The 50,642-nt window shown below is 67.6% G+C and carries 49 protein-coding genes (1 of these 49 running past the window's edge); 24 read left to right on the top strand and 25 right to left on the bottom strand.

Annotated features, from left to right (window positions below; translation table 11 throughout):
• Window positions 1-471: 471 nt before the first annotated feature.
• Window positions 472-1,188: a PASTA domain-containing protein gene (locus ACYSM9_RS11580; protein ID WP_461857105.1), complete on the bottom strand. Its 717-nt coding sequence runs from the start codon at window positions 1,186-1,188 to the stop codon at window positions 472-474.
• Window positions 1,189-1,235: 47 nt separating this feature from the next.
• Entirely contained in the window at window positions 1,236-2,606 is a 1,371-nt protein-coding gene (locus ACYSM9_RS11575) for a GmrSD restriction endonuclease domain-containing protein (RefSeq protein ID WP_461857104.1), read from the bottom strand.
• A gap of 280 nt (window positions 2,607-2,886) precedes the next feature.
• Here ACYSM9_RS11575 and ACYSM9_RS11570 point away from each other — a divergent pair, with 280 nt between their 5' ends.
• Entirely contained in the window at window positions 2,887-3,279 is a 393-nt protein-coding gene (locus ACYSM9_RS11570; protein WP_461857103.1) for a VOC family protein, read from the top strand.
• A gap of 27 nt (window positions 3,280-3,306) precedes the next feature.
• Here ACYSM9_RS11570 and ACYSM9_RS11565 read toward each other — a convergent pair whose 3' ends face one another.
• The 4 genes from ACYSM9_RS11565 to ACYSM9_RS11550 are packed head-to-tail and all read right to left on the bottom strand — an operon-like array spanning window position 3,307 to window position 7,261.
• Window positions 3,307-4,332: a LacI family DNA-binding transcriptional regulator gene (locus ACYSM9_RS11565; RefSeq protein ID WP_461857102.1), complete on the bottom strand. Its 1,026-nt coding sequence runs from the start codon at window positions 4,330-4,332 to the stop codon at window positions 3,307-3,309.
• A gap of 35 nt (window positions 4,333-4,367) precedes the next feature.
• Window positions 4,368-5,099 (bottom strand): cupin domain-containing protein, encoded by a 732-nt coding sequence (locus tag ACYSM9_RS11560; RefSeq protein ID WP_461857101.1) that lies wholly within the window; start codon window positions 5,097-5,099, stop codon window positions 4,368-4,370.
• Between the two features lie 2 nt (window positions 5,100-5,101).
• A complete protein-coding gene (locus ACYSM9_RS11555; RefSeq protein ID WP_461857100.1) occupies window positions 5,102-6,076 on the bottom strand; it encodes a DUF6807 domain-containing protein in 975 nt (324 codons plus the stop codon).
• A gap of 24 nt (window positions 6,077-6,100) precedes the next feature.
• Window positions 6,101-7,261 carry a Gfo/Idh/MocA family protein gene (locus ACYSM9_RS11550; protein ID WP_461857099.1) on the bottom strand — a complete coding sequence of 387 codons (1,161 nt, stop codon included), beginning with the start codon at window positions 7,259-7,261 and terminating at the stop codon, window positions 6,101-6,103.
• A gap of 221 nt (window positions 7,262-7,482) precedes the next feature.
• On the opposite strand from ACYSM9_RS11550, the gene ACYSM9_RS11545 reads away from it, so the two are divergent.
• The gene (locus ACYSM9_RS11545; RefSeq protein WP_461857098.1) at window positions 7,483-9,933 is read left to right on the top strand and encodes a glycoside hydrolase family 3 N-terminal domain-containing protein; all 2,451 of its coding nucleotides are present in this window, start codon (window positions 7,483-7,485) and stop codon (window positions 9,931-9,933) included.
• Here the strand turns inward: ACYSM9_RS11545 and ACYSM9_RS11540 are convergent.
• The 6 genes from ACYSM9_RS11540 to ACYSM9_RS11515 form a co-directional block, all read right to left on the bottom strand.
• Window positions 9,920-10,609 (bottom strand): DUF624 domain-containing protein, encoded by a 690-nt coding sequence (locus ACYSM9_RS11540; RefSeq protein ID WP_461857097.1) that lies wholly within the window; start codon window positions 10,607-10,609, stop codon window positions 9,920-9,922. The genes ACYSM9_RS11545 and ACYSM9_RS11540 overlap by 14 nt on opposite strands.
• A 49-nt stretch (window positions 10,610-10,658) precedes the next feature.
• On the bottom strand, window positions 10,659-12,293 hold the full coding sequence (locus ACYSM9_RS11535) for an ABC transporter substrate-binding protein (protein WP_461857096.1): 1,635 nt from the start codon (window positions 12,291-12,293) through the stop codon (window positions 10,659-10,661).
• Window positions 12,294-12,299: 6 nt separating this feature from the next.
• Entirely contained in the window at window positions 12,300-13,229 is a 930-nt protein-coding gene (locus ACYSM9_RS11530) for a carbohydrate ABC transporter permease (RefSeq protein WP_461857095.1), read from the bottom strand.
• Window positions 13,230-13,240: 11 nt separating this feature from the next.
• Window positions 13,241-14,221 carry an ABC transporter permease gene (locus ACYSM9_RS11525; protein WP_461857094.1) on the bottom strand — a complete coding sequence of 327 codons (981 nt, stop codon included), beginning with the start codon at window positions 14,219-14,221 and terminating at the stop codon, window positions 13,241-13,243.
• 9 nt (window positions 14,222-14,230) lie between these two features.
• Window positions 14,231-16,300, bottom strand: a complete 2,070-nt coding sequence (locus ACYSM9_RS11520) for a beta-galactosidase (RefSeq protein WP_461857093.1) — start codon at window positions 16,298-16,300, stop codon at window positions 14,231-14,233.
• A 250-nt stretch (window positions 16,301-16,550) separates the two neighbouring features.
• Complete coding sequence (locus tag ACYSM9_RS11515) at window positions 16,551-17,177, bottom strand: SOUL family heme-binding protein (protein ID WP_461857092.1); 627 nt, start codon at window positions 17,175-17,177, stop codon at window positions 16,551-16,553.
• Between the two features lie 205 nt (window positions 17,178-17,382).
• Between ACYSM9_RS11515 and ACYSM9_RS11510 the strand changes: the two genes are divergently transcribed.
• Both ACYSM9_RS11510 and ACYSM9_RS11505 read left to right on the top strand, forming a co-directional pair.
• The gene (locus tag ACYSM9_RS11510) at window positions 17,383-17,838 is read left to right on the top strand and encodes a MarR family winged helix-turn-helix transcriptional regulator (protein ID WP_461857091.1); all 456 of its coding nucleotides are present in this window, start codon (window positions 17,383-17,385) and stop codon (window positions 17,836-17,838) included.
• A complete protein-coding gene (locus ACYSM9_RS11505; protein WP_461857090.1) occupies window positions 17,835-19,091 on the top strand; it encodes an MFS transporter in 1,257 nt (418 codons plus the stop codon). Before ACYSM9_RS11510 ends, ACYSM9_RS11505 begins: the two co-directional genes overlap by 4 nt.
• A gap of 11 nt (window positions 19,092-19,102) precedes the next feature.
• On the opposite strand, the gene ACYSM9_RS11500 is transcribed toward ACYSM9_RS11505, so the two are convergent.
• The 9 genes from ACYSM9_RS11500 to ACYSM9_RS11460 form a co-directional block, all read right to left on the bottom strand.
• Window positions 19,103-19,447: a cupin domain-containing protein gene (locus tag ACYSM9_RS11500; protein WP_461857089.1), complete on the bottom strand. Its 345-nt coding sequence runs from the start codon at window positions 19,445-19,447 to the stop codon at window positions 19,103-19,105.
• Window positions 19,448-19,585: 138 nt separating this feature from the next.
• Window positions 19,586-19,972 (bottom strand): VOC family protein, encoded by a 387-nt coding sequence (locus ACYSM9_RS11495; RefSeq protein WP_461857088.1) that lies wholly within the window; start codon window positions 19,970-19,972, stop codon window positions 19,586-19,588.
• Window positions 19,973-20,233: 261 nt separating this feature from the next.
• Window positions 20,234-20,557 (bottom strand): hypothetical protein, encoded by a 324-nt coding sequence (locus tag ACYSM9_RS11490; RefSeq protein ID WP_461857087.1) that lies wholly within the window; start codon window positions 20,555-20,557, stop codon window positions 20,234-20,236.
• Between the two features lie 128 nt (window positions 20,558-20,685).
• Window positions 20,686-21,270 (bottom strand): hypothetical protein, encoded by a 585-nt coding sequence (locus ACYSM9_RS11485; RefSeq protein WP_461857086.1) that lies wholly within the window; start codon window positions 21,268-21,270, stop codon window positions 20,686-20,688.
• A 423-nt stretch (window positions 21,271-21,693) separates the two neighbouring features.
• Window positions 21,694-22,038 carry an iron chaperone gene (locus tag ACYSM9_RS11480; RefSeq protein WP_461857085.1) on the bottom strand — a complete coding sequence of 115 codons (345 nt, stop codon included), beginning with the start codon at window positions 22,036-22,038 and terminating at the stop codon, window positions 21,694-21,696.
• A 7-nt stretch (window positions 22,039-22,045) separates the two neighbouring features.
• Entirely contained in the window at window positions 22,046-22,513 is a 468-nt protein-coding gene (locus tag ACYSM9_RS11475; RefSeq protein WP_461857084.1) for an SRPBCC family protein, read from the bottom strand.
• A 52-nt stretch (window positions 22,514-22,565) separates the two neighbouring features.
• A complete protein-coding gene (locus tag ACYSM9_RS11470; RefSeq protein ID WP_461857083.1) occupies window positions 22,566-23,483 on the bottom strand; it encodes a 2-hydroxyacid dehydrogenase in 918 nt (305 codons plus the stop codon).
• On the bottom strand, window positions 23,480-24,262 hold the full coding sequence (locus ACYSM9_RS11465) for a DeoR/GlpR family DNA-binding transcription regulator (protein ID WP_461857082.1): 783 nt from the start codon (window positions 24,260-24,262) through the stop codon (window positions 23,480-23,482). The genes ACYSM9_RS11470 and ACYSM9_RS11465 overlap by 4 nt, the downstream gene beginning before the upstream one ends.
• A gap of 71 nt (window positions 24,263-24,333) precedes the next feature.
• Window positions 24,334-25,476, bottom strand: a complete 1,143-nt coding sequence (locus ACYSM9_RS11460; RefSeq protein ID WP_461857081.1) for a Gfo/Idh/MocA family protein — start codon at window positions 25,474-25,476, stop codon at window positions 24,334-24,336.
• A gap of 137 nt (window positions 25,477-25,613) precedes the next feature.
• Between ACYSM9_RS11460 and ACYSM9_RS11455 the strand changes: the two genes are divergently transcribed.
• From ACYSM9_RS11455 to ACYSM9_RS11400, 12 genes are all read left to right on the top strand, one after another.
• A complete protein-coding gene (locus ACYSM9_RS11455) occupies window positions 25,614-26,519 on the top strand; it encodes a carbohydrate kinase family protein (protein WP_461857080.1) in 906 nt (301 codons plus the stop codon).
• A 32-nt stretch (window positions 26,520-26,551) separates the two neighbouring features.
• Window positions 26,552-27,436, top strand: a complete 885-nt coding sequence (locus tag ACYSM9_RS11450; protein ID WP_461857079.1) for an aldolase — start codon at window positions 26,552-26,554, stop codon at window positions 27,434-27,436.
• A gap of 102 nt (window positions 27,437-27,538) precedes the next feature.
• The gene (locus ACYSM9_RS11445; protein ID WP_461857078.1) at window positions 27,539-28,828 is read left to right on the top strand and encodes an ABC transporter substrate-binding protein; all 1,290 of its coding nucleotides are present in this window, start codon (window positions 27,539-27,541) and stop codon (window positions 28,826-28,828) included.
• Window positions 28,825-29,781, top strand: coding sequence for a carbohydrate ABC transporter permease (locus tag ACYSM9_RS11440; RefSeq protein WP_461857077.1), 957 nt, complete (start codon window positions 28,825-28,827; stop codon window positions 29,779-29,781). Before ACYSM9_RS11445 ends, ACYSM9_RS11440 begins: the two co-directional genes overlap by 4 nt.
• A 4-nt stretch (window positions 29,782-29,785) precedes the next feature.
• Window positions 29,786-30,601 carry a carbohydrate ABC transporter permease gene (locus ACYSM9_RS11435; RefSeq protein WP_461857076.1) on the top strand — a complete coding sequence of 272 codons (816 nt, stop codon included), beginning with the start codon at window positions 29,786-29,788 and terminating at the stop codon, window positions 30,599-30,601.
• Window positions 30,602-30,656: 55 nt separating this feature from the next.
• Entirely contained in the window at window positions 30,657-32,096 is a 1,440-nt protein-coding gene (locus tag ACYSM9_RS11430; protein WP_461857075.1) for an NAD-dependent succinate-semialdehyde dehydrogenase, read from the top strand.
• On the top strand, window positions 32,097-32,840 hold the full coding sequence (locus tag ACYSM9_RS11425; protein WP_461857074.1) for a TSUP family transporter: 744 nt from the start codon (window positions 32,097-32,099) through the stop codon (window positions 32,838-32,840).
• Window positions 32,841-32,878: 38 nt separating this feature from the next.
• Window positions 32,879-34,126, top strand: a complete 1,248-nt coding sequence (locus ACYSM9_RS11420; protein WP_461857073.1) for an AGE family epimerase/isomerase — start codon at window positions 32,879-32,881, stop codon at window positions 34,124-34,126.
• A gap of 99 nt (window positions 34,127-34,225) precedes the next feature.
• Window positions 34,226-35,494, top strand: a complete 1,269-nt coding sequence (locus ACYSM9_RS11415; protein WP_461857072.1) for an MFS transporter — start codon at window positions 34,226-34,228, stop codon at window positions 35,492-35,494.
• A gap of 89 nt (window positions 35,495-35,583) precedes the next feature.
• Window positions 35,584-36,213 carry a hypothetical protein gene (locus ACYSM9_RS11410; RefSeq protein WP_461857071.1) on the top strand — a complete coding sequence of 210 codons (630 nt, stop codon included), beginning with the start codon at window positions 35,584-35,586 and terminating at the stop codon, window positions 36,211-36,213.
• A gap of 91 nt (window positions 36,214-36,304) precedes the next feature.
• Window positions 36,305-36,850, top strand: coding sequence for an RNA polymerase sigma factor (locus ACYSM9_RS11405; RefSeq protein WP_461857070.1), 546 nt, complete (start codon window positions 36,305-36,307; stop codon window positions 36,848-36,850).
• The gene (locus tag ACYSM9_RS11400; protein WP_461857069.1) at window positions 36,850-37,629 is read left to right on the top strand and encodes a hypothetical protein; all 780 of its coding nucleotides are present in this window, start codon (window positions 36,850-36,852) and stop codon (window positions 37,627-37,629) included. The genes ACYSM9_RS11405 and ACYSM9_RS11400 overlap by 1 nt, the downstream gene beginning before the upstream one ends.
• Window positions 37,630-37,753: 124 nt before the next feature.
• On the opposite strand, the gene ACYSM9_RS11395 is transcribed toward ACYSM9_RS11400, so the two are convergent.
• On the bottom strand, window positions 37,754-38,089 hold the full coding sequence (locus ACYSM9_RS11395; protein ID WP_461857068.1) for a cupin domain-containing protein: 336 nt from the start codon (window positions 38,087-38,089) through the stop codon (window positions 37,754-37,756).
• Window positions 38,090-38,335: 246 nt separating this feature from the next.
• Here ACYSM9_RS11395 and ACYSM9_RS11390 point away from each other — a divergent pair, with 246 nt between their 5' ends.
• The 8 genes from ACYSM9_RS11390 (at window position 38,336) to ACYSM9_RS11355 (ending at window position 47,785) form a co-directional block, all read left to right on the top strand.
• Window positions 38,336-39,568 (top strand): mechanosensitive ion channel family protein, encoded by a 1,233-nt coding sequence (locus ACYSM9_RS11390; protein WP_461857067.1) that lies wholly within the window; start codon window positions 38,336-38,338, stop codon window positions 39,566-39,568.
• 42 nt (window positions 39,569-39,610) lie between these two features.
• On the top strand, window positions 39,611-40,363 hold the full coding sequence (locus tag ACYSM9_RS11385) for an ArsR/SmtB family transcription factor (RefSeq protein WP_461857108.1): 753 nt from the start codon (window positions 39,611-39,613) through the stop codon (window positions 40,361-40,363).
• A gap of 43 nt (window positions 40,364-40,406) precedes the next feature.
• Window positions 40,407-41,702, top strand: a complete 1,296-nt coding sequence (locus ACYSM9_RS11380; RefSeq protein WP_461857066.1) for a hemolysin family protein — start codon at window positions 40,407-40,409, stop codon at window positions 41,700-41,702.
• A 161-nt stretch (window positions 41,703-41,863) separates the two neighbouring features.
• A complete protein-coding gene (locus ACYSM9_RS11375) occupies window positions 41,864-42,844 on the top strand; it encodes a LacI family DNA-binding transcriptional regulator (protein WP_461857065.1) in 981 nt (326 codons plus the stop codon).
• Between the two features lie 123 nt (window positions 42,845-42,967).
• The gene (locus tag ACYSM9_RS11370; protein WP_461857064.1) at window positions 42,968-44,287 is read left to right on the top strand and encodes an ABC transporter substrate-binding protein; all 1,320 of its coding nucleotides are present in this window, start codon (window positions 42,968-42,970) and stop codon (window positions 44,285-44,287) included.
• Window positions 44,284-45,303, top strand: a complete 1,020-nt coding sequence (locus ACYSM9_RS11365; protein ID WP_461857063.1) for a carbohydrate ABC transporter permease — start codon at window positions 44,284-44,286, stop codon at window positions 45,301-45,303. The genes ACYSM9_RS11370 and ACYSM9_RS11365 overlap by 4 nt, the downstream gene beginning before the upstream one ends.
• Complete coding sequence (locus ACYSM9_RS11360; protein ID WP_461857062.1) at window positions 45,300-46,199, top strand: carbohydrate ABC transporter permease; 900 nt, start codon at window positions 45,300-45,302, stop codon at window positions 46,197-46,199. The genes ACYSM9_RS11365 and ACYSM9_RS11360 overlap by 4 nt, the downstream gene beginning before the upstream one ends.
• Window positions 46,196-47,785 carry an alpha-amylase family glycosyl hydrolase gene (locus ACYSM9_RS11355; protein WP_461857061.1) on the top strand — a complete coding sequence of 530 codons (1,590 nt, stop codon included), beginning with the start codon at window positions 46,196-46,198 and terminating at the stop codon, window positions 47,783-47,785. The genes ACYSM9_RS11360 and ACYSM9_RS11355 overlap by 4 nt, the downstream gene beginning before the upstream one ends.
• On the opposite strand, the gene ACYSM9_RS11350 is transcribed toward ACYSM9_RS11355, so the two are convergent.
• From ACYSM9_RS11350 to ACYSM9_RS11340, 3 genes are all read right to left on the bottom strand, one after another.
• Window positions 47,782-48,516: a dienelactone hydrolase family protein gene (locus ACYSM9_RS11350; protein ID WP_461857060.1), complete on the bottom strand. Its 735-nt coding sequence runs from the start codon at window positions 48,514-48,516 to the stop codon at window positions 47,782-47,784. The genes ACYSM9_RS11355 and ACYSM9_RS11350 overlap by 4 nt on opposite strands.
• Before the next feature lie 41 nt (window positions 48,517-48,557).
• Window positions 48,558-49,922 carry an MFS transporter gene (locus ACYSM9_RS11345; protein ID WP_461857059.1) on the bottom strand — a complete coding sequence of 455 codons (1,365 nt, stop codon included), beginning with the start codon at window positions 49,920-49,922 and terminating at the stop codon, window positions 48,558-48,560.
• A gap of 68 nt (window positions 49,923-49,990) precedes the next feature.
• Window positions 49,991-50,642, bottom strand: the 3' portion of a protein-coding gene (locus ACYSM9_RS11340) for a serine hydrolase (RefSeq protein WP_461857058.1). 281 nt of this gene lie beyond the right edge of the window; the window shows 652 of its 933 coding nt (coding positions 282-933); its start codon lies off the right edge, out of view — the gene reads right to left on this strand; its stop codon occupies window positions 49,991-49,993.

The raw sequence follows: 50,642 nt of genomic DNA, 5'->3' as shown, positions 1-50,642 counted from the left end.
CATAATCGGTATCAACAAACATGGCACACTATTGAGTTCTCAAACAACAGACACACCCGGCACCACCCAAACCAACGTTCAGTATCGCTCCGGAGCAACTTTCCAAACTTACCCAATCCCCCACCGCTTCGCAAATCCGCTTACCAGCGGAACGAGCTTCCAGGAACCAGCCCCCACCCGCCAAACAGCACGCTCAAAAGCGAACCATTTTCCAGGCCCTTATCAGGGGGTTTCGCCGCTATTTTTCCGCTTCAGCGGCGGCGACTCAGAAAACAATACACGCCGCACGACCCCACCGCAAATCCACCCTCCAACGCCTCCGTTTCCCCGGAATCCCGCGGCGCAACGGGCCGCCAGGGCAGCGCGGCGGCCATCCGGCGTCGTCGGCAATTTCTGTGTGCTGCAGCACAAGAAGCGCGATGCCGTGGACCCCCGGGAAGGAGGTGCCCACGGCATCTACTCAGGAGTCTCTTACTGGCGCCAGCGGGAACGTGTATCTGTAGCGGACGGCTTGCAGATGTAGGTAGTCCCCTTGGCACTGATGCCCATTGCTCCCGTTGGAGAGCAGAACGCGCCGGGGGTCACTCCATCCACTGCTGCCGGGGCCGGCGCAGGGGCCGCGGGAACGGCGGCAGCAGGAGCGGGGGCCGGAGCCTGGGCGGCTGCCTTGGCAGCCGCATCCCGCGCGGCCTGGTCCGCAGCAGCTTTTGCAGCAGCTGCCTGTTCGGCAGCGGCCTTTTCAGCAGCAGCCTTCGCCGCAGCGGCCTGCTCGGCTGCGACCTTATCTGCTGCAGCCTTTTCAGCAGCAGCCTTCTCCGCAGCGATATCGTCAATGCTCTTGACACCAAGATGCACCGTAGAGCCCTTGGCCGCCTGAGCCCCATTTGCGGGGTCCTGTGAGATCACCTGCCAGTTCTTCTTGACCACGACCGACTTGCCATGGGCAGTGTCCACGGCCTCGACCTTGAGCCCGAGCTGTTCCAGCTGGTCCGTTGCCTTGTCCAAGGTCAGGCCAACCACACCCGGAACTGTCACGTTCTCCGTTGTCTGCGAAACAGCGGTTGCCGTGGCTGTTGGTTGCGTCGCCGCCTGCTTGCCACCGCACCCCGTCAGCAGAAGCCCGCTCAAAACGGCCAGCGCCAGCGTCTTCTGCAGCCTGCCGACGGCAGGTTTGGAACTTTCTTTCATGTTTCCCCCTAGGAATGGTTGTGATGGTGATGAAAACGTGGGCGCCGCTACTCGCAGGCGATTCCGTCAGAGTCACGGTCAAGCGCGGAGCGGTAGCCTGCCTGGCCGGCGTACAGCGGCGCAGCTCCGGCCGCCCGGGCCGCCGCGCAGTTCGCGTAGTAGGTAGCGGCAGGAGCCGGAGGCGCCGGAGCAGGTGCCGGAGCAACAGGTGCAGGCGCCGGCGCCACGGGTGCCGGCGCAGCCGGAGCAGCAGGTTCAGGGGCCGGCGCAACCGGAGCAGCAGCAGGTGCGGGAGCCGGTTCAACAACAGGTGCCGGCTGGTTCGTCGGCGCGAACTGCCCGGAGCAATCGCCGAGGATGCGGGCCATGGCATCGTGTTCGGCCTGGGTGACCCACAGCGTGTAGGTCGCCTTGACCGAAATCTGCCGGGCCACGTACTCGCACCGGAAGCCCTTGGCCGGGGGCAGCCAGGTGGCTGCGTCGCCGTCGCCCTTCTGCTGGTTGGTGGGCCCGTCGGTGGCCTGCAAATTCAGCGGGTCGTTGGCGAACGCCGTCCGCTGCGCCACCGTCAACTGCTGCGCACCCTTCTGCCAGGCATCGCTCAGGGCCACCACGTGGTCGATCTGCACGGCAAGGCTGGTAGTGGAACCGCGGACAAAGCTGATGCTCTTGCCTGTGTAGGGATCCGCCAACGTACCCGACTGAACCTTGCAGGGCACGCTGTTGGTGTACGTGATGCCGGTCAGGTCCCGCTTGAGGATGTCGTTGCGGGTGTCGCAGCCGTTGCGGTCAACGTCCGCCCACGCCTGGCCGAACAGCGCCCGGTCATATCCCGTCTTCGGCGCCCGGCCCTTGATGGGAAGGGTGGCCAGCAGGTCCAGCGCCTTCGTGGCGTACGCGGGCTGCGTGTTGGGCGCGGCGGCGGTCACGCCCGCGGCGAGGACGTAGGGATTGTCCGGGTCCAGCGGCTCCCCGGTGTCCTGCGGCGTGGGGGTCGGCGTCGGAGTGGACGACGGCGACGCCGTGGTTGAGGCCGTTGCACTTGCCTTCGCGGCGGCCGCCTTGGCAGCGCTCTCCGACGACGCCGCTTCAAGGTCCGCGCTGGAAACGTGCGGCAGGGCGATGCCCCCGCAGACGAAGAGGGCAAGGGACGTGGCGAGCGCGACGGCGCCGGCCTTGCGTCGCGCGGGAAGCCACGCCCAGGAGCGCCGTCCCGTTGCAAGAACGTACAAACCGGTGAGTCCGGCCGTGATGGCCAGGAAAATGAGCGCGAGGCCGATGCCCCTGCTCACTGCGCCCAGCACCATGAAGACGGCGGTGATTCCACCGACGACAAAGGTGGAGGCGCGGGGCCTGCGCTGCGACTTCGGCCGGTGCGCAGGCGGAACAGACCCGGGAAGGGTGCGGTAGTCGGACATTGTTTCCCCATTGATGCGGACCACAAATAGGGCCCTGCATTTGCCGGGCCTGCTGCTAAGCCCGACAAACTTGTCGATGGGAGCCTATGCGCTGGTCAGGGCCGTTTCGTCCCGCTCCGTCATTCCTCGGCGAACATTCAGCCAGTCTTGATGTGACCTTGAGGAAACCGCTACGCATGTTGCGTTCGGCGCTTAACAAATCGGTGCTGCACCGGGTTCCTCCAACCGCAAAGGAAGCAACGCATTCCCAGCCGATCGGGCCACAGATAGAGTGACCCGCATGCAGATGCGCCTCGAGGTTGTCCAGGTCCCCGTATCCGACGTCGACAGGTCAAAGGCGTTCTATGCCGGGAAACTCGGCTTCGTCCTGGACCACGACGTGGAGCACATCCCCGGCATGCGGGTGGTCCAGCTGACGCCCCCGGGCTCGGCAGCCTCAATCGTCATCGGCACGGGGATGACCGCCATGGCACCTGGCAGCCTGGAGGGACTGCAGCTGGTCGTCCCCGACATCAACCAGGTCCGCAGCGAACTCCTGGCGCGGGGAGCAGACATCAGCGAGGTCCAGGACCTCGGCGGCGTGCTGTTCGCCTTCTTCAGCGACCCCGACGGCAACCGGTGGGTCATGCAGGAGCAAACCCCGCCAGCCGTCCGCGAGGCCCACACCCCCTAGGCAGTCCCAGGCAACGGGCGGGACGGGCTACTTCGTGGCAGGTGGCGCCGTCGAGCCCCGAACCACCAGTTCGGTGCCCAGTTCAATCCGCTGCGGCAGTTCCTCGTCGCCGTCGAGGTGGCGGAGCAGCGCCCGCATGGCCGTTTCCGCCATCTGCACCACGGGCTGCCGGATGGTGGTCAGGCCCGGCTCAACCCACTCGGCGGCCGGAATGTCATCGAAGCCGATGATGGACAGGTCTTCCGGGATCCGCAGCCCGGCGGCACGCGCAGCCCGGTAGGCACCCAGCGCCTGGTCGTCATTGCCGGTGAAGATGGCCGTCGGCCGGTTTGGCAGCTCGAGCAGCTTGCGGGTGGCGGATTCGCCGGCCTCGATCGAAAAATCGCCGGGCACCATAAGGGCGGGGTCCACGGCGATGCCTGCCCGGCGGAGCGCCGAGATGTAGCCGTCCTCACGGGCGCTGCTGCACTGCAGGTCCTCGCGGCCGCCGATCATCGCGATCCGCTTGTGCCCCAGCTGGAGCAGGTGGTCTGTGGCCGAGTATCCGCCCTCCCAGTTGGCCGCGCCCACGGTCATCAGGTCCGGGCCGGGCTGGCCCACGGGATCGATCAGCACCACGGGGATTCCCAGCGACTTGACCCGCTGGATCTGCTTGGCGTCCAGCTGGTAGACCGCCATCAGGAGGCCGTCGGATTTCCGCTCGGCAAGGTTGGCCAGCCACGGCCGGATCCGAGAGCCGTCAAGGCTCAGGCTGCTCACCACGGTGCCGTATCCGGCGTCCTGCGCCACGCGCTCCACGCCTTCGATGATTTCCAGTGCCCACTCCGAGCCAAGGCCCGGGAACACCAGGTCCACCAGGCCGGCCTTCTGCCGGCGCTTGGCGGGACGGCGTGCGTAGTCGCGCCGGGCGATGATCTCCTCCACCCGGGCCCGGGTTTCCGCCGCCACATGGGCATGGCCGTTCAAAACCTTCGACACGGTGGGGACCGACACGCCGGCCTCGCGGGCGATCTCGCTGATCGTCGCGCGCCTGGTGTCCTGCTTGCTCACCACGGAAGCCACCTCTTCCCCGGGCTCCCCGCCCGGCGCTAGTTATCGGAAAGTTCCCACGTCTGGATCCGGCCGCACATGCCGTAAATCCTGCGCTTTTCCCGTTTTCCCATGGTAGTTCTGGCACCGGCGAGATAGAAACTTTCCGCCGTGTCCAAAGCGGCCAGCTGCCGCCGGGTGGTGGCGGCCTGCTGCGCCGCTCCCCCGGCCAGCAATTCCGCCCACCGCCCGGTCCGGTCGCTGACCAGTCGGGCCGCCGCCGAGTGGAAGCCTGCCAGCGCTCCCGGGCCCGCTTCCCGGACGGCCTCCTTGAGCGCAAAATAGCCTTCCAACGCCAAATCACGACGGCGGCGAGCGGCGTCCTCCCCGGCGGCCAGTCCGGCGTCGGCATCCTTGTGCTCCAGCGCGGCGGCCCGGCGGTACGTTTCGGCGTCGGCAAGGTACTGCGGCGGGAAGGTCATCACGGCGTCGCCGTGCTCGGGCAGCCCCGCGTTCTGCATGACCACCAGGACCCTCAGGTCCCCGGAATCGTTGATGGCACGGTGCACTGTTCCGGGCGTGAACCAGAGGACCCCGCCCGGAACGAGCGGGGTGGAGGTGAAGCCACGTGAGTCCAGGGTTTCGAGCCGCCCGGAGCCTGCCAGGACCACATAGGCCTCGGTGGAGGCGGTGTGCACGTGCGGGGAGCCGCCGGCAGCGCCATCGGCTCCCGGCCAGTCGTAGATGCTGATCTCTGACAGGCCGGTTGCACCGGGAAAGGTGGAGCCCACGCCTACGCCCAGCCGGCCAGCGCTGCCTTTGCGGCATCCGCCAACCGCTGGGCACGTCCGGCGTCCACGCCGCCGTCGGCAATGACAACGGCGTAGCGGTACACCAGCGGCGAGCCTTCCCGCAGCGGTACCTCCGCGCTGAAGAACGGGGCCGAGCCCAGGCAAGCGAACATGGACGACCTGGCGAACCACTGGTTGGGGGCACCCGGGTTGAAGGCGTCTTCGACGAACGCGACCGTGGAGGACCGGCAGGTGACGTCATGCTGGCCGGTAAAGGCAATCCACGGCGACCGCGTGCCCATGAACTCATCGGTCCCGGTGCCGTCCTGGTTCCGGAAGGTGCCGCCGGTGAATGACCGGGGCCCGCGCCAGAACAGGCCCCCGTAGCCGGCGTTGTGCCGGCCCTCCGTGGTGGGGCTGCCGATGCTGATTTCCCCGCCGGAGATGTTGCTCATCCGGGTTTCGAAGAGGATGGCGTACGCACCGTCGGGTGCGTCGCCGGTTCCTTCCTCCAGCAGTTGGATGCGGAATCGGCGGCTCTCGGCGATCACGGGCGCCCCGTCCTGGGAGGTCCAGGTGAGGGACTCGGAGGCCGTGATTCCCCCATCGGACTGGTCGATCCCCGTAAACGACGCGTGGGTCATGGCGCCGTTGTTGTCCAGGTTGGCGTATTCGGTGGCGCGCGTGTAGGTGGCGCCGCCCCAGAAGTTGTGCCGCCCTACATTCGGCAGTGCCCAGGAAAGGCCCTTGTGCCAGACGTGGTCCCACGGGCGTGAGATGGTGACTTCGTCCCCGCCGAGGGTGGTGAGGGGGTGGAAGTACGGCCGCGGGCTCTCGTACTGGGCATCCCGCGGTTTGTAGGTGTAGGTGGCAATGGGCCGGCCGTTAACGGTGAACGTGAGGGCTGTTCCGTCGTCGCCAAAACTGAGTTTGGCTGTGCTTGCTGCCGGAACGACGGCGGCGGCTGGGGTGGTCATGGGGTCTCCTTTGCGGGGTGGGTACTAAACGGCGGATTCGACGGCGGCGCTGTTCAGGCCGTTGCCGTCCAGGGCGGTGGCATCCAGGGCGGTGGCATCCAGGACCTTGGAGCCCAGGCCGTCCCCGTCCATGCCGCCGTAGAAAGGGTGCCCGGGGACGATCGCGCCGCGCCGCACTGCCTGGCCGGTGAACGCCGACGCGTAAATCGCGGCAGCCAGTTCCAGTGTTTGCCGCGCGGAGTCCGCCCCGGCAGGAAGGGGACGCCCGGCGTCGAGCGCGTCATACATCGCCACGAACTGGGCCCAGTGGCCGCTGCCGCGCTCCAGCGGCCGGCCGGTCCAGGCCCCGGCCACCCGGTCCTCGTGGCCAGGCGCAGCGGTGACGGTCCAGTTGTCCGTGCTGTAACCGTAGAGGTGGCTCAGTTCCACGGTGGCGAACTCGCAGTCGATCCGGATGTCCGACGTTTCCCTGGGCGAAAGCAGCGAGTTGACGATCGTGGCCACGGTCCCGTTGCCGAACCGGACCAGCGCGGCAGACAGGTCCTCTGTGGACGTGGCCCTGGCCTGGCGGCCGGCAATCGCCGTGACCTCCTCCCACGGACCCAGCAGGTGCAGGAGCAGATCGAACTGGTGGATGCCGTGTCCCATGGTGGGTCCGCCGCCCTCGGCATTCCAGGTGCCCCGCCACGGCAGGTCCCAGTAGCTGTCCGGCCGGTACCAGAGTGTGTCGCACCTGGCCACCAGGGGACGGCCGAACTCAGGGCCGCCGATCAGCTGCCGCGCCACGGCAGAAGCGTCGCCGAAGCGGTGCTGGAACACGCAGGAGAACTGGGCACCGCCCGCGGCCTGAGCCTTCTCCAGCCGGTCAAAGTCAGCCAGGCTCAGCGCCGGCGGCTTCTCCGAGAGCACGTGGGCCCCTGCCTCGAGGCATTCGATGGCCTGGTCGATGTGCAGCATGGGCGGGGTACACAGATGGACGATGTCCGGCGACTCCTTCGCCAGCAGATCCGCGAGGTCCACGTACCTGCCCGGGATGCGATGCAGGTCCGCGAACGTGTCCAGCCGGCCCTGGTCCACATCGCAGGCAGCCACGAGTTCGGCGCGTCCGCCTGTCCGGGCCAGGTTGTCCGCGTGGACGGCCGCGATGCCGCCGGTCCCCACGATGGCCACTTTGTACGTCCGCATGTTCTCTCCGTCTTTGCAGTGATGGCTGGTCTAAGCGGACCCAAGGCGCACCTGCAGAGAAACTTTCAGAGAATTTCTGACGATTAATCAGTGCACGTTCCGAGGCCCGAACTCAACCGTAGGAACACGAAGCTGACTCAGTCAAGGAAAACAGCTCTAGAAACTAAACAAAATTTTCTGATACTTTCTAAGAAACAACTTTCCAGCGCAAGGAGACGCCCGTGACCAGCGGTGCCGCGGAAACGCATGCTCCACCCGTCCAGCCATCCGGCGGCCACCCGCGCGCCGCCGCCGGGTCCTCCGCCGTCGAGCATTCCTCGGTCGAAGACCTCGTACGCGCGATGACGCTCGAAGAGAAACTGGCTCAGCTGGTGGGCGTATGGGTGAACGCATCCACCGACGGCGACTCGGTGGCCCCGCTGCAGAACGAGATGGCCGGCGACGCCCGGTCATGGGAGGACGTGATCTCCTCCGGCCTTGGCCAGATCACCCGGATGTACGGCACCGTGCCGTTGGAGCCGTTGGAAGGCGCGCGCCGGCTGGCCGCGGCGCAGGAACAGATCATGGCTGCCTCACGCTTCCGGATCCCGGCGCAGGTGCACGAGGAATGCCTCGCCGGGCTGGCAGCCTGGAAAGCCACCGCCTTCCCGGTACCCCTGGCGTGGGGCGCCACGTTCAACCCGGTCCTGGTGCGCCGGATGGCCGGGCTGATCGGGGACCAGATGCGGTCGCTCGGCGTCCACCAGGGCCTGGCACCCGTGCTGGACGTGGTGCGCGACCTGCGCTGGGGCCGGGTGGAGGAAACCATCGGCGAAGACCCGTACCTGGTGGGCACGCTGGCGAGCGCCTATGTTTCGGGGCTCGAAGGGTCCGGGATCGTCGCCACGCTCAAGCACTTCGTGGGCTATTCCGCCTCCCGCGCCGGGCGCAACCACGCGCCGGTTTCCATGGGGCCCCGCGAGCTCGCGGACGTAATGCTCCCGCCGTTCGAGCTGGCCATCAAGCATGGCGGGGCCCGCTCCGTGATGCACGCCTACACGGACACGGACGGTGTCCCGGCGGCCGCGAACCGGGCCCTCCTGACCGGGCTGTTGCGCGGCGAATGGGGCTTCGCCGGGACGGTGGTGGCCGACTACTTCGGCATCGCCTTCCTGAACGCCACGCACGGCGTCGCCGCCGATTCCCGCGAAGCCGCCGCCCTTGCACTGGCGGCCGGGGTGGACGTGGAGCTGCCCACCGTCAACTGCTACGGCATCCCGCTGCTGGAGCGTGTGCGCTCCGGCGCCGTCCCCGAGGCACTGGTGGACACCGCGCTGCGCCGGGTTCTGCGGCAGAAGGAGGAAGCGGGACTGCTCGCCCACGACTTCAGACCCGCTCCGCCGGCTCTTGCCGCCGGACCGATCGACCTGGACCCGGCGCCGAACCGGGCACTGGCCCGGCAGATCGCGGCCCAGTCGCTGGTGCTGCTCACCAACAGGACGCACGACGGCGGGCCTTGCCTGCCGCTGTCCGGCGCGGCGTTGGCGGCGCCCGGTCCTGCCGGCAACGCGCTGGGCGTCGTGGGGCCGCTGGCCCAGGACCCGTTCGCGATGCTGGGCTGCTACTCCTTCGACGCCCACGTGGGGGCCTCCCATCCGGACGTGCCCATGGGCATCCGGGTTCCCACCGTGGCCGGCGCGGCCGCCGCACGCTTCGGTTCCGTCCGCACCGCAGCCACGGGAACCTGCGAGGCCATCAGCGACGAGCAGATCCTGGACGCCTGCCGGATCGCCTCCGACGTGGACACCTGCGTGATCGTGGTGGGCGACAACGCCGGACTCTTCGGCCGCGGCACCTCCGGCGAAGGCAACGATGCCGCGGACCTGCGGCTCCCCGGTGACCAGCACCGCATGCTGGACCGGGTGCTGTCCGCAGCCGCCGCAGCCGGGACGCGCGCCGTCGTCGTGGTCCTCAGCGGACGGCCCTACGCCCTCGGTGACTTTGCGGACCGGTCCGGCGCCATCGTCCAGGGATTCTTCCCGGGCGAGGAGGGTGCGGAGGCGTTGTGGGACGTCCTGACGGGGGAAACCAATCCGTCCGGCAAGCTGCCCGTCTCAATCCCCCGCACCTCCGGCGGCCAGCCGGGCACGTACCTGCACAGCCGCCTCGCCGGGCCGTCCGGCGTCAGCGCGCTGGATCCGTCCCCGCTGTTCGGCTTCGGGCACGGCTTGTCCTATACGTCGTTCGGGTTTTCCTGCCACGCGGCAAGCGGGCCCACCATGACGACATCGGGCGCCGTCACCCTGGAGTGCACGGTCACCAACACCGGGTCCGCCGGCGGTGCCGAGGTGGTGCAGCTGTACCTGGAGGATCCGGTGGGCGAGGTGGTCCGGCCCCTGCGGGAACTGATTGGCTACGCGCGGGTGGAGCTCGACCCCGGCGCCTCGGCCCGGGTCCAGTTCACGGTGCACGCCGACCGCACCTCCTTCACCGGCGTGGACCTGAAGCGGGTGGTCACCCCGGGACTGGTGAAACTGCATCTGGCCACCGCCAGCACCGCCGACGTGCACACGCACGAGGTGATCCTCCACGGCGAGCGCCGGGTGGTGGGCTTCGAACGGGAGATGCTGACCCCGGTGACGGTGACGCACCTGCAGGCTGGCGGGCCGCCGCTGCACCCTAAGCGGCGGTGAACTTCTCCTCCACCAGGCGCAGCAGCGGCCGAGAGTTCAGGCAGGCCAGGAAGACCACGGCGCCGGCAATAACCGGCAGCAGGAACGCGGTGGTGGCCAGCAGCAGCGTTGCGGTGACGAACAGGATTCCGGCATTTCCGAGGGCCACCCGCTTCTGCGCACCGAAGCTGTACAGCGACAGGCGGAGCAGGTCCCGGGTCCGGAACGAGAACCGGGAAAGCAGCAGCAGGGCATGCAGGGCCGCGGTGGAGACCAGCAGCGCCAGCACCAGCAAGGCCAGCCGGAGGGCGGGCTCAACGGGGCTCCCCGGCCCGACGGCGGCGGGCAGCGCGCTGAGGTTGGCCGCGGTCATGGCCAGGACGAGCAGGCAGGGAAGCCAGAGGCGGACAGCCTGGCCAAAGTCCATCCGGTAACCGCGGATAAAGTCCTGGAACACGCCGGTCCCGTGCCCGGCCAGGAGCCGGTTGAACGCGTAGCTGCAGGCAACCAGGGATGGCCCCAGTGGAACCAGGGCCGCCAGCACCGGCCAGCTCCCCGCCGACGGGGCCAGCATCAGCGCCGGCACCAGCAGAACGTTCGCCAGGACCAGCAGGGCCGAGCCCATCATGACCCCCGCAACCGTGCCGGCCACCCTGAACAGGGGGCCGGCACCGTACTCCGCCTTCTTCTGGCTCATCAACAGCCTTTCGGTCACCGCGGCAGGCGCGCCGCCGCCGTCGTCCGCCCTACTTCTTGTCTGCGTAGGCCTTGTAGGCCTTGTTGGCCAGGTCCACGTATTTGCCCATTCCCTTGCTGTCCAGCTCCTTGACGTAGGCGTCGAACTCGGAGAGGGGGCGCTGGCCGGTGATGAACTTCAGGGTGTTCTGCTTGACGTGGTCCTTCAGCGGGGTGAGCACCAGCGTGGCCTGCTCGCGGTCCGTGTCGCTGAACGGCACCGGCGGGGACACCGGCCGCGGCTTCTTGCTCTTCATGGCCTTCTGGAACGCCAGTTCCTCCTCGTTGAAGGTGGACTGCAGGAGGTCCGTGGTGCCGCCGTAGGCGAAATTGCCCCCGGAGAAGCCATAATCCACGCGCAGGTCCTTGGTGCCCGCCGGGTTCAGGCCCTGGAAGTTGATGTCCTTGGCCAGGACGCGCTTGCCGCCTTCCTTGGTGTAGGTGGTGCCCTCGACGCCCCACTTGGCGAACTCCTGGCCGGCGTCGCTGTAGAACAGCCAGTCGATGTATTGCATGAGGGCCACGAAGCTGTCCTTGTCCTTGACGGAGGAGTTCAGCATGATGCCGTTTTCCAGGCGTGAGCCGCCGATGATGTCGCCGGCGGGGCCTCCGGGGACGGTGATCTTGCGGACCGCGAAGTTGCCCTTGCCCAGGGACTGCTCCATGGAGGTGCGGTACGTGATGATGTTCTGCGAGTTGGCGCTGATCACGAACGACTTGCCGGACGTGAACTTCTGGATGGCGGAGTCGTCCGTCTGCGTGAAGCTTTCCGGGTCCATGAGCCCCTCGGACACCAGCGAGTTGAAGTACGTCACCAGGTCCTTGAACTGGCTGGCTCCGGCGCCGAACGTGAATTCCTTCTTGCCTTCGTCGAAGCTCAGGCCGTCCACCAGCCCCCAGCCGGCTACGGTGCCGAAAGCAGTGCCTGCAATGTTCAGGACACTGTTGCCGTTGAACCGGTCGGAGAAAGGCACGACGTCGGGGTGGGACTTTTTGAGTTTGCGCAGCACTTCGCGGAACTCGTCCCAGGTCCTGGGCTCGGCGATGCCTTCCTTTTCCAGGATGTCGGTGCGGAAAGCCAGCGTGTAGTCAGGCCAGAGTTCCTCATGCAGCCCGGGCAGGACGTAGTACTTGCCGTCCTCCTGGGTAAGCCCTGCGATTTCCGGCTCGAGCTTCCACTTCTTGATCTTGTCCTGGTAGTGCGGCATCAGGTCCACGTAGTCGCTGACGGGCAGGACGGCGCCGGAGGACACGTAGGCGCTTTCCTGGCCGGGGTAGGTCTTGGCGATGATTTCCGGGGCGCTCCCGGAGCTGATCAGCAGGCTGCGTTTCTGCTCGTAGTCGCTGCTGGGGACGATGGTGGGCTGCAGCGTGACGTTGTTGTCGCTGGCCATCCTGGTGAACAGCAGCCAGTCCTTCTTGTAGGGGTAGGTGGGCTGGTCGCTGAAGAGGAACGTGAAGCTCAGCGGCGCCGTCGCCTTGAACGTGTCCCCCACCTTGAAGCTGTCCATCGCTCCGGTGCGTGCCTTGGAGGTGTCCACCTTGCTGCCGGAATCGGAGTCGCACCCGGCCATCACCAGGCCGAAGGCTGCCAGCGCGGACAGGCCGAGGAAGTCTCGTCTGCGGATCATGGGTATTCCTTTCATAACGGGTTATTCCTTGACGGAGCCGAGCATGACGCCCGAAAAGAAGTACTTCTGGACGAAGGGGTAGACGCACAGGATGGGGATGACGGTGAGGACGATGGTGACCGACTGGATGTTCGCGGCGATTTGGCCCACGTTCTCCGCGGTGCCGCCTGCCGAGCCGGCGGTGGTGACGCCGGCGATCATGTTCCGGAGGTAGATGGTGACCGGGAAGAGGTCCGGGTTGTCCAGGTAGAGGAATGCCTGGAACCAGGAGTTCCAGTTGGCCACGGCGTAGAACAGCACCATGGTGGCCACGATGGCCTTGCTCAGGGGCAGGACCACCTTGAACAGGACGCCGTACTGGGTGAGTCCGTCAATGGCTGCCGCTTCTTCCAGTTCCCGGGGCATGTTCTCGAAGAAGGACTTCATGATCAGCAGGTTGAAGACGCTGATGGCGTTGGGCAGCACCACGGCCCAGAGCGTGTCCCGCATACCCAGTGACGTGATGAGCACGTAGTTGGGGATCAGGCCGCCGTTGAAGAACATGGTGAACACGGCGATGCCGATGAAGACGCTGCGCCCCTTCAGGTCCTTCTTGGCGATGGCGTACGCGAAGCTGGTGGTCAGGACCATGGAAATGGCGGTGGCCACCACCGTGTACAGCACCGTGTTGCCGTAGTTCCGCCAGAAGGACGAGTCCGCCAGGATCAGCTGGTAGGTCTCGGTGTTGAAGCCCTTGGGAAAGAGGTTGACCTGGCCGGCATTGATGAATCCTTCGCTGGAGAAGCTCTGGGCGATGATGTTCAGGAACGGGTAGAGGGTCAGGAACACCACCACCAGCAGGAACGCCAGGTTCACCACCCTGAACACCCGCATGCCGGGCGAAACTTTCATGTCCTTGAGCAGGACGCCGGTGCCTTTCGCCGCGGCCCTTGCCGGTGCCGTGCCTTCCATGCTTGCCCCTTTCACCACAGGCTCGTTCCGGCGAGCCGCTTGGAAAGGGCGTTCGCGGAGAGGATCAGCGTCAGGCCGATCACGGATTCAAACATGCCGATCGCGGCGGCGTAGCTGAAGTTGCTCGACTCCAGCCCCACCCGGTACAGGTAGGTGGAGATGACGTCCGAGGTCTCGTAGTTCAGCGGGTTGTAGATCAGCAGGATCTTCTCGAAGCCCACGGCCATAAAGGTGCCGATGTTCAGGATCAGCAGGGTGATGATGGTGGGCCGGATGGCGGGCAGCGTCACGTGCCAGGTCTGCTGCCAGCGGTTGGCGCCGTCGATCCGGGCCGCCTCGTACAGCGACTCGTCCACCCGGGTCAGGGCCGCCAGGTAGAGGATGGCGCCCCAGCCCATGGTCTGCCAGACCTCGGAGCTGATGTACATGGGCCGGAACCAGGCGGCGTCCTGGGTGAAGTTCACGGTGCTGCCGAACACCGTTGTGGCGATCTGGTTCACGGTGCCGGTCATGGAGAAGTTCTGCAGGATCATGCCGGCGATGATCACAACGGACATGAAGTGCGGCAGGTACGCCACGGTCTGGACGAACTTCTTGAACTTCTGCGAGCGCAGTTCGTTGAGCATCAGCGCGAAGATGATGGGCATGGGGAAGCAGAACAGCAGGGTGAGGACACCCAGGACGATCGTGTTCTGGAAGGCCTGCCAGAAGCTTGGATCGTTGATGAACAGGGTGACGTATTTCAGGCCCACCCACTTCTCGCCGAAGATGCTGCCCCCGGGCTGGAACTGCCGGAACGCGATCACGTTGCCGGCCATGGGCAGGTACCGGAACACCACGAAATACGCCAGTGGCAGCAGTACAAGGGTGTAGAGCCGCCAATCGCGTTTGATGGCAAGCTTCCAGCCGCCGGGTTTGTTCCTTGGCTTGCCGGTCCCCTTGGTGGGCTCCGTTGTGGCTGCCTGGGGAGGCACTTCCAATCGCATGGCCATGACTGCCTCCTAACGGCCTGTCTTTGCGGGTGATGCTGCGGGTGCCTCGTCGAGGACCAGGACGGCGTTCGCCGCAAGTTCCACCGCGCCCGCCACCGCGGTTCCGGTCAGCAGGTCCGTGCCGCCGGCGCCGACGTCCAGCAGGGTTGGGGCGTCGTTGTGGTTGAGGACCAGCAGGAAGCTGCGTCCGTTGCCGGCACGACGGCGGACCTGCACTCCCAGCGGCGCGTCCAGTTCCGGGCGGATCCCCGCAGCCGTCCGTTCGGCGGCGAGCAGGTCCGCCAGGAAGGTGCCGTCCACCCTGGCGGACAGGTAGGTGGCCGTGCCCGCGCCGAAGCTGTTGCGGGTGACGGCCGGGGCGCCGGCCAGCCTGCCCGAGGCGTAACTGGCGAGGACGTCGGCCGTGGTGGTGTGCAGGTGCTCGGTCCAGTAACCCGCCGAGGCCGTGCCGCCGTCGGCCGTTGAAAGCTTGATCTCCTCCCCCTCGCCCGCGAGCGGGTGCATTTCTTCGCTCCAGGCGCCCAGGACGTTGCGCAGCGCGCCGGGGTAGCCGCCCAGGCGTATGGTGTTGTCCTGGTCCACGATGCCGGAGAGGTAGCTGGCCACCAGCCGGCCGCCCCCGGAGACGTAGTCCTCGAAACGCCGGGCGGCGGCGTCGGTGAGCAGGTAGGTGGCGGGCAGGACCACCAGGCTGTACTGGCTGAGGTCGCTTGTGGTGTCCACGAAGTCCACGGGAATGTTGGCGTCGAAGAAGGGCCGGTAGAGGCGGAGGACTTCCTGCGCGTAGTTCAGGTCCGAGCGGGGGGAGTTGCCCAGTTCCAGGGCCCACCAGCAGTCCCAGTCGAACACCAGGGCCACGTTGGCGATGGAACGGGCGCCGGTCAGGCCTTGGAGGCTTTTAAGTTCCTGGCCCAGTTGGCACACCTCACGGAAGATGCGGGTGTCGGGGCCGGCGTGGTTGACCATCCCGGAGTGGAAGCGTTCGGTGCCGCCTTTGGCCTGGCGCCACTGGAAGAACAGGATGGAGTCCGCCCCCTGGGCGATGGCCTGGTACGAGCCCAGCCGCATCTTGCCGGGCAGCTTGGAGACGTTGACGGACCATTGGCTGACGGCGCCGGTTGCCTGTTCCATCACCAGCCAGGGCTGGCCTTTCCGCAGGGAGCGCATCAGGTCGAAGTTGAGGGCGGCGGCCACGTGGGCGTCGTCCTCGCGCGGGTCCGGGTAGATGTCCAGGGCGGCGGCATCCTCTTCGGCGGCCCACGCCCAGTAGTCGTTGTTCTTATAGAAGCGCATGAAGTTGGTGACGATGGGCAGGTCCGGGGTGTGCCGGCGCAGGATGTCGCGTTCGGCCGTGTAGTGCGCCAGCATGCTGTCCGAGGTGAAGCGGTGGTAGTCAAGCCGGCGCGACGGGTTGGACCAGGTCCGGGGCTGGGCGGGGGCGTTGACCTGGTCCCAGTCGGAGTAGACCTGGCCCCAGACGTCGGTGCTCCAGGCGGCGTTGAGCCGTTCCAGGGTGCCGTACTTGTTCCGCAGCCATTCCCGGAAGGCCCGGTCCGCGTGCGGCCCGTAGGACACCGGACCGTATTCGTTGTTGACGTGCCACATGCACAGGGCCGGGTGGCCGGCATAGCGTTCGCCCATCTGTTCGGCCATGGCGAGGGACTTTTCACGGTAAGCCGGGTGGGATACGTCAAAGTGCTGGCGGGACCCGAACCCGAACGTGGACCCGTCCGCGAGGACCGGCAGGATATCCGGATGCTGCGCGATGAGCCACGCCGGCGGGACGGCGTCGGGGGTGGCCAGGTCCACGCCGATGCCATTGTCATGCAGCAGGTCCATGATCTCGTCCAGCCAGCCGAAGTCGTAGACCCCGTCCGCGGTTTCGAGCCGGCTCCAGGAGAAAACCGCGAGGGTGACCAGGTTGACGCCGGCCTCCTTCATGAGGCGCACATCGTCCTGCCATACTTCCCGTGGCCATTGCTCGGGGTTGTAGTCCCCGCCATAGGCGATGCCGCCAACGCGTTCATGCAGGCGTTTGAGGCGGCGTTCGGGTGTGCTGGCGCTGGGCTCGCTGGTCATCATCGTCCTTTGGTAGGCATGTGGCCGCCGGATACCCCCACTGCGACCTGCATCACAGAAAGAAACTATCGTAAAGTTTCAGCAATAACAACAGGTTTCGGCGAAGCAGGAAAGCGTTGCCGGGCGCCCAGAGTCACGGATGCGCACGCTAACAGCCAGTCACCGGCGCACGCAGTGTCCAGCGAAGGGAAACTCTGCAGAGTGGGCCATGCGGGGAAATTCAACCCCGCCACGGAAACTATCGGGACAGCTAGGCGCTTACGCCGCTTGCCTGGTCCGGGGCGGCCGACTCCTGGACATCCTGGACCACCTCGTTGCGCCGCAGGAACCAGGGCTTGAAGGGCGGGTCGAAGCGGGCAAACCTCGGCGCACCGGCCGGGGTCAGCCCGGCCACAACGAGCGCAGCCTGCAGTCCGTTGTTATGCCGCTCGAAGCCGGCCGCCGACCCCGAACCGGAAAACCGCACCGCCGCGGCAAGCGATCCGCGCACGGCACGCACGGTGACTTCCGGATCCGTGGGCACGGGGGCATTTTCTGCCGTGACGCCGGCCGGAAGCACAAAGGCCACGACGAAGTCGGCAGGGGCGCCAGCCCCGGGCAGCGGGCCGCCTTGAAGCACGGGGGCGGTCATCGCCAGTTTCTGCGGCGGTCCCGGCTCCCGGGCCGCAGACTCCTGGATGACGGGGGCGGTCATGGCCAGCTTCCGCCGCCCCTCATTGTTTCCGCTGATGTAGTTGAACAGGTGCCGGAAGGCGGCGTTTCCGGCACGGTCGAAGTCGGCCGTGACCGCGACCTCGGCCACGGCATAGTCCGAATAGCGGCGCAGTTCGAAGTGTGGGTAGCGCCGGACCAATTCATAGGGCTGCTGCTCGGTCATGGTGCTCCAGAGCCTACGCCCGTCGCGCCGGGGCGGCCAGAGCGAAGCCTCCCCGAGACCACCCGCACTGAAGGGTATGGCCAGAAGCACACCCAAACCCGTTGCCCCGGGCAAATAATCGGAGCATACTAGTTAGCAGAACTAATTAGCAGTGCTAACCATCAGTAGCCTGACCGTCACCCCGCCAGGAGGCGCACCCGCACGCATGACACCAACCCACACCAAAATTCCGGCAGACCCAACCACGCCCGACACCCTCGCCATCGACCTCCGCACCGCCGTCATGCGCACCTCCCGCAGGCTTCGTGTTGAGGCCACCGGCGACGTGATCACTCCCGGCCAGTACACGGTGCTGGCCCAGCTGAACGAGTTCGGCCCCCGCACCCTCCGCGAACTCGCCGAGCGCGAGCACGTCCAGGCACCGTCGATGACCAGGATCGTCAACGCCCTGGCCGACCAGGGCTTCGTGTCCCGCTCCGCCCACCCCGACGACGGCCGCCAGGTGAGCGTCGACATCTCAGATGCCGGCCGCATTGTCCTGGCAGAAGCGCGGAACCAGCGGACAGCATGGCTGGCCCAGCGGGTGGCAGGCCTGAGTGAGGAGGACCGGCTCATCCTCAGCCGCGCCGCCCGCATCATGCAGGAAATGAGCGGTAAATGAGCGCCATGTTCCGGGCCCTGGACAACCCCAACTACCGCATCTGGGCCAGTGGCGCGATCGTCTCCAACATCGGCACCTGGATGCAGCGGGTGGCGCAGGACTGGCTGGTGCTGACCGTCCTCACCGACCACTCCGGAGCCGCCGTCGGCATCACCACCGGCCTGCAGTTCCTGCCCATGCTGCTCTTCGGCCCCTACGGCGGGGTGCTGGCGGACCGCTACCGCAAGAGCATCATCCTGCGCTGGACCCAGCTGGCCATGGGCCTGACCGGCCTGGCCATCGGGCTGCTGGTGGTCACCGGTACAGCCCAGCTGTGGCATGCGTACGTGGCCGCCTTCTGCCTGGGCATGGCCAGCGCCGTTGACGCTCCCGCACGGCAGGCCTTCGTCTCCGAACTTGTGGGCCAGGACAACATCGCGAACGCCGTCGCCCTGAACTCCGCGTCGTTCAATACCGCACGGCTGACCGGCCCCGCGATCGCCGGCGTGCTCATCGCCTGGGTAGGAACGGGTCCCGTGTTCCTGCTCAATGCCGCCAGCTTCGCCGCCGTCCTGGTTTCGCTGTTCCGGATCCGGGCGTCCGAACTCGCCCCGGCTGTTCGGCCGGCGCGCAGCAAACACCAGGTGGCCGAAGGCATCGCCTACATCCGGCGCCGCCCGGACCTCATGCTCATCATGGTCCTGGTGGGGGCACTGGGCGCCTTCGGGATGAACTTCCCCGTGACCAACTCGCTGATGGCCACCACCGAGTTCCACATGGGACCCAGCGAATTCGGCCTCCTGGGCTCCATCATGGCCGTCGGCACCCTCGCCGGCGCGCTGCTCGCGGCACGCCGGGCCGGCCCCCGGCTGCGGTACCTGCTTGGCGGGGCCCTCGGACTGGGCATCTTCACGCTCATAGCCAGCGTGGCGCCGTCGTTCTGGCTCTACGCCGCACTGCTTGTCCCCGTTGGCCTGGCCTCCATTACGTTCCTGAACAACTGCAACACCAGCATCCAGCTGTCCGTGGAGCCGCACTTCCGCGGGCGCGTGCTGGCCCTGTATTTCGCGGTGCTGCAGGGCGGAACAGCCGTGGGGGCGCCCCTGATGGGGTGGATCGGCAGCCAGTTCGGCGCCCGCTGGGCAGTTGCTGCCGGCGGCATCGTGGTGCTGGTGGCAGGCCTGGCGGCGGTGATCGCAGTGACGCGGCGCAACCGGCTAAGTTTCCGTGACGCTGTACGGATGGCCCTGGGCAGGCGCGAACCCGCCGTCTGACCCGCGCCTGCTCAGTCCTTGCGGACGATGTCCACGGAGACTTCCACGGCGGGGACTGTCCCCCTGTTCTCAAGCCAATGGAGGGTGTTCCGGTCTTCGGGCCAGCCCACTCCGGGCCCGTAGTCCGTGGCGGTGCCGTCCCGGTGGTCGGTGATGGTGCCCTGCAGGACATAAACGGTGCCGGGGCGGTCCTGGTGGTCATGCAGCGGACCGAAGACGCCGCCGGGATCAATGGTCACCATCCGCATCCGCAGCTGGCGGCCCTCCATCCCGTCGATCTCCCCCGCCAGGTCCACGGTTGCCAGCAGTTCGACCTTGACGCCGTTGCTCGCCGGTACCTCCGCGTCGCCAACCATGCCCGTCCCCTTTCCTGCGGCCCGTACGACGGCGGCGCCGGCCTGCCGCTGCGCCGCACCCCGGTCAGGGGTGCTTCGGGCGGCAAGTGCCGGCGTCGTTCTGTTATCTGCTGAGCCTGCTGCGTACGGCCCCGGGCGTCAAGACGGGATCGAGGAAATGTTGAGGATGTTGCCCTCGGTGTCCAGGAACCAGGCACCCTGGCCCATGCCTTCCATGGTGGCGATGCCGTTCTCGGTCTTCAGGCCGGGCATGTCGTAGTCTTCGAAAACCACGCCGCGGCCGCGGAGCTCTTCGACTTCCTTTTCGACATCGGGGACCGCCCAGCCCATCTGGGTGTTCTTGGCGGAGCCGGCGTTGTCCGTCCGGTAGAGCAGGAAGCCGGTTCCGTTGCCGCACCGGTAGATCAGGTTGTCGTTTTCGATGGTCTGGTCCGGTTCGAGTCCGAGCTTGTCCCGGTAGAAATCCCTGGCCCTGTCGATATCCTTTGCAGGCAGTACAGCCATGACCTGCATGTCTTTGAGCATGACAACTCTCCTTGCCACATTGTGTGATGGCGTTGCTCTCCCCCTGTGGCGGTCCGGCCGTCCCCCGGCCGGATCACGTGCCCGCCCTTGCGCCGACTGCCGGGGCGGCCACCTGGGACCCTTTTCCGCTGCGCCAGCCATCATCAGCGCGGAGTCCCCGAACCTTATGAGGCCATTATGGAACCGTTTCTGCGGCGGGGAAATAGGGGGTTTAAAGCCCTCCGCGGGGCACCCGGGAGCATCAGTCCGGGGGGCCGGCCGCTACTTCCGGGCCGCGGCGATCGCCCGGCGCAAAGCCACACCTGCGGCGCCGACCAACGGAACCAGGCAAGCCAGGACCGCGATGGTGTTCGGGCGGAACACCGGCCGGCCGTTCTCGGTGACGTAGACGCCGAGCGGCAGCACCATGCCTCCGCCGCCCCCACCGGACGCGCCCTGGTCCGATTCGCTGCCGCCGCCGAAGCCGAAGGTCACCAGCGCGACGGGGACGATCTCCTGGCCGCCCACCGTCACCGGTGTGCCGTAGGCCCTGGTGACGCCCATGTTCTTGAAGCTGTCCACGAGGGACTCAAAGGTATTTGCCATGCTGTTCACCCTATGTTTGGTTTCCGCTGCCAACCGCAGCCTTCATCGGCCGGAACAGACCCCAGTCTGCCCCTTCGGGCGACACTGGGGCCTGTTGTTCTATTGCTGACCGTCGATCCTTCCGATACTCAGAGCGGGCAGGTCAGAGTAACGGAGCCCGTGATGCCGTTCGGGTCGGTGTAGGTGCACTCGTAGATCTTTACACCCGGCGACGTTTCCGTCGGTGCCGGCTGGTAGATAACGAGTGTTATCGAGGTAACTGTCAGTTTCGGATTGACGCCGGTCCAGTTGTCATTAGGGCAGCCAGCTTCCTCGGCGGTGGCCGTTGGTTTGGCTGTCAGGACGGCCGGGTTGGTGGTAAGGCTAAGGTTTCCGTTCTTGATGGCGGAGCTGTCGATGAAGGTTGGCGCGGTTACAGGTCCTGTGACGACCTTGTTCTGCCCGGGCGCCACATTGCCGCCATAGTTCTGGCATTCGTAGACGGCGAAGCCGGAAACCGTGACAGTTGCGAGTAGATCCTCGTTGCCGAGGCCTGCGAGCACTGTCTTACACGTCGTGGTAGCCGTTGAGCCTGAGACGGAAACCGTACAGACTGGTTCGCCGTTTTTCTTGAAGTGCGGGCTGGCGGCCTGCGCTGCGGAGAGCCCTGTCGCGAACACGAACAGCAGGGCTGTAAACAGCATCAGGAGTGGCCGAAGGAGGGATTTCATCATTGCCCCTTCTTGGATGCTGAAAATCCAAAAGGATGGGGATAGCAATTTCGCCGGACGCCGTCGAATGTCCAGGCGGCACAGCGGGGAAGGGCCCTTCCTGCCACCCAGAAACGGAGGGCCGAAACGCGGCATCCGTCCCAGTTACGCGCCGCCGACGCAAGCTCAATGCAGTAGCGTCCTTGCAATGCTGAGGCTGCACTCTTTTCCTCTTGCGAATTCGAGCCGCCCTCCCCCAGCGTCCTGGCGAGATGCGCGCCGGCTCCCTTGCCGTGCACGCGACACCAATCCCCCAAATCGCCCTCTCCTGTGCGCACATTTTAAGCCCGTTGTATTTCCAACCGACATGGCGAATCCGCAAATTGGGGGAAAGCTTAGGAGCCCGTTAGGTAGGGCGGGAAGGACGTCCCGCCGTCGTCCACTCCCCTACTTGCGGATCTCCGCCAGCCGCAGCCGGACAATGTCCTCGACCACGTCCTCCGGCAGCGGGTGGTCAGCGGTGAAGCGGATGGTTCCCTTGGACAGCGAGTAGCCGTCCAGCCTCGGTGCCACCGCCTCCACCACGGAGGAAGAAAACGGGAAGACGGAGAGGTGCCTGGCTGCCGCGACGGCGGCCAGCAACGGTTTTCCGTCAAGCTTCAGGGCAGGCATGCCGTAGCTCATGCCTTCGGTGGCCTCGGGCGCCAGGGAACGCGCAATCTCCACCACGCGCTCCAGGCAGCCGCGGTCCGGCTCCGGGACGCCGGCGAGGGCGTCATCCACCAGGCCCACGGAGCGCTCAGCTCTTCTTCGCGGCCACAGCGGCGGACAGCGAGGCGAGTCCGCGTTCGAAATCGGATCCCACCATCTTGTCCATGTTCATGAACAGGGCGAACACTTTGGCCAGGCCTTTGTTCTCGCCGGTCATGACCCACGCCACCTCCGTCCCGCCCGGGGCAGGCGCGAACGTGAACGTGGTGGGGTTCAGGGCCTTGAAGGGCCGCGTGAACTGCAGCCGGATGCGGATGGTGCTGGAGGGCACCGACTCCACGATTTCCATGGTTCCGCTGCCGGCCCTGCGGTTGCCGCTCCACTCGTATCCGGCTCCGGTGCCGGAATCCGGGCCGAAGTAGCGCCGGCTCATGCCGGGATCCACCACCTCCCACGGAGACCAGGCGGTCCACTCGTGGAAGTTGTTGACCAGCGGGAAGATGTCTTCGGCGGCGGCAGGGATCACGGCACTGCGGCGGACTTCAAAGGTGGACATGGCCCCAGCATAGGAGCCCGGAGCCGTCCTGAGTAGCGCGGCACGGATCCACTCAGGGCAGGACCACGTTCACCGGTGCCTTGCCGTCCTGCAGGAGCGCAATCTGCTTCCTGATCAGTTTCACCATCCGGGGAAACATCGCCGAGCTCGCCCCGCCGACATGCGGGGTGATGAGCACGCCCGGTGTGGTCCACAGCGGGTGGTCCGCGGGAAGGGGCTCCGGGTCGGTCACGTCCAGGGCGGCGCGGAGGCGTCCGCTTGAGGTCTCGGCCAGCACGGCATCCGTGTCAGCCACCGGTCCCCGGGCCACGTTGACCAGCAGGGCACCATCCGGCATCGCGGCGAGGAATTTCGCGTCGACCAGGCGTTCCGTGGCCTCGCCCAGCGGAACACTGACCACCACGATCTCGTGCAGCGGCAACTGCTCATACAGCGCATCGATGCCATAGATCGTCCCCCGGCCATCCTCACGGGAACGGCTCGCCATCCGGGTGACTTCGGTTTCAAAGGGGAGCAGCCGGGCCTCGATGGCCTTGCCCACTCCGCCGTACCCCACGAGCAGCACCCGCCGGTCGGCCAGGCTGGGACGCTGGGTGTTGTCCCACGTGCCGGTGCCCTGGTTCCGGACAAAGTCCGGCAACCCGCGCTGGGAGGCGATCATCATGCCCACGGCGAGCTCCGCCGTCGACGTCTCGTGGACTCCCGCAGCGTTCGCGAAAGTGACGCCTGCGGGAAGAACCGGGGCGACGCCGTCGTACCCGATGGACTGGCTCTGCACCAGCCCTACATCCACTCCCTCCAGCGCGGCCAGCGCCGCCGGGCGCCCCATATAGGGCGGGACCAGCAGGTCCAGCCGGCCCTCCGGCGCGGGCCCGGTGAGGTCCCAAAGCACAAGCTCGACCCCGGCCGCCGGCCTGAGCGCGTCAATGAGCCTTTGGTCGGGCAGCGCCACCCGCAGCGGGGCCGTCACGCGGCGACCACGAGCTTGACGTTCGCGGCGGCCAGCGCATTCTCGATTTCCGGGGGCGGCGGGGCGTCCGTCACCAGGACGTCCGCCGCGTCAAAAGCCGCCAGGCGCGCCAGCGCGTACCGCAGCATCTTCTGGTGGGTTGCCACCACCACTACCTGTTCCGCCGCATCCATAAGGGCGATCTTAGTGGCGCGCTCCACGTCCCGCTCGATATAGAAGGCCTCGTCATGGATCCCGGAAACCCCGATGAACGCCGTCTTGGCGCGCAGGCCCGCGGCGGCGCTCACCGTCATGGGCCCGTTAAACGCCTGGCTGTCCAGCAGGAGTTCACCGCCCAGGCAGATGGTGCGCGCCGCCGTCAGCTGCAGGCAGCGCTGGATGGCCGGCGCCGAGTGCGTGATGATGGTGCCCGTGAAGGAGGTGGGGAGCTGCTGCGCGATCTGGTACGTGGTGGTGCCGGCGTCCAGGATGATGGCGTCCCGTTCCCCGATCATCGACACGCAGGCCCGCGCCACCCTCAGCTTCGCGTCCGAATCCTCCCGCACCCGCGCCGCGAAGTCCGCATTCTGCCCGTGCCCGTCGACTGCGCTGACCCCGCCGTGGACCACCCGGGCCAGGCCCAGCTTGGACAGGACGCGGGTGTCGCGGCGGACTGTCATGTCGGAAACTGCAAACGTCTCCGCCAGGTCGGTCGTGGAAATGAACCCGCGCCTGCCCAGCTCGTCAAGGATGGTGCGCTGCCGGGGCGTCAGCGCACCCTCTTTCCGTGCGGTGCTCATAACCCCTTCTTTCCTCCCCAATATGCCGGGCCGCAGCCTGGCGGAGTGTTGCAATTCCAACACCAATCTACTTAGGAACGTACCCCGGAACCCGCATTCGTAAGCTCCACGGGACGGCCTTCCGTAATAGAACGCTCTGCGGCCAGGCCCATGCGGACCGACTGCAAGCCGTCCGCCACTGTAACTTCCACCGGCCCCTCGCCCAGGATGGCCTTCCGGAAGCCCAGGTGCTCGTAGTAGGTGGAACCGTGGTGGGCGCCTGCGGCGAGGACTGCCTCGTCCACCGGGACCTCGTGCTTTTCCGGTCCCAGCGGCGAGCGCGGGCTGAACTCCACGGTGGCTTCGGCCTCATCGCCGGGGATCCAGTGGTTGGCCGCCACCGGAATGAGGGTCTCGATCTTGGCGGCGTCGCCCACGATGGAGATCCGCTCCTGGAACTTTGACCCCTCGGCGAACATGGACAGTTCCAGCATGGCCCGTTTGCCGCCCTTGAAGTCGACGATCACGTACGCGTTGTCCACCATGTCCGGGGTCCGGCCGTCGTACACCTCGTCCAGGTGGTTCACGTCGTGCCCGCCGCTGGCGTAGACCCGGACCGGCTCGTCCTGCAGGATCAGCCGCATCAGGTCGAAGAAGTGGCAGCACTTCTCCACCAGCGTGCCGCCTGTGCGTTCGGCGAAGCGGTTCCACGAGTCCACCTTGTGCAGGAACGGAAAGCGGTGTTCGACGATGGAGAGCATGTAGATGTTGCCGAGCTTGCCGTTGTGCGCGGCCTGGATGACCTCCTGCACCGGCGGCATGTAGCGGTATTCCATGGCCACCCAAACCGGTGCCTGGTAGCCGGCGGCGAGCTGTTCGAGTTCGTCGGCCTGCTGCGCGCTGGTGCACACCGGCTTCTCCACGAGCACCGGCAGGTTGGTCCCGCTGGCGAAGATGTCCTTCAGGATGCCCAGGTGGGTGTCGTTGGGGCTGGCGATCACCAGGGCGTCCACCAGCCCGGAAGCCAGCAGGTCCCCGTGGGAGGCGAACGTCTGCACCTCGTAGCCGATCTCCCTGGCGGTCTCTTCGAGCGAGGACGGGGTGGGATCGGACACTGCGGTGATCCGGCTTCCCGGAATCAGGGCAAGGTTCCGGACGTGTTCACGGGCCATATGGCCGGCTCCGATGAGTCCGTACCGGATGGTCCGGACCGTTTCCGCAGTAGGCAATGACATGAGCTGCTCCGTTTCTCTACGTTGAGTGGGGGACCGCGGCGTTGCATCCCAAACACAACTATACAGAAAGTGTTGTTTTTCCAACATAGCGTGTGTATATTTCTTCAGTACAAGCCGCAACTACAACGAGGTGGAACGTGCCCCAACCGTCAACTGGACCCCTGCTCTTCGTAGGCTGCGCCACCCTTGACTCCATCGCCCTGGTGCAGGACTACCCCGCGGCGGACAGCCGCACTATCGCCACGGATTTCGCGACGGCGGGCGGCGGCCCGGCGGCCACGGCGGCCGTCGCGGCCGCCCGCGCCGGCGCCCGCACCGCCTTCGCCGGCGTGCTGGGCACCGACGAGGAAGGCGACCGCATCGTCGCCGGGCTCGAAGCCGAAGGCGTTGACACCTCCGCCGTCATCCGCGACCCGGACGTCAAGACCGGCGCCAGCGTGATCATCGTCAGCAGGGCCAGCGAAAGCCGCGCCATCGTCACCCGCCCTGTCCCCCCGGTCAGCTTTCCCGCCGGAAGCCGGTTCCACGAACTGCTGGAATCAGCCGCGTGGGTCCACACCGACCACCTCGGCTGGAACGCCGTGGCCGGCGCCGGGCCGGCGGCACTGAACATCAGCGTCGACGCCGGCAACCCCATCCCGTCCTTCAGCCCCCGGGGCGTCGCACTCTACGTCCCCACCATCGAAAGGCTCGCCGCGGAATACGGCGCGGGCCTCTCCCCCGCGGCGCTCCTGGCCAAAGCGGTCGACGACGGCGCCACCGCCGTCGTCGCCACCGCCGGCTCGGAAGGTGCCTGGGTTTTGGAACGCGGCGGTGAGCCCGTCCATGTGCCCGCCACCCCGGCCGAGATCGTGTCCACGCTCGGCGCCGGCGACGTCTACCACGGCGCGCTCCTCGCTGCAGTCGCGGCCGGGCTTCCGCTGGTGGAGGCCGCCGCGTTCGCCGGCCGCACCGCCGCAGGCTCCTGCGCCGGACTGGACGGCCGCTCCGCCATCCCGCACCAGGCCGTCACCTCCGAACTTGCCACCAACCAACCTGCCTAGCACCAGTACCAGTTAGCTGAAAGAAGCAGCCCATGAGCCACACCGACCTTTCCCCCCTGCAGCGCCCCTCAGGCGCCTTCGCGATGCTCGCAGTGGACCAGCGCGAAGCGATGCGCAACATGTTCGCCGAGCACACGGACCAGCCGGTCACCGACGAGGACCTGCGCACCTTCAAACTGGAGGCCGCACGGATCCTCAGCCCGTACGCCTCAGGCATCCTGATCGACCGCCAGTTCGCCCTGGACCAGGCCATCGAGGCCGGCGTGGTGGATCCGGGCTGCGGCCTCATCGCCTCCGCTGACCACTTTGAGCCCGCGCACGGCGAACTGGTGGGCGAGGTGACCATCGACCGCCTGGTGGACCCGCACAAGTACAAGGCCCTTGGCGCCAAGGCCCTCAAGCTCCTGGTGCTGTACCGCCCGGACGAGCCCGCCGAAGGCCGGGTGGCCATGGTCCGCGAATTCGTGGAGAGCTGCCGGTCCGCCGGGCTGATCAGCATCATCGAACCCGTCTCCCGCAAACCCCTGGCCGGCGGCGATTTCGACTGGAACGCCGGGATCCTCGCCGCCGCCAAGGAACTGGGCGGCCTGGGGGCCGACCTCTACAAGGCCGAGGTCCCCTACAAGGGCCAGGCCTCCGAAGCAGAGGTCCGCGCCGCCTGCGCCGAACTGACCAAGGCCATCGACGGGCCGTGGGTGGTCCTGTCCTCGGGCGTCCCCGAAGACATCTTCCCCGACGCCGTCCGGTGGGCCTGCCTGGAAGGCGCCAGCGGCTTCCTGTCCGGACGCGCCGTCTGGGCTTCCTGCATCGGCGCCCCCGACGTCGTCGAATCCCTCTCCACCGACGCCGTCCGCCGGCTGCAGCGCCTCTGCGCTGTGGTGGACGACGTCGTCTCCAGCCAAAGGAGCCACGCATAACGGCCACCGGAGTTCCTGTCACCGGACGGTGACTCTTTCGCAGTCAAGCAACTTTGCAGTCAAGCAACAAGGCACAGCAAAACACTCAACGAGGAGATTATTGTGAGTCAGATTTCACGCAGGCAGGCCATGGCCCTTCTCGGAGCCCTGGGGTTGGGCGCCAGCGCGGCAGCGTGCGCCGGCCCCGGCGGTTCCACCGCACCTGGGGGCGCGAGCGGACCCGCTGCGCCCGCCAGCGGCAACATCACCGGCAAGATCTCCTTCGCCCACTGGCGCGGCGAGGACAAGGCAGTGTTTGACGAGCTGATCAAGCGCTTTGCGGCAAAGCACGACGGGGTGGAGGTAGCCCAGGACATCTCCACCTCCAACGACTACAACGCCCAGGCCCTGCAGAAGCTGCGCGGCGGCTCCATCGGCGACGCCTTCGCCACCTTCCGCGGCGCCCAGTTCAAGAACTTCACCGAAGCCGGGATCTACACCGAGCTCAAGGACAGCCAGGCGGTGAAGAACTACCAGAAGGGCCTGCTCTCCGCCGGGCAGAACGGCGACAGCCAGCTGGGCCTGCCCTACCAGGTGGTATTCCCCATGCCCATGGCCAACCTCGACATCTTCGACAAGGCCGGCGCGGACATTGCCCCCAAGACCTGGGACGCCTTCCTGGGCATGTGCGAAAAGCTTGCCTCCGCCGGGCTGATCCCCATCTCCTGGCCCGGCGGAGACGTGGGCAACGGCGGGCAGCTGTTCAACAACATGATCGCCAACAACGCGCCCGTGGACGACATGTGCGCCCAGATCGAACAGGGCAAGCTGAAAGTCACCGATGACTGGTTCATCAAGATGCTGAACCAGTACAAGGACCTGGTCCCGTACCTGCAGCCCAACGCCACCGGAACCGCGGTGGAGCCGGCGCAGAACCTGTTCTCGCAGGGCAAGGCCGCCATGCTGGCCACCGGTTCGTACCACATCGCCGCGGTCCGCGGACTGGGCGCGAAATTCCCCATCGACCTGGTGTTCCCCAACACCTCCTCCGACGGGAACGCCAAGTATGAGGGCACCTACAATGCCACCTTCATCCTGGGCGTCAACTCGGCCAGCAAGAACCAGGCCGCCGCGGCAGCGTGGATCGACTTCCTCTCCGAGCCCGAAAACGCCGGCTACTACGCGAACCAGACCGCCCAGCACGTCTCCGTGGACAAGGTGGAGTACACCAACCCGGACCTCAAGCGCCTGAGCCCGTGGCTGCAGAAGAAGACCGCCCTCGCCGCCAGGTTCCAGTTCCAGAACCTGGACGTCCGCAACGCGGTGGAGGCCAGCGCCACGGCCGTCATCTCCGGCACCAGCCCGGAGCAGGCAGCCGCAGCCGCCCAGAAGATTGTTGACGAACGGCTATGAGCATCCATCCCGGAACGGCTGCCAAACGCAAGGCCCCGGACAGCGGGGCAGCCGCCAAACCAGGCAAAGCCCACCGCCGCTCCCCCACCCGGGTGCATCCGGCCCTGTACCTGTTCCCGTTGCCCGCCGTCGCCGTCATCGCCTTCTTCCTGGTGATGCCGACGCTGCAGGCCTTCCAGTACGCCATCACTGACTGGAACGGCTTCTCGGCCGCGTTCAAATACGTGGGGCTGGACAACTTCATCCGCGCGTTCACCAAGGACTCGCTGTTCACCAACGCGCTGACCAACAACCTGAAGTTCGTGCTGCTGGTGGTGATCGCGCAGACCCTGTTCTCGCTGGTCCTGGCACTGCTGCTGACCAGGAACTCGCGCGGCAGCATCCTGCTGCGGGCACTGTTCTTCTTCCCCACCATCCTGTCCTCGGTGTCGGTGGCCTTCATCTGGAAGTTCATCTATGATCCCAACTTCGGCCTGGCCAACTCGGTCCTGAGGACAGTGGGAGTGGACGGTGGCGCCTACCTCGGCAACGACGCCCAGGCCCTGTACTGGGTGGCCGTCACCCAGGTCTGGTTCCACTCGGGCCAGATGATGGTGGTCTATATCGCCGGCCTGCAGTCCATCCCGAAGGAACTCTACGAGGCGGCGGAGATGGACGGCGCCAACAAGTGGCAGCAGTTCAAGTCCATCACATGGCCGTTCGTGGCCCCGGCCACGTCCATCGTCGTCGCGTACACCACGGTGCAGTCGTTCAAGGCGTTCGACCTGATCCTGGGCATCGCCGGCAACCCGCCCAAGGCCGCCCTGGACATCCTCTCCACGCGTATTTACAGCACCTTTGCCAACTCGGAGTTCGGCTACGCCGCCGCCCAGTCGATCATCTTCATGGCGATGATCGCCCTGGTCACGTGGCTGCAGCGCCGCCTGCTCCGGCTGACCCCGAAGGGGGACTAGCAGCATGCTCGCCTCAATAAGCCGCCGCGCCATCCTGGCGATCTACGCGGTGATCATCATTGTTCCGCTGACCGTTGTGGCCTTCGGCAGTTTCAAGACCACCCAGGAACTCTTCGCCGGGCCGTTCAGCCCGCCGACCTCGCTGGCCCCGGACAACTTCGCCGAGGTGATCGGCGGCCAGAACCTGGGTTCGTCCTTCATGAACAGCGTGATCGTCACGGCCATCTCGGTGCCGGCCACCCTGTTCCTGGCCAGCCTGGCCGGGTACGCCGTGTCCCGCCTGCGGGGCTTCGTGTCCTGGGCGATCTTCGGGTTCCTGGTGCTGGGCATGGCCATCCCCGCCCAGGCCAACATGGTGCCGCTGTACGTGCTCTTCGGCCGCCTCGGCCTGCTGGACAACCTGGCCGGCCTGGTGGTGGCGAACGTCGTCTCCACGCTGCCGATCGCCGTCTTCATCCTGGGCGGGTTCATGCGGACCCTGCCCAAGGAACTCTACGAAGCCAGCTCCATCGACGGCAGCGGGCCGTGGAAGACCTACGCCTCCATCGCCCTTCCGCTGTCCGCGCCGTCCATCGCCGCCGCCGCGATCTTCCTGTTCGTCATCCACTGGAACGAGCTGCTGTACCCGCTGCTGTTCATCCAGACCCCCGGCCACCGCACCCTGCCCCTGGCACTGCTGAGCTTCCAGGGCGAATTCCAGACCAACTACCCGCTGCTGTTCGCCGGGGTCATCATGGCATCCCTGCCCGTGGTGGTGGCCTACGTCTTCCTGCAGCGCTACTTCGTCGCCGGCATCACCGCCGGCGCAAGCAAGGGATGAGCACGGCGGCTCCCCCGGCGGCAGACCCCTCCCGGCCCAACGAAAGGCACTATTCATGAACCTCAAATCAGCCCGGCACCTGGTGAACGGCTCCTGGCACAGCGCAGGAACCGCCAAGGACGTGACTGATCCGGGCAACGGCAGCACCGTCGGCGAGGTGGCCTGGGGCACCGCCGGGGACGCCACCAAAGCCGCCGACGCCGCGGCGGAGGCCTTCGGTTCCTGGTCCCGCACCACCGCCCGCCAGCGGGCGGACCTGCTCCGCAACGCCGCCGGACTCCTCGCCGAACGCCGCGACGAACTCGCCCACACCCTGGCGCTCGAAGCGGGCAAGCGGCTGCCCGAAGCACAGGGCGAGGTGGACTTCTCGGTGGAATACTTCCGCTGGTTCGCCGAGGAAGTGCGCCGGGCCACCGGAACCATCAGCCCGCCCGAGCTGCACGGCCGCCGCCACCTGAGCCTGCGCAAGCCCATCGGAGTGGCCCTGAGCCTCACGCCCTGGAACTTCCCGGTCTCCATCCAGGCCAGGAAGCTCGCCGCGATGCTGGCCGCCGGCTGCACCGTGGTGGGCCGGGTGTCCGAAAAGGCCCCGCTCGCGGCCACCGGACTGTTTGAGGTCCTGCACGATGCCGGGTTCCCCGCCGGCGTCGTGAACCTGGTCCACGGCCCCTCCCGCGAAATCACCGCCGCGCTGCTGTCCCACCCGGCAGTCCGGGCCGTCAGCTTCACCGGCTCCACGGGCGTGGGCCGGCAGATCATGGCGTCCGCCTCGGAGCGCGTGGTCCGGCCGCTGCTGGAGCTTGGCGGCAACGCACCCTTCATCGTGTTCGAGGACGCCGACCTGGACGCCGCCGTCGAAGGGGCCATCCTGGGCCGGCTCCGCAACACCGGCCAGTCCTGCGTGGCGGCCAACCGGTTCCTGGTCCAGGACAGCATCGCCGACGAGTTCGCACAGAAGCTGGGCGCCCGCTTCGATGCGATGAGCATCGGCCACGGCGTTCCCGACGGCGGCGCACCGGTTCCGGACCTCGGCCCGGTCATCGACGCCGAACGGGTGTCCGCGGTGCAGGCCCTGGTGGATGACGCGCTGGAGCGCGGGGCCCGGCGGGTCACCCAGCGGACCACGGTGCCGGGCCAGGGTGCGTTCATGGCACCCACGCTGCTCACGGACGTCCCCGACGACGCACCCTTGGTGGCCTCCGAAGTGTTCGGCCCGGCGGCCGGCGTCGTCACCTTCTCCTCGGAGGACGAGGCCATCCGGAAGGCGAACGCCACCGAGATGGGCCTGGCCGCCTACGTCTGGAGCAGCAGCCCGAAGCGCGGCTGGGACATCCCGGAGCGGCTCGAGGCCGGCATCGTGGGCGTGAACGACCCCCTGCCCTCGGTGGCGTTCGCCCCCATGGGCGGCGCCAAGCAGTCCGGCCTGGGCCGGGAAGGCGCCGGCCTGGGCCTGGAGGAATTCGAGGAGGTCCAGTACGTGGCCTGGAGGCCGTAGGTGCTGACCACCGGGCTGGTGCTGGGCGCCGTCGTCATGGGGGCCGGGATGCAGCGCGTCACCGGCATGGGATTCGCGTTGGTCGCCGCGCCGTTCCTGGTCCTGCTCCTGGGCCCGGTGGAGGGGGTGGTGCTGGTGAACGTGTGCGGCGCCGTGACGGCGGGGGCCATCATCTTCCGGGTTGTGAAGGACATCGACTGGAAACGGTACGCAGCCCTGGCGGCCTCGGCGCTGGCGGGCATCATCCCGGCGGCCATCCTGATCCGACTCATTCCGGCCGCCGTCCTGGAGATCTCCATCGGGGTGATCCTCGCCGTCGGCCTCACGGTCCTGCTGGTCCTGAAGTCCGCCACCCTCCCGGAGCGCCGCCGCTACCTCTTCACCGCCGGCGGCCTCAGCGGGTTCATGAACACGGCCGCCGGGGTGGGCGGTCCCGCCGTGAGCATGTACTCCATCGCCACCCGGTGGCAGCACAAGTCCTTCGCTGCCACCATGCAGCCGTACTTCTTCACCATCGGCACGTTCTCCCTGGTCTCCAAGGCCATCACGGCTCCCGCGTCATTCCCCGTGCTGCCGCTGGCCATGTGGGTCGCCGTCGCCGTCGCATGCCTGGCCGGCCTGGTCCTCGGCGACCTCGCCGCCAAGCGCGTCCCCGCCCGGGCCGCGCAGATTCTCCTGATCATCCTGGCCTACCTCGGAGCGGCCGCCACCATCGTCCGCGGCGTCTCGGACGCCCTGGCCTGACCCCACACTTTGCATCCCTACCGGAAAGAGGACACGACATGACATGGCTCGACAGTGCCGCCCACGCACGCTGGCTCGAGGCCGAAACCGACCGGCTTATCCGTTTCGCCGAGGCTTCCAAGGTCTCCACCGGGTTCGGCTGGCTCGACAACTACGGCAAGGTGTTCGCCGACAAGCCCACCCACCTGTGGATCACGGCCCGGATGACGCATAGCTTCGCCGTCGCCGCCCTGATGGGCCGGCCCGGCGCCGCCACGTTCGTGGACCACGGCATCGCGGCCCTCAACGGTGTCCTCCACGACAAGGAATACGGCGGCTGGTACGCCGAGGTGGACCAGAACGGCCCCGTGAACGACACCAAATCCGGCTACCAGCACTCCTTCGTCCTCCTCGCCGCCGCCAGTGCCGTCGCTGCGGGGCGCCCGGGAGCCCGCGAACTGCTCGACGAGGCGCTGCGGGTGGCGGACACCAAATTCTGGGACCACGGGGCCAACATGTGCTTCGACTCGTGGAACCGCGACTTCACCGAAACCGAGGCGTACCGCGGCGGCAACGCAAGCATGCACTCGGTGGAGGCCTACCTCATCGTGGCCGATGTGACCGGGGAGAACCGCTGGATCGAACGTGCCCTGCACATCGCCGAGGTGCTGATCCACGACTTCGCGCGCAACAACAACTACCGGGTGTTCGAGCACTTCGACCCCGAATGGAACCCGATGCCGGAGTACAACACCGACGACCGGGCCAGCCAGTTCCGTGCCTACGGCGGCACCCCCGGCCACTGGGTCGAGTGGGCCCGCCTGCTCCTGCACCTGCGCGCCGGGCTCGAGGCCCGCGGCCTGGACGTGCCGGCCTGGCTGCTGGAGGACGCCCGCGGCCTGTTCGACGCCGCCATCCGCGACGCCTGGGAACCGGACGGCCACCGGGGATTCGTGTACACCGTGGACTGGGAAGGCAAGCCGGTGGTCACCACCCGCATCCGCTGGGTTCCCGCCGAGGCGATCGGCGGCGCGGCAGCCCTCTACATCGCCACCGGCGAGAAGAAATACGCGGACTGGTACGAGCGGATCTGGGACCACGCGCGCGACTGGTTCATCGACTACGAGCACGGTTCCTGGAAGCAGGAACTCGACGAAAACGGCAACGTCACCTCCACCGTCTGGTCCGGCAAGGCCGATATCTACCACCTGTGGCACTGCCTGGTGGTCCCGCGCCTCCCGCTGGCACCCGGGCTGGCTCCGGCAGTCGCGGCAGGGCTGCTCGACGCGCGCCTGAACACGCCGTAACCGGCACGGAGCAGGGGGTTTGATCCTGTAAATTTAAGGGAGGAATTGAGCGGCCAGCGAGCCGCATTCCAACCCCACCCCTTGAATGGACGCTCCCCCATGCCTTCCGCGATTTCCGCGCCGTCCCCTGCCCGTTTTCCCTACGCCGCGATGGCGGTACTGGCCACCATCGCCTTTACCGCGATCACCACTGAACTCCTGCCGTCCGGGCTGCTGCCGCAGATCAGCACCGGCCTGAACGTGTCGGAGCCGGTGGCCGGATACCTTGCGGCCGCGTACGCGGCCGTCATCGTGGTCACCGTTGTCCCGGTGGCCCGGCTGCTGGCCCGGATCCCCCGGCATGCGCTGCTGGTGGCCCTGGTCCTGGCGTTTGCGGCCAGCAACGCCTGGGTGGGGCTGGCGCCGGACTTCACGACGGCGATGATCGCGCGGATGGTGGGCGGCCTGGCGCACGGGCTGCTCTGGACCACCATGGCGCCGTTCGTCACCCGGGTGGTTCCTGCGGACAAGGTGGGCAAGGCGCTGGCGATCGTGTTCAGCGGCAACAGCCTGGGCCTGGCGATCGGAGCCCCGGTGGGTACGGCACTGGGCGGATTCCTGGGCTGGCGGGCAGCGTTCCTGGTGCTGGCAGGGTTCGGGCTGGTCCTGACCGTCCTGGCCTTTTTCATGCTGCCCCGGGTCCGGCGCATTTCCGACGCCGCCCGCCCGTCCATCCGGCGCGCCATCGCCGAGCCCGGCGTGAAAGCGGTGGCCACGGCGTGGCCGCTGCTGGTGCTGGCCCACTTCGCGCTGTTCACCTACATCGCCCCGTTCATCCGCGAGGCCGCGCTGCCCGACTACGCCACCAGCCTGTCGCTGACCATCCTGGGCGCCGCCGGCCTGCTGGGCATCTGGGTTGCCGGGCTCACCGTTGATTCGCGTCCGCGCCGTTCGCTGATCCTGACGACGGCGGCCATCGCCGCTTCCATGGTCCTGCTGCCTTTGGCCGTGGGGAACCTCGTGCTGGCCATGGTGCTCATGACGGTTTGGGGCGCGGGCCTGGGCGCCATCGGCATTTACAACCAGGCCGCCATCCTCCGGGCGGGCGGGGAGTACAGCGAGGCTGCCAACGGCCTGACAGTCCTGACCATCCAGCTGGGAATCACCGTGGGCGCGCTGTATGGTTCGGGGGCCCTGGTGGCGGGCGGGCCGCTGCTGGTGCCGGTGGCCGCCGCGGTTCCAGTGGTGGCTGCCCTGGTGATCACCCTCGCCGGGAAGAAGCACGCCTACCCGCCCGGACCCCGGGAGCAGGTGTGGCTCGAGCCCCGCCCGGTCAAGAACTCAACCCAAAATGACACGCCTGTCAAAGAGGTTGTCGAAAACCCGTAACCTCCGTGACGCGGATTTCGATCCATTAAGTGCGGGGGCATCCCGCGCAGTTGATCGCAATCCTTAAAAATTCGTCAACGGAGGGTCTCATGGCTTTCTTCACCTTTTCAGGCAACAAGCTCGCAATGACGGTGCTGGCAGCAGGCGCCCTGGCGGTAGGCGGAACCGGGGTGGCCGCCATGGCGGAGTCACTGCCGGACAGCCCGTCGGTTCTGGCGGAGACGGAGTCCCCGTCGCCCAGCCCCACGTCCACGGAAACCGAATCTCCGGATCCCACCCCCACGGAGACGGAAACCGAGTCACCCGATCCCACCCCCACGGAGACGGAAACCGAGTCACCCGATCCCACCCCGACCGAGACGGAAACCGAATCTCCGGAACCGGCACCCACGGAAACCGCTGACCCGTCGCCCACCGCTGCGCCGGAAGGTCCGGACGCCACGGGACCGGCCGCCGTCGGACTCTGCACCGCATTCGCCAGCGGCGGCTTGAACACTACGTCTGTGGCTTTCGCCGCCCTGGCCGATGCCGCCGGCGGCGAGAGCGGCATCGAGGCCTACTGCGGCACCGTCACGCCCGCGGCCGGTTCTGACGAGGACCAGGCCGTAGAGCAGCAGGCCCAACAGCAGCAGGTGCAGGAGCAGCGCGGTGAAGCCCCCGCCAACAGCGGTACTGCCGGGCAGCAGGGTGGCAAGCACTCCGCCGCCGGTCAGCGGTAGCCTGTCAGCAGATGCTGCCGTGCCGGGACGCTACCACCGTCCCCGCACGGCAGCCATGGGGCGTGCAAGCGGATCTGCCGCAGGGGGGCGGATGCAAGGGACCAGGCGCGGGGCGGAGCAGCCCGGCCAGATGGACGACGGCTTCTTTTCGGTTGTCTACAGCGAACTCGCCCCGGGAGTACTGAGTTACCTCCGCTCGCGGGACGTGGAGGATCCGGAAGGACTGACGCAGGAAGTCTTCCTGGCCCTCTACCCGAAACTCGGGGATGTGTCCGGCGGGATGAAGGGAATGAAGTCCTTGGCCTTTTCCATCGCCCACGCCCGCTACGTGGACGAGCACCGCCGGCGTCTCAAGGCCCCGCCCACCACCGGCTACGACCCCGCCGCCGACTCCCGCTGCAGCGATTCGGCGGAGGATGAGCTGCTGGCGGTGGAAAGCTCGGCCAGCGTCAGGTCGCTGCTCAACAGCCTGCAGCGTGACCAGCAGGAAGTCATTGCGCTGCGCGTGGTGGCAGACCTGTCGGTGGAGGCGACGGCGGAGATCATGGGCAAGAGCCCGGGGGCCGTCAAGCAACTGCAGCGCCGGGCCCTGTGCCGGCTTCGAAAGCTCATCCCTTCACGGAGAGAAGCCCAGTGATGACGAACGAAGACGGGTTGCACCCCCTGGCCGACCAGCATGCGGTGGACGCACTGCTCGCCGAGGCCGGCTTCACGGACGACGCGGAACTGCGGGAACTGTTGCTGCAGCTGCGGAGCTTCCGCACTGACGAAGTCCCGCCGCCGTCGGCGGAAGTTGCCGCGCTGATGGCCGCCCCCGGGGCGGCGCCCGTGGCCCGGTTTGATCCCGCGCGGCCACGACGGAAGAGGCGTTTTGTCTTCACCGCCCTTGGCGTCGCCGCCTCGCTGGGCGTCGCGGGTGGAGCGGCGGCCGTAAACGGCGACCTGCGGCGCGAGGCAGAGGGGACCATCAACAGCATTCTCTGGTCGTTCTCGCCGCCGGAGTCCCCCGGCCCCGCGCCCGCACCGGCACCGGCGGCACCCACCCGGCCGGCCGCCGTCGCCCCCGCTCCCGCCGGCCACGCGCCTGCCGCAACCATGCCCGCAGCCTCCCTGCCGGAGGCTGATCCACAGTCCACAGCCGTTCCGGGGCCCCCGGACGCGCCCGGGGGCACGCGGGAGGACGCTGACGTGAAGGGCCCCGCCGCCGATGCCTCCGCGCCAGAATGGGTCGGGGATGGCCCCGCGCCGCGCACCACCGTGGCGCCACAACCGGCCGGCCAGGCAGATCCGGGGAACGCAGACGGCGCCAAGGGAGGCCAGGGCAGTGCGAAGGCCGAGGCCCCGGAGCAGGAGGCGGGCGCCGCGGACACCCACGGCACGGGAGCGATGAGGAGCACGGAAGGTCCCGGGCGCTAAGGCCCTCGCATCCAAGGCACCCGGGCTTTAGGGCTCGACGGCGGCTGCCGGACTTCCGCTGGGGGGCAGCCCGGCAGCCGCCGTCGTACTTCCTGCATCCACTGCTCCGTAATCGATGGGGCTGTCAGTCGCGGTGCTTGGCCACTGTGAAGAGGAAGGTCGAGTCCTCTTCGGCGTCGAGGCTGTGCAGGCCCGGCGGCACGATCAGCAGGTCGCCGGGCTTGCCCTGCCAGGAGTCCGCACCTGCCCTGAGGTTGACGCAGCCCTGGATCACGAAAACGGTGGCATCGCCGGGGTTCTGGTGCTCACTCAGCTGCGTCCCGGCGCGCATGGCCATGACCGTCTGCCGGAGGACCTTCTCGTGGCCCCCGTACACGGTGTCCGCGGCGCGTCCGTTGCCGGAACCGAGAGCGGCCCCAAGCTGCTGCCGGGCCAGCGCTTCGATCGATATCTTCTGCATGCGCCCAAGGCTACCCACTGGACCCGGCCGTGGCGACCGGTTTTCGGCGGCGCCGCTGACCTCCATGTGCACTCCAGCCCGGTTACTCTTCCCCCGCCCGGGATTGGCCCGCAATGCATCCCGTGTTCCCGCGCAGGGACGGGCGGACCGTGCAGCCACGCTTCCGGTAAGTGGGCGGGAACGCACGCCGTGCCAGGGACCGTGCCGATTTCGAAGGGCCGCCGGGGCCTTGATAGAGGTTAAAAGATGCAAGACGTCCTGAATCCAGCACTGCCCTTCATCGCCATGGCACTCGCCGTGGTGGCCGGACTCGCACTCTCCTGGCTGCTGCGCAAAGTGGTCCTGCGGCTGAACCGGAAGCGTCCCGAACTGCAGGCCACCTCGCGGGTGGCCCGCCAGCCGCTGCGCCTGGCGCTGTGCCTGGTGGGGGTCCGGGCCGCGCTGGGGCTCACGGCCGCGGACGAAAGCTGGCACGGCGCCGTCGACCACTTCCTCCTGATCGCCCTCATTGGGGCCTTCGCATGGCTGGCCATCGCGGTGCTGCTCATCGTCGAAGCCGTGGTGCTGAAGCGGCACAGCGTTGACGTGGCGGACAACCGGCGGGCCCGGCGGCTGCGCACCCAGATGATCCTGGCGCGGCGGATCGCCGTGGCGCTGGTGGTGGTGCTCGCGGCGGGCACCGCGATGCTGACCTTTCCCGCCATCCAGGCCCTGGGCACCGGGCTGCTGGCCTCCGCCGGCGTGATCTCCATCGTCGCCGGGCTGGCCGCGCAGACCTCGCTGGTGAACGTCTTTGCCGGCATGCAGCTCGCGTTCACGGATGCCATCCGCGTGGATGACGTGGTGGTGGTGCAGAAGGAGTGGGGCCGGATCGAGGAGATCACCCTGACCTACGTGGTGGTGCACCTGTGGGATGACCGCCGGCTGATCCTCCCGTCCACGCACTTCACCACCACGCCGTTCGAGAACTGGACCCGCCGCCAGTCCGAGGTGATGGGCACCGTTGAATTCGATCTCGACTGGCGCGCCCCCGTGGAGAACATGCGAACCGAGCTGCGCCGCGTCCTGGCGGCCACCGAACTGTGGGACGGGCGCGTGGGGGTCCTGCAGATCACCGATGCCACCGGCGGGTTCGTCCGCGTGCGGATCCTGGTCAGCGCGGCAGACAGCGCCGCACTTTTCGACCTGCGCTGCCTGGTCCGCGAAACCATGGTCACCTTCCTGCAGCTGGGCCACCCCGAAGCTTTGCCGCACCAGCGGTGGGAACAGGCGCACGACGGCGGCGCGGCCACCCAGCGCGGGGCGCCACTCCGCGGGCTGGGGTCGCCCGCCACCGGCGGATCCCAGCCCCCGGCTGACCCGCACGAGTCACAGCTGTTCACGGGCTCGATTGAAGCGGTGGAGCGGTCCCGGGCCTTCACCGGTCCCGGCGATGAGGTGTTCGAGGAACGGGACCGGAGCCTGGCGTCACGGAATTAAAACCCTTGATAGGTGACCATATGGTCACCTATCATGGGGACCATGGACGAAGTGTTCAAGGCACTCTCTGACCCCACCCGCCGGGACCTGCTCGATGAGCTCTTCCGCGAGGACGGCCAGACCCTGAGCGCCCTGGAAGCCCGCTTCGACATGACCCGCTTCGGGATCGCCAAGCACCTGCGCATCCTCGAGGAAGCGGGCCTGGTGGTGTCCCGCCGCCGCGGCCGGGAAAAGCTCCACTTCCTGAACCCGGTGCCCATCCGCCTGGTCCACGACCGGTGGGTCAGCAAATACGCAGAACCATGGGCCGCTGCCCTCAGCGACCTCAAATCCAGATTGGAAAGTCCCATGGAAAAGATCTTCGAGATTTACATCAAGACCACGCCCGAACGGCTCTGGGAAGCCATTACGGACAGCAACATCCGCAGCAAGTACCAGTTCGGGAACACCATCGAGTCCGACTGGTCCCCGGGCGGGAAGTTTGTCATGAACAACCCCAAGGCGGGCGCACCGCTGGGCGAAGGTGAAAACCTGGAGGTGGACCCGCCGCGCCGCCTGGTCCAGACCATGCGCGCCCTCTGGGGAGAGGACGTCAAGGCCGAGGGCACGTCCAAGGTCACCTGGGAGATCGAGCCGGTGGGCGATTCCTGCCACCTTACCGTCACCCACAGCGACCTGCGCGAGGGCGCCAACGACCAGCTCTACGGCGGCTGGCCGATGATCCTCTCCGGCCTGAAGACCTGGCTGGAGACCGGCGAGAAGCTGACCACGCCCGGATCCCTGATGTACACGTAGGGAACCCGCGCCGCCGGGCGCCGCGGGTGGGTATTGTCATGCCATGGACAGCGGTGCCCTGCTCAATATCGCCCTGGTTCTCGGTTTCGTGCTGCTGGGAGGGGTCTTCGCCGCGGCGGAAATGGCGCTGGTCTCGTTGCGCGAAAGCCAGGTGCGCCGGATCGAAAAGTCCGGCGCCCTCGGTGCCCGGACGGCCGATCTGGCCCGCAACCCGAACCGTTTCCTCAGCACCGTCCAAATCGGCGTGACCCTGTCCGGCTTCTTCTCGGCGGCCTACGGGGCATCGGCGATCGCGCCCGGCGTCGTGCCCGTCCTGCAGGCCCTCGGGCTGGGCTCCGCCGCCGCGCCCACCGCCTTTATCGGCATGACGCTGCTGGTAGCGTACCTGTCGCTGGTGCTGGGCGAGCTGGCGCCCAAGAGGCTGGCCCTGCAAAACGCCGCCGGCTTCACGAGGGTCCTTGCCCCGCCGCTGATCATCCTGGCGAAAGCCATGCGTCCCGTCATCTGGCTCCTGTCCGTGTCCACCAACGCGGTGGTCAGGCTCGTGGGCGGGGACCCGCACGTCCGGCGGGAGAGCATCACCTCCGAGGAACTCTGGGACATGGTGGCCGAGAACGAACTGATCGAGGAGAACAGCCGGTCCATCCTGGCGGACGTGTTCGGCGCCGGGGAAAGGACCCTGCAGGAGGTGATGCGCCCCCGCACCGAGGTGACCTTCATCGACGGCGCGATGACTGTAGGCGATGCCCGCAGGATGGTCAGGGACGGCCCGTATTCACGGTTCCCCGTGATCGGCAGGACCCCCGACGACGTCATCGGCTTCGTCCACATCCGCGACCTCATGCCCGGCGACCCGGCGCAGGACCACGCCCGGGTGAAGGACATCGCCCGGGAGATCATGCCCCTGCCCGGGACCAACAAGGTGCTGCCCTCACTCTCGCGGATGCGCAAGGCCGGGCAGCACATCGCCCTGGTGGTGGATGAATACGGCGGCACCGACGGCGTGGTCACCCTCGAGGACCTGGTGGAGGAACTGGTGGGCGAGATCTACGACGAGTATGACACCGGCGCCGAACACGAAGACCGCGTCAGCGTGGCCAACGGCTCCATCGAGGTTGACGGCGGCCTGATCCTGCAGGAATTCAAGGCCGCCTCCGGGATCCAGCTGCCGGAGGGCCACTATGAAACGGTGGCGGGCTTCATGATGGCCCGGCTGGGCCGCCTGGCCCGGGCCGGTGACCGGGTCCAGGTCCCGGGTTACGTCCTGACCGTCCTCGCCATGGACCGGCTGCGGATTGCGCGGGTCAGGGTCACGCCCGTGGGGGACCAACCAGGCTGAAAACCACGACGGCGGCGTCCGGCGCCCGCCGCCGGCCGCGCGTTTACGAAACGCATCGGCTTCCGTTCCGCCTCCCTTAGTGTTGTTGAGGCACGCCACGCAACCGTTTACGTAAACCGTTTGCGTGAGCTGCCCAGCGCACCAGCGGGAAGGAGGAAACCATGGTCACCATCAGGGATGTGGCACAACACGCCGGCGTGTCCCCTGCCACCGTTTCCCGTGTGGTGAACGGCCTGGTGGGGTACTCGGACGAAACCCGGGAACGGGTGGAGGCCGCCGTCCGCATGCTCAGCTACGAAACGGACTACCTGGCCCGTGGCCTGAAAACCCGGCAGACCTCGGTGATCGGGCTCCTGGCACCCATGGTGTCCGATGCCTTGGCCTCCAAGGTGATGCAGGGCGTCGAGGAGGAAGCCCAGGAACGCGGCTACGCCGTCATGCTGGGCCGCACCGGCGCCAAGTCAGCCTTCATCGCCGGCTACCTCCGGACCCTGCGCACCTACCGGGCAGCAGGCGTCATCCTCATCTCCGCCGTCATCACGCAGGAGACGCGGCAGCTGCTGGGGCCGAACATCCCTATCATCTCCGTGGCCATCAGCGACAAGTCCGGATCGCCCAGCGTCGCCATCGACGACGAGCAGGCCGCCTATGACGCCACCCGCCACCTGCTGCGGATCGGCCACCGCCGCATCGGCCTGCTGGCGGGCGATCCCGCCTCGGTCTTCGTGGCCCAGCCCCGCCGGCGCGGCTACCTCCGCGCCATGCGGGAGGCCAAGTGCACGCCGGTGACGGCCACCGGCAGTTTCTTCTACGAAAGCGGTGCCGCCGGCCTGGACGAACTGCTGGCGCAGGATCCGGGCCTCACCGCCATCTTCGCCGTGAGCGACGAAATGGGCGCCGCCGTAGTCAACGAACTCCAGAGGCGGGGCCGGAAAGTACCTGAGGACGTCTCCGTCCTGGGCTTCGACAACACATCCACCTCGCTGCACGTCCACCCGCCGCTGAGCACCATGGGCCAGCCGCTGGAGGAGATGGGGCGGATGGCCGTCACCAAGCTCCTCCGCGCCCGGGACCTCGGCCCCAAGATCATGCCCCACCGGCTCATCGAGCGCGGTTCCACCGCCCCGCCGCCGGCCACCTGACCCGCCACCCCCTCTTTTCCCCCGCACCGGTGACGCCAGCACTTCCCCGTGCCGCCGTCGTCGTCCTTTCCCATGCCCGCATACCCAAACTCGCACCACCAAAATCCCCAGAAGGAGCATCACATGAGGCAGCGCCGCCGCACCTGGCAGACACTTCTCACCACCACCGCACTCGTCACGGCCGCCGCCACCGGGCTCACAGCCTGCGGCGGCACGTCCGCGGCACCCAAGGCCAGCACCAGCCCGGCCGCCGCGTTCGAGGGCAAGGGCCCCATCAACTATGTCTCCTCCCGCGACGCGTCGGGCGCGGCCAACAAGAGCATCGAGGAGTGGAACGCCGCGCACCCCGACGAGAAGGTCACGTTCATTGAACTGCCCGACTCCGCTGACCAGCAGCGCCAGCAGCTCATCCAGAACGCGCAGATCAAGTCGGACACGTTCAGCGTGCTGAACCTGGACGTCGTGTGGAACTCCGAGTTCGCGGCCAACAAGTGGGTCCTTCCCCTGCCTGCGGACGCCGTTCCCACAGAGAAGATGATTCCCGCCACCGTGAACGCCGCGAAGTACCGGGACAACCTGGTGGGTGCGCCGTACTACACCGACGGGGCGCTCCTCTACTTCCGCCAGGACCTGCTCGCCGCCGCCGGCGTCGCCGCCCCGCCCAGGACCTGGGACGAGATGAAGGACGCCTGCAAGAAGATCCTGGCCCTGCCCGACGCCGCCGGCATGTCCTGCTACACCGGCCAGTTCGACAAGAACGAAGCCCTCACCGTCAACTTCACCGAGGCCGTGGCCTCCGCCGGCGGCAGCGTGGTTGACGCCGACGGCCAGCCCACGGTGGACACCCCGGAAGCAAAGAAGGGCCTGTCCCTGCTGGTGGACGGCTTCAAGGAAGGACTCTTCCCCTCGGACGCCATCACCTACCTCGAGGAACAGGGCCGCCGCGCCTTCCAGGACGGCAAAGTGGTGTTCCTGCGCAACTGGCCCTTCCTCTACGCATCCCTGAGCGCCACGGACGGCTCCAGCAAGGTGGCCGGCAAGTTCGGCATCACCTCCATCCCCGGAACCGACGGCCCCGGCGTCTCCACCCTGGGCGGCCGAAAACTGGCTGTCTCCCCCTTCACCCCGAACAAGGCCACGGCCCTCGAGTTCATCAAGTTCTTCACCAGCGAGGAGCAGGCCAGGAAGCGCCTGGAACTGAGCTCCCGCGCACCCGCCTACGCCGACCTCTACCAGGACCAGGCCGTCGTCGCCAAGCGTCCCTTCTTCCCCACCCTGCTCGAATCCCTGCAGAACGCCCAGCCCCGCCCCAAGGTTGTCCAGTACGGCGCCACCACCAAGGCCATCCAGGAAGAGGCCTACGCGGCGCTGACCGGGCAGAAGAGCACCGACGCCGCGCTTGCTGACATGCAGTCCAAGCTCAAGGAGATCGCAGCGAAATGACCGGCGCCGCAACGCTCAGCAAGCAGCTCAAGGGACCGCCCGGGACGCCTGCCGTCCCGGGCGGGGGCCGCACCCCGGGCGAGGGACGGATGGCGGCCCTGCTGCTCTCCCCCACGCTCCTGGTGCTGGCCCTGGTCATCGCCTACCCGCTCATTTCCGCCATCCACCAGTCGCTCTACCGCGCCGGGTCCGGGCTGGACGCCGACGGCTTCGTCACCGAAGGCGAACAGTTCGTGGGCCTGGCCAACTATGCGGCCCTGTTCACCGGCGACGCCGGCCACCGGTTCCTCAACGCGTTCGGCAACACCACGTTCTTCACCGTCACCACCGTGCTGCTGGAGACCCTCCTGGGCCTGGCCCTGGCGCTGGCCATGAACCGGGCCTTCAAGGGCCGGTCCTTCCTCCGGGCCAGCATCCTGGTGCCGTGGGCCGTCCCCACCGCCGTGTCCGGCCTGCTGTGGCGGTGGATCTTCCAGTCGGACGGCATCGCCAACGCCCTCCTGGGCAGCGAGATCCTCTGGACCGCCGAAGGGACCGCCTCGAAGGTCGCCGTGATCGTGGCGGAAGTCTGGAAGACCGCCCCGTTCATCGGCCTGCTGGTGCTCGCCGGCATGCAGATCATCCCCGAGGAGGTGTACGAGGCGGCGAAGATCGACGGCGCCGGCTGGTGGCGGCAGCTCGGCTCCATCACCCTGCCGCTGGTCAAGCCCACGCTGCTGGTGGCCGTACTTTTCCGCATGCTCGACGCGCTGCGCATGTTCGACCTGCCGTTCGTCCTGGTGGGCCCGGGCAAGGATTCGGTGGAGACCCTGTCCATGCTCGCCTGGGACGAATCCAACCAGCTCCGCTACGGGTCGGCGTCGGCCTTTGCCGTCATCCTGTTCCTTTACGTCGCCGCGGTGGCCATCGTGTTCGTCAAGGTGCTGGGGGCCGACGTCACCGGCGCCGGGCAACTGCGCATCAAACGCCGCGCCCCCAAGGCAGGCCGCATCCAGAAAGCCGGGACCACCCGATGACCATCACAGACCTCCAGGCCCTCTCCAAAGCCGGGAACCCGGCGTCGGGCCCTCCCCTCGGGACTCGGCACAAACGCAGCTGGCGCTCCTACTCGGTGTACGCGGGCCTTGCCCTGATCATCGTGTACTGCCTGGCCCCCTTCTACTGGATGATCGTCTCCAGCCTGCGCCGGACCGCCGACATCTTCGACAACACCCTCCTGCCGGAGCCCTTCTCGCTGGAGAACTACACCAAGGTGTTCGACGGGTCCACCATGTTCGGCCAAGCACTGCTGAACAGCCTCATCGTGGCCGGCGTGACCACCGTGGCGGCGCTGGTGCTCGGCGTCTTCGCCGCCTATGCGATCTCGCGGCTGGCCTTCCGGTTCAAGTCCGTGGTCCTCGGCATTATCATTGCCACGTCCATGTTCCCGGGGATCTCCGTGGTGGTGCCCCTGCTCCGGTTCTTCACGGACCTGGGCTGGATCAACACCTACCAGGCGATGATCATCCCCAACCTGTCCTTCGCCATTCCGCTCGCCGTCTGGAACCTCACCACGTTCATGAAGCAGTTGCCGTTCGACCTTGAGGAAGCCGCAATGATCGACGGCTGCACCAAGTGGCAGGCGTTCCGGAAGGTCCTGCTCCCGCTGGCCGCCCCGGGCGTGTTCACCACCGCGATCCTGACCTTCATCCACAGCTGGAACGAGTTCATCATCGCGCTGTCCATGATCAACGACCCCAAAATCCAGACCGCCACCGTCGCCATCTCCAAGTTCACCGGCGCCACCGAGTTCCAGGCGCCCTTCGGCGAACAGATGGCCGCCGGCGTCATCGTCACCGTTCCGCTGGTGATCATGGTGCTGGTGTTCCAGCGCCGGATCGTCGAAGGCCTCACGGCAGGAGCGGGCAAGTGAACTGGTGGGACTCGGCCGTCATCTACGAGGTCTATCCGCGGTCCTTCGCCGACGGCGATGGCGACGGCGTGGGCGACCTTCCCGGGCTCATGGCCCGGCTGGAGTACATCAGGTCACTGGGCGTGGACGGGATCTGGATGACGCCGTTCCAGCCGTCGCCGCAGGTGGACCAGGGCTACGACGTCAGCGACTACTGCGGCGTGGACCCCCTCTTCGGCAGCATGGACGACTTCGACGCCCTGCTGGAGAAGGCGCACGCCCTGGGGCTGCGCGTCCTGCTGGATGTGGTCCCGAACCACTGTTCCGCCGCCCATCCACTGTTCTGGCAGGCCCTGGCCGCCGGGCCGGGCTCACCGGAGCGGGAGCTGTTCCACTTCGTGGAGGGCCGCAGTTCCGCCCCGGATTCCCCCAGCGACCTGCCGCCCAACAACTGGCAGAGCGTCTTCGGCGGCCGGGCATGGTCCCGTGCCAGCCCGGGGTCGGCAACGGATACCGAGTGGTACCTGCACCTGTTCTCCGCCGGGCAGCCGGACTGGAACTGGCGCAACCCGGCGGTGGGCGACTATTTCGAAGGCGTGCTCCGCTTCTGGTTCGACAAGGGCGTGGACGGGCTCCGCATCGACGTCGCCCACGCCCTCTTCAAGGCCGACGGGATGCCGGATTCGCCCTCGGCCAGCCCGGTGGTGGACGGTTTGCGCTCGAACCCGCTCGTCTCGGACCAGGACGAAGTGCACGAGGTGTACCGGCGGTGGCGGCGGCTCGCCGAAAAGTACCAGCCGCACCGGCTGCTGGTGGGCGAGGTGAACCTGGAGCCGGCCCGGGCCGCACGGTATACCCGCGCGGACGAGATGCACCAGGCCTTCGCCTTCGCTTTCGTGAAGCTCGGCTGGGACGCCGCGGCCTGGGCCCGGGTTGGCACCGAGCTTGAAGAGGCGCGGACACTGCACGGCGCGGCGCCCACCTGGGCCCTGGAGAACCACGACATCGTCCGGACGGTGACCCGCTTCGGCGGCGGCGAAGCGGGCGCACGGCGTGCCCGGGCAGCCCTGGTTGCACTGCTGGGCCTGCCCGGAGCCGCGTACGTTTACCAGGGCCAGGAGCTGGGCCTTCCCGAAGTGGATGTCCCGGAGCAGGGACGCGTGGACCCGATGTGGGCCCGCGGCGGCATCACCCGCGACGGCACACGGGTTCCCCTGCCGTGGACCGAGGATCCGGCCGGCAGCCATGGCTTTTCGCCGCCCGCGCCGGCCGCCGCCCCATGGCTTCCGCAGCCGGAGGGCTGGGGAAGCCACGCTGTTGAGCTGCAGCAGCGGAACCCTGACTCCATGCTCTCGCTGGCCACCCGGGCCATCGCGCTGCGGCGCCGGCTCTGGGCTGACGGCACGTTCACCGCGGACGACGGCGGCACCTGGCGGGTGGAGGCGGGGAACCTGCTGACCTGCGAACGCAGCCCCGGCTTCCTCGTGGCGGTCGCCATGGGGACCGAACCGGCCAGGCTGCCGCCCGGCGTCGTCCTGTTCAGCGCCTTCGAGCTGGAGGAGGACGGCTGGCTGCAGCCGGACAACGCGGCGTGGCTGCGGCGCTAGGCGCTGAGGCTCCGCTCCAGGAAGGCGAGCGTGCGTGACCATGCGTCCGCGGCAGCCCCGGCGTCGTAGGTGTACTTATTGGTGTCGTTGAAGAACGCGTGCCCCGTCCCCGGGTACGCCACGGCTTCGAAATCCACGCCCGCGGCCCGCATCCGCTTTCTCAGCCCGGGCAGTTCCTCCATGAGCGCACTGTCCTCCTCCCCGTAGAAGGCGAGGACCGGGCAGGTGATGGCCCGCAGCTCCGCATCGCGGAACTCGGCGTGGCCGTAGAACGGGACGGCGGCGCGCAGCCGGGGCTCTTCGACGGCGAGGGAGAAGGTGTAGGTCCCGCCCAGGCAGAAGCCCGTGGCTGCCACCCGCCCGGCCAGGCCGGGGACGCCCTCCAGGTGGTCGAAGCACACGTGGAGGGCGGCGAGGGCGTGCCTGGCGTACTCGGGCGAGCGGATCGGCGCCATGTGCTTGCGGAGCCGCGGCTGGGCGTTGCTGCGCTGTTGGGGATCGAATGCGGCTTCCTGCAGCTCTCCCGTCAGGTCCGCTATGCCGCCTGCCCCCGTCAGGAGGTCCGGTGCAACGGCCAGGTAGCCGGCGGCCGCGAACCGGTCCGCAACGTCCCTGGTGTGGCCCACCAGGCCCCAGACTTCGTGGACCACCACCAGGCCGCCCTTGGGTGTTCCGGCGGGTTCACTGACGTAGGCGACCACCGGTGTTGCGGCGTTTCCCAAGGTCATCATGTTTCCCATGGGGCCAGCATGGCACGCCGGCAGGGCGCTTCCTAGGGGGTGGTCCGCTGCTTCCAGAACACCGAAATGCCGAAGGTCACGGCGCAGAGAACCAGCATGGCCAGCACCATCCGCATCCAGCTGTCCTGGTGGACGCCGCCGGAGGCAAACACGCCGATCATCACCGTGGCGGTGATGGCTCCCACGTAGCGGCAGGTCTGGTAGATGCCCGCAGCGATGCCCCTGTCCTCCGGCCGGGTGGACAGGAACATGCCCTGGTTGGAGGCGATGCTGACGGTCCCGTAGGGAACGCCCATCAGGGCGGTGAGTACCACCACGAACGGGATGGCCAGGGTGCCGGTCAGCAGCCACATCAGCGCGGCCACCAGGGTCAACAGTACGACGCCGGCAATCAGCACGCGCCGCACACCGAACCGTCCCATCGCGGTCACCGCCCACGGCGTGGCCACCACGGACATTCCCGCCAGCGGAAGCATCAGCAGCCCCACCAGTCCGGGATCGTAGCCGCCGGCCTCCTGCAGCAGCTGCGGCAGGCCGAAGAACACAAAGTAGTAGACGCTGCTGAACACGGCGAACGCCAGGTACACCAGCAGCAGCGGCCGGTTCCGCCCCAGCAGCCGCAGGTCCAGGAACGGCCTGGCGAACCGCAGCTCACGCCACGCAAACAGCGCCGCGATGGCGGTTCCGGCGGCCAGCATCCACCACCGGTAGGCCGGGGCGACGTTGAGTGCGGCCATCATTACCAGCAGCAGGGCCCCGACAAACCCGGCGATGCCGGGAACGTCCGAATCCCGTACCAGCTCCGCCACGCTGCCGTGTTCCCGGGGCTGGTCGGGCGGGGCCGCCCGCCGCACGATCAGCAGCGCAGCCAGCGCCAGCGGCACGTTGACCAGGAAGAGCGCCTCCCAGCCCACCAGCGCCACCAGCAAACCGCCGACGACCGGCCCCACCGCGGCGGCGGAGGTGTTGGCCATCTGCAGGCGGCCCAGCGGGCGGGCCGTGTCCACTTTTGCCCGGTGTGCCAGCGCACCCACCATCACCACCGCGCTGGGGTAGGCCGTGGCCGTGCCCAGCGCCATGACCGCCCGCGCCACGCACAGCAGCGCAAAGTTCGGGGCCAGCGGCGCCAAGGCGCAGGTGATGGCCACCAGGCCCATGCCCAGCATGAACATCCGCCGCGGCCCGAACCGGTCGGCCAGCCTGCCCATGACCGGCTGGCCCGCGGCCGAGGCGAGGTAGAAGGAGGTGACCACCCAGGTGACGGCGGCGACGTCGAGCCCGAAGTCCGCGCGCAGCACCACGAGGGCCACGGCGATCATGGAAGAGTTCAGCGGGTTCAGTGCCGTGCCCAGGCTGAGGCCGGCGACGGCCAGGGCAGTCCGGGGGTTGTTGCTCACGGTAACAGTCTGTCCTACAGCCCGCGGAGGGGTCGACTTTGATGGACCCTGCCAGGGTGTGGCGTCCCTTACTGGGGCGCTGTCACTGCCGGAAACAGGGCGTCTTCCACCGCCCGGGTCAGTTCACGGATCACGTCCGCCTGTCCGTCGTCCTGGACGCCGTCGGGGTTCTCGGTGTAGATCACCAGCGCGAACGTGGAGCCGCGGTACGTCAGGAGTGCGGCGTCGTGGAGCTCGCCGGAGAGTTCCCCGTATTTGTGGTGCACCTCCACGCCGGCTTTGGAGCCTGCGGGGATGAGGTCCTCGTTGTTGGTGTCCTGCATGTAGCTGAGCAGCTGCTCCGTGTTGTCCGCGTTCAGCAGCTCGCCCGCGTACAGCTTCTTTAGGACCAGGGCCATGTCCGCGGCGGTCAGGAGGTTCTGCTCGGGGTCGTAGGTAACGCCGATGGACTTGGCGTAGTCGATCAGCCGGGGATACCCCACCGCGTCCATGAGCAGCAGCCAGGAGTCGTTGTTGCTGTCGTTCACCATGGCCTTGAGCTGGAACGCCGCGTCGTAGTCGCCGAGGGGTTCGTCCAGGCTGGCTTCACCGTTCTCCACCAGGTGGTAGTAGGCGGCGGCGGTCAGGATTTTCGCCGTGCTGGCCGCGGTGAAGGTCTCCTGGTCGCCGAACGTGCGCTCCGCTCCCCCGTTGATATCGGCCAGTGCGAGCCCGATCCGG

The sequence above is a fragment of the Arthrobacter sp. C152 genome (assembly GCF_054890965.1).
Note: the sequence above shows the minus strand (reverse complement) of the source record. Positions and strands in the feature narration are given on the sequence as shown.

Excerpts from the sequence above, each read along its gene's own strand:
- ACYSM9_RS11505 (WP_461857090.1), top strand. The coding sequence starts at position 17,835 with ATGAGCGCCATGTTCCGGGCCCTGGACAACCCCAACTACCGCATCTGG.
- ACYSM9_RS11420 (WP_461857073.1), top strand. The coding sequence starts at position 32,879 with ATGACATGGCTCGACAGTGCCGCCCACGCACGCTGGCTCGAGGCCGAA.
- ACYSM9_RS11395 (WP_461857068.1), bottom strand. The coding sequence starts at position 38,089 with ATGCAGAAGATATCGATCGAAGCGCTGGCCCGGCAGCAGCTTGGGGCC.
- ACYSM9_RS11465 (WP_461857082.1), bottom strand. The coding sequence starts at position 24,262 with ATGAGCACCGCACGGAAAGAGGGTGCGCTGACGCCCCGGCAGCGCACC.
- ACYSM9_RS11530 (WP_461857095.1), bottom strand. The coding sequence starts at position 13,229 with ATGGAAGGCACGGCACCGGCAAGGGCCGCGGCGAAAGGCACCGGCGTC.
- ACYSM9_RS11400 (WP_461857069.1), top strand. The coding sequence starts at position 36,850 with ATGACGAACGAAGACGGGTTGCACCCCCTGGCCGACCAGCATGCGGTG.
- ACYSM9_RS11450 (WP_461857079.1), top strand. The coding sequence starts at position 26,552 with ATGAGCCACACCGACCTTTCCCCCCTGCAGCGCCCCTCAGGCGCCTTC.
- ACYSM9_RS11570 (WP_461857103.1), top strand. The coding sequence starts at position 2,887 with ATGCAGATGCGCCTCGAGGTTGTCCAGGTCCCCGTATCCGACGTCGAC.
- ACYSM9_RS11515 (WP_461857092.1), bottom strand. The coding sequence starts at position 17,177 with ATGACCGAGCAGCAGCCCTATGAATTGGTCCGGCGCTACCCACACTTC.
- ACYSM9_RS11415 (WP_461857072.1), top strand. The coding sequence starts at position 34,226 with ATGCCTTCCGCGATTTCCGCGCCGTCCCCTGCCCGTTTTCCCTACGCC.
- ACYSM9_RS11475 (WP_461857084.1), bottom strand. The coding sequence starts at position 22,513 with ATGTCCACCTTTGAAGTCCGCCGCAGTGCCGTGATCCCTGCCGCCGCC.
- ACYSM9_RS11540 (WP_461857097.1), bottom strand. The coding sequence starts at position 10,609 with ATGAGCCAGAAGAAGGCGGAGTACGGTGCCGGCCCCCTGTTCAGGGTG.
- ACYSM9_RS11510 (WP_461857091.1), top strand. The coding sequence starts at position 17,383 with ATGACACCAACCCACACCAAAATTCCGGCAGACCCAACCACGCCCGAC.
- ACYSM9_RS11490 (WP_461857087.1), bottom strand. The coding sequence starts at position 20,557 with ATGGCAAATACCTTTGAGTCCCTCGTGGACAGCTTCAAGAACATGGGC.
- ACYSM9_RS11525 (WP_461857094.1), bottom strand. The coding sequence starts at position 14,221 with ATGGCCATGCGATTGGAAGTGCCTCCCCAGGCAGCCACAACGGAGCCC.
- ACYSM9_RS11520 (WP_461857093.1), bottom strand. The coding sequence starts at position 16,300 with ATGACCAGCGAGCCCAGCGCCAGCACACCCGAACGCCGCCTCAAACGC.
- ACYSM9_RS11435 (WP_461857076.1), top strand. The coding sequence starts at position 29,786 with ATGCTCGCCTCAATAAGCCGCCGCGCCATCCTGGCGATCTACGCGGTG.
- ACYSM9_RS11550 (WP_461857099.1), bottom strand. The coding sequence starts at position 7,261 with ATGCGGACGTACAAAGTGGCCATCGTGGGGACCGGCGGCATCGCGGCC.
- ACYSM9_RS11390 (WP_461857067.1), top strand. The coding sequence starts at position 38,336 with ATGCAAGACGTCCTGAATCCAGCACTGCCCTTCATCGCCATGGCACTC.
- ACYSM9_RS11380 (WP_461857066.1), top strand. The coding sequence starts at position 40,407 with ATGGACAGCGGTGCCCTGCTCAATATCGCCCTGGTTCTCGGTTTCGTG.
- ACYSM9_RS11405 (WP_461857070.1), top strand. The coding sequence starts at position 36,305 with ATGCAAGGGACCAGGCGCGGGGCGGAGCAGCCCGGCCAGATGGACGAC.
- ACYSM9_RS11430 (WP_461857075.1), top strand. The coding sequence starts at position 30,657 with ATGAACCTCAAATCAGCCCGGCACCTGGTGAACGGCTCCTGGCACAGC.
- ACYSM9_RS11365 (WP_461857063.1), top strand. The coding sequence starts at position 44,284 with ATGACCGGCGCCGCAACGCTCAGCAAGCAGCTCAAGGGACCGCCCGGG.
- ACYSM9_RS11440 (WP_461857077.1), top strand. The coding sequence starts at position 28,825 with ATGAGCATCCATCCCGGAACGGCTGCCAAACGCAAGGCCCCGGACAGC.
- ACYSM9_RS11350 (WP_461857060.1), bottom strand. The coding sequence starts at position 48,516 with ATGATGACCTTGGGAAACGCCGCAACACCGGTGGTCGCCTACGTCAGT.
- ACYSM9_RS11460 (WP_461857081.1), bottom strand. The coding sequence starts at position 25,476 with ATGTCATTGCCTACTGCGGAAACGGTCCGGACCATCCGGTACGGACTC.
- ACYSM9_RS11575 (WP_461857104.1), bottom strand. The coding sequence starts at position 2,606 with ATGTCCGACTACCGCACCCTTCCCGGGTCTGTTCCGCCTGCGCACCGG.
- ACYSM9_RS11375 (WP_461857065.1), top strand. The coding sequence starts at position 41,864 with ATGGTCACCATCAGGGATGTGGCACAACACGCCGGCGTGTCCCCTGCC.
- ACYSM9_RS11360 (WP_461857062.1), top strand. The coding sequence starts at position 45,300 with ATGACCATCACAGACCTCCAGGCCCTCTCCAAAGCCGGGAACCCGGCG.
- ACYSM9_RS11410 (WP_461857071.1), top strand. The coding sequence starts at position 35,584 with ATGGCTTTCTTCACCTTTTCAGGCAACAAGCTCGCAATGACGGTGCTG.
- ACYSM9_RS11500 (WP_461857089.1), bottom strand. The coding sequence starts at position 19,447 with ATGGTTGGCGACGCGGAGGTACCGGCGAGCAACGGCGTCAAGGTCGAA.
- ACYSM9_RS11370 (WP_461857064.1), top strand. The coding sequence starts at position 42,968 with ATGAGGCAGCGCCGCCGCACCTGGCAGACACTTCTCACCACCACCGCA.
- ACYSM9_RS11485 (WP_461857086.1), bottom strand. The coding sequence starts at position 21,270 with ATGATGAAATCCCTCCTTCGGCCACTCCTGATGCTGTTTACAGCCCTG.
- ACYSM9_RS11555 (WP_461857100.1), bottom strand. The coding sequence starts at position 6,076 with ATGACCACCCCAGCCGCCGCCGTCGTTCCGGCAGCAAGCACAGCCAAA.
- ACYSM9_RS11535 (WP_461857096.1), bottom strand. The coding sequence starts at position 12,293 with ATGAAAGGAATACCCATGATCCGCAGACGAGACTTCCTCGGCCTGTCC.
- ACYSM9_RS11385 (WP_461857108.1), top strand. The coding sequence starts at position 39,611 with ATGGACGAAGTGTTCAAGGCACTCTCTGACCCCACCCGCCGGGACCTG.
- ACYSM9_RS11580 (WP_461857105.1), bottom strand. The coding sequence starts at position 1,188 with ATGAAAGAAAGTTCCAAACCTGCCGTCGGCAGGCTGCAGAAGACGCTG.
- ACYSM9_RS11495 (WP_461857088.1), bottom strand. The coding sequence starts at position 19,972 with ATGCTCAAAGACATGCAGGTCATGGCTGTACTGCCTGCAAAGGATATC.